This is a genomic window from Lactobacillus melliventris, assembly GCF_042679465.1.
In the GTDB taxonomy this organism is placed as follows: domain Bacteria; phylum Bacillota; class Bacilli; order Lactobacillales; family Lactobacillaceae; genus Lactobacillus; species Lactobacillus melliventris.
In genome coordinates this window covers 201254-249045 of sequence record NZ_JBHTMT010000003.1, presented here as the reverse complement: position 1 = coordinate 249045, position 47792 = coordinate 201254, and the positions used below count along the sequence as shown (strand labels likewise).

Below are 47792 nucleotides of genomic sequence, written 5' to 3'. Positions count from 1 at the left end.
TAACCATGCCGAACACAGTAGTTAAGCTTCTTCACGCCGAGAGTAGTTGGTGGGAGACTGCCTGCGAGGGTAGGACGTTGCCGTGCATATGGAGGATTAGCTCAGCTGGGAGAGCATCTGCCTTACAAGCAGGAGGTCACAGGTTCGAGCCCTGTATCCTCCATTCCGAGTCGTTAGCTCAGTTGGTAGAGCATCTGACTTTTAATCAGAGGGTCGACGGTTCAAGCCCGTCACGACTCATGGCCCCATTTTGCGGGTGTGGCGGAATTGGCAGACGCGCTAGATTTAGGTTCTAGTGTTTTCGGACGTGTGGGTTCAAGTCCCACCACCCGTATTCGCCAATAATATATACCATATTTACATTTTGCCGATTTAGCTCAGTTGGTAGAGCATCTGTCTTGTAAACAGGGGGTCGTACGTTCAAATCGTATAATCGGCATTTCATATTTTGCGGAAGTAGTTCAGTGGTAGAACATCACCTTGCCATGGTGGGGGTCGCGGGTTCGAATCCCGTCTTCCGCTTTCATTACTTGCCGGGGTGGCGGAATTGGCAGACGCACGGGACTTAAAATCCCGCGGTTGGTTTCAACCGTACCGGTTCGACTCCGGTCCTCGGCATTTAGTGATGCGCCCTTAGCGCAACTGGATAGAGTGTCTGACTACGAATCAGAAGGTTGAAGGTTCAAATCCTTCAGGGCGCATAATAACGGGAAGTGGCTCAGTTTGGTAGAGCACCTGGTTTGGGACCAGGGGGTCGCAGGTTCGAATCCTGTCTTCCCGATTGTAATCTAATATATGGTTACATTTGTTGGCGGTGTAGCTCAGCTGGCTAGAGCGTCCGGTTCATACCCGGGAGGTCGAGGGTTCGATCCCCCCCGCCGCTATTTCCCAGAGCTTGGACCTTTAGCTCAGTTGGTTAGAGCAGACGGCTCATAACCGTCCTGTCGTAGGTTCGAGTCCTACAAGGTCCATAAAAGTATGGAGTTTGTTTGTACTTTTAATTTAAAATAATCGCGGGATGGAGCAGTCTGGTAGCTCGTCGGGCTCATAACCCGAAGGCCGGTGGTTCAAATCCACCTCCCGCAATATGGTCCATTGGAGCAGTGGTTTATCTCGTCTCCCTGTCACGGAGAAGATCATCAGTTCAAATCTGATATGGACCGTAGGATGGCTCGGTAGCTCAGTCGGTAGAGCAAAGGATTGAAGCTCCTTGTGTCGGCGGTTCGATTCCGTCCCGCGCCATTTATTATTAGTGCGGGTATGGTTTAGTGGTAAAACGAAAGCCTTCCAAGCTTTAGTCGCGAGTCCGATTCTCGTTACCCGCTTTTAGGGGCCTATAGCTCAGCTGGTTAGAGCGCACGCCTGATAAGCGTGAGGTCGATGGTTCAAGTCCATTTAGGCCCATTGTGGAGACTTACTCAAGTGGCTGAAGAGGCGCCCTTGCTAAGGGTGTAGATCGGGTTATTCTGGTGCGAGAGTTCGAATCTCTCAGTCTCCGCTATATAATAAAAAGGCCGTAGATTTTTCTAGCGGTCTTTTTTATTGGTAAATTTCAATTATTACTAAGGTTTTATTGAGCAACAAGTTTTAATTTTTCTAGGCTTTGCAATAAAAAAGTTTTATGCTAAAATTGTTCAACTTTTTGCACAAAACTCTTGCAAGATGAATCATAATCCTGTATTATTAATAACGTTGTGATTCAAAAACTTAAAGGATTTACAGAAGCAACAAAATAAAAAAATAGTTGACTTTTAGTAATAAGTTCGGTATTATAATTAAGCGTCTTATGACGTAAGAACGATAAATATGACCCGTTGGTCAAGTGGTTAAGACATCGCCCTTTCACGGCGGTAACATGGGTTCAAATCCCGTACGGGTCATTACCATTCTTTGGTATATTTACAATTGGAGGATTACCCAAGTGGCTTAAGGGGACGGTTTTGAAAACCGTTAGACGGTCTTGCCGTGCGTGGGTTCAAATCCCACATCCTCCTTTATTATAATCGCGGGATGGAGCAGTCTGGTAGCTCGTCGGGCTCATAACCCGAAGGCCGGTGGTTCAAATCCACCTCCCGCAATATGGTCCATTGGAGCAGTGGTTTATCTCGTCTCCCTGTCACGGAGAAGATCATCAGTTCAAATCTGATATGGACCGTAGGATGGCTCGGTAGCTCAGTCGGTAGAGCAAAGGATTGAAGCTCCTTGTGTCGGCGGTTCGATTCCGTCCCGCGCCATCAGTCTGGAGGAGTAGCGAAGTGGCTAAACGCGGCGGTCTGTAAAACCGCTCTCTCTGAGTTCGGCGGTTCGAATCCACCCTCCTCCATAATAGGGATATCGTATAAAGGTAGTACATCGGTCTCCAAAACCGCTAGTGTGGGTTCAATTCCTACTATCCCTGTTAACCTTCATGGCGGAATTGGTGAAGGGGTTAACACACCGGTTTGTGGATCCGGCATACATGGGTTCGAATCCCATATTCCGCCCTAGCATTGGGATATAGCCAAGCGGTAAGGCACTAGACTTTGACTCTATTATGCGCTGGTTCGAATCCAGCTATCCCAATCTATTGTTAATAAAATTCGATGGCGGTGTAGCCAAGTGGTAAGGCAGAGGTCTGCAAAACCTTAATCGTCGGTTCAAATCCGATCCCCGCCTTTATCGGTTCGCTCATTGAACTGTTAATTTTAAATTATTGATATGGCGGTGTGGCGGAATTGGCAGACGCGCCAGACTCAAAATCTGGTGTCCGTTTAGGACGTATCGGTTCGACCCCGATCACCGCTATTGTTGGAGCAGCTCTCATAAGAGAGCTGCTTTTATTTTAGTAAATATATATTATATAAAAATTGCACAAGCTTTGTGTAATCTTTATAATACCTTTTATGGAGGTATTTCAGATGAATATAGGTATCTTTACCGATTCATATTTTCCGCAATTAAGTGGTGTAGCCACATCAATCAAAACTTTAAAAGATGCTCTTGAAAAACAAGGTCATAATGTATTTATCTTTACTACTACTGATCCTCATATAAAAAAGGGAACAGTTGAAGCTAATGTCTTTCGCTTTAGTAGTGTTCCCTTTATTTCATTTACTGACCGCCGTGTCGCATTCAGGGGCTTTTTTGAAGCTACAAAGGTCGCACGGGAAGTTAAACTTGATATCGTTCATACTCAAACTGAGTTTGCCTTGGGTATGATAGGCAAATATGTTGCCCATCAATTGAAAATTCCGGCAATTCATACTTATCACACTATGTATGAAGATTACTTACATTATGTTTTAAATGGGCACCTGCTAAGGCCTTATCACGTTAAACAATTTACTAACGTTTACTTAAAAAATATGGATGGCGTTATTGCCCCTAGTAAGCGCGTAGAGGCCCTTTTGAAGCGCTATAAGGTAAACATACCTATGAGAGTAATTCCAACAGGAGTGGACGTAAATAGCCTAAATAAGGCAGCTAATAATGATATGCGCCAAGAATTAGGCATACCTGCTGATGCTCCGGTTTTATTGACCTTAAGTAGAGTTGCTGAGGAAAAAAAGATTGACCGTATTTTGAATGCTATGCCGGAGATTATTGATGAATTTCCTGAAACTCGTTTAGTAATTGCCGGCGACGGCCCTGATATGGAAGTTTTGCAGGAGCAGGTTGAACGATTAACATTAGAAGATAATGTAATATTTACAGGTGATGTACCTCATGATGATGTAGGTTCGTACTATAAAATGGCAGACTTGTTTGTTTCAGCCAGTGATACTGAAACACAGGGTTTAACTTACATTGAAGCTTTAGCTTCCGGCACAAAATGCGTCGTTTATGATACGGATTATACAGAACATGTTTTTGATGATGATGAACTTGGCAAAGTTTTTAATGGTCCTGGTGAAATGCTAAGCGAAATATTGTTTTATTTAAGACAAGGGCGCAAGCCAATTCCGCCTGCAAAATTAGATGCTAAAATGGATCAAATATCGGCTAAAAAATTTGCCAGTGCAGTTTACCAATTCTATCAGGATGTCATTTTAGATTATCAAAAGGATCACAAAGAGGAGTCAAATGATTAGAATTAATATGTTTTCACAGGCTGCATCTGTAAAAGGGCAGGGAGTTGGTTCAGCGTACATAGAATTAATTCACTTACTTAGAACGCACCTAGTCGATAAGTTTTATGTCACAAATAACAAATATGGTGCAAGCGATCTGACTCATTATCATACTGTGAACCCCACTTATTTTGCCAACAGTTTCTCACCGGCTCGCGGACGCAAAATTGGCTATGTGCATTTTTTGCCTGAGACCCTTGAAGGCTCGGTAAAACTGCTACCGTTAGCAAAAAAAGTTTTTTACAAATATGTGATTGATTTTTATAAGCGAATGGATGAAATAGTCGTTGTCAATCCTATTTTTATAGATAAGTTAGTTAAATATGGTATTAAACGCGAAAACGTTAAATATATTCCTAACTTTGTAGCTAAAGACGAATTTTATCCTGAAAGACAAGAAAGAAAGAACGCATTTCGTCATCAACTGGGTATACCCCTTGATAAATTTGTCGTTTTTGGTGATGGCCAAGTACAGGAACGCAAAGGGGTTGATGACTTTGCCAAACTGGCTGTGGCCAACCCAGAGATACAGTTTATATGGGCTGGTGGTTTTTCTTTTGGAAAAATAACAGATGGCTACGACCATTTTAAAAAATTAGTAGATAATCCACCCCAAAATCTCAAATTTACTGGAATAATTGATCGGCAAAAGCTCGTGGATTATCTCAATATAGCGGATTTATTTGTTTTGCCATCTTATGACGAATTGTTTCCTATGTCTGTACTTGAAGCTTTTAGTTGTGGAACGCCAGTCTTGTTACGTGACCTTGACTTATATCAGGCAATAATTAGTGGCTATTACATGAAGGGGCACAATTTTACGGAAATGAATAATCAGTTGCAGGCAGCAGCCCAAGATCCAGCCATTTTAAATCAATATAGCAAGTTATCTGCTGAGGCTAGTGACAAATATTCAGAGGACAATCTGGCACGGATCTGGGATGATTTTTACCACGAGCAATATGAAATCGGCCGGAAATTAGGACAAATTCGCTAATGAATAAAAAGCACTTGTGGGGTGTTGCCGTCGTTCTTTTAATCAGTGGTATTGTTTTATACGTTGATTTAAGATCGACTCCCATTGCCCAGTTAGAACAGGCAACTCGTAATATTAATGTTATTGCTTTAATTTTGGTGTTCGGCTTAATGCTTCTTTCCTATGTCTTTGAGGCCAGTATTTTAGCCGTTTTAAGTGAACGTAAAAATGAACCCCAGCGCTCGAAATGGTCTTTTTTCAGAATCCCTTTAATTCAGGCTCTTTTTAATGCGATTACTCCGATGTCAACCGGAGGCCAACCTTCGCAATTAGCTGCGATGGTGCAAATGGGCATTGAAGGAGGGCGTGCAACTTCTCTGCTGCTTATGAAGTTCATTATCTATCAAATTGTAGTGTTTTTGGCTTATGTCACAACAATTATAACCGGCTTTCACATGGTCGCAACTAAGTTTGCCGGTTTAGCCATTTTCATTGCCATTGGCTTTTTGATTCATGTTGGTTCAATCATCTTTTTGCTTGCAATTTTGTTTGCCTATAACTGGACTAAAAACGCTGCTAACTGGATTATGAACTTGCTGGCTAAATTTATTAAGCAAGATCGAGTCAGTGTTTGGCGCCAAAACACGCTTGAAAAGATTGATACTTTTTATGATGAGAGCCAAAAATTAAAAAAGGAAAAAAAGAAGTTAATTGTATGTGGCATACTGACCGTTTTACAATTATTATGTTTTTATTCCATCCCTTACATGACTTTAGTTACGTTAAACGTACCAGCCGATTGGGCGAGCGTAACGCAAATGAATATTATGATTATTATGTTTATGGCGATAATACCAATTCCGGGAGCATCTGGGGGAGCTGAATACAGTTTTCAAACTTTATTTTCTACCTTTATTTCGGCTAATGGTACCTTAATTGTAGGGATGTTTTTGTGGCGGTTTGTGACCTATTTCTTTGGCATGATCTTGGGAATTTTTGGCTGGATTTTCAAGCCTAAAAAAGTAGTGAGCCCGTCAAATAATTAATTTTTATTAAAATCCCTACTTATAATTGCAGTTAAGGGTAAGATATAAGCTTAGTGAGAGGAGAATAAGATGACACGGATCAAGTCTTTTCTACAATGGCTGACACAAACCAAACTAGGCTTTTTTACTATTGTTTTAGTGACCTTTTGGTTAAAGACTTACGTTATTTATCTGACAAAATTTAATCTCGGTGCTGAAGGAGCAATGCAGAATTTTCTGTTGTTTTTAAATCCTTTACCAGCGGGTTTGCTATTATTAGGCATTAGTCTTTTCTTTAAAGGCAGAAAATCATATTGGATTCTGATTGCAACTGATTTGGTACTCAGTTTATGGTTATTTGCCAACATCCTTTATTATCGTGAATTTTCTAATTTTTTGTCGTTATCAATTATTAAAACTTCCGGTTCAACCGCGGATAATTTAGGTAAAAGTATTGTAGGGATTACCCGAGCAACTGATTTTTTAACTTTTATTGATATTGCTTTTGTCATTATTTTGATGGTTAGCAAGATAGTTAAGTACGATTTACGCCCATTAAAGCTTAAATTTAATCTTTTGCTTGAAGGTATCGCAGTTCTGCTGATAGGGATCAATTTGATGATGGCCCAAAAAGACCGTCCAGGGCTATTGACGAGAACTTTTGACAACAGTTACATTGTTAAATATTTGGGTATGAATGAATATGCCGTTTATGATGCTTTTAAGACTGCACAAACAAGTGAACAGATGGCTAAGGCAAATGTTTCTGATTTGCAAGCAGTCAAAAAGTACTTGAAGCTTAATTATGTCAAACCCAATAGCGCATATACCGGAGTAGCCAAGGGCAAAAACGTGATGGTTATTCACCTTGAGAGCTTCCAGCAATTTTTAATAGGGTACAAATGGAAAGGCAAAGAGGTCACCCCTAATTTAAATAAACTCTATCACGCCAAGAATACGCTTAGCTTCTCCAATTTTTACAATCAAGTTGGACAAGGAAAAACATCGGATGCTGAAATGATGCTGGAAAATTCTCTTTTTGGTTTACAGTCTGGTTCAGCAATGTCCAGTTATGGTACTTCAAATACGTTTGAGAGCGCCCCTGCAATTTTAAGTCAGCAAGGTGGATACACTACGGCGGTTATGCACGGCGGCGCCGGTTCTTTTTGGAATCGTAATAATGCTTATAAACAATTTGGTTATGAGTACTTCATGCCGCTTTCTTATTATCAAAATAAGCCTAAATATTACATCGGCTATGGTTTAAAAGATAAGATTTTCTTCTCCCAGTCTATTAAATATATCGAACGTTTGCCGCAACCCTTTTATCTTAAGCTAATAACCGTCACCAATCATTATCCTTATGATTTAGATAAGAAAAATCAGTCAATTGCTAAAACTGAAACTGGTGATGAAACAGTTGATGGTTACGTTCAAACTGCCCATTATCTCGACCAGGCGATTGGTCAGTTAATGCGGTGGCTGCAAAAAACAGGTTTAGCTAAAAACACTTTGTTAGTCTTTTATGGTGATCACTATGGTATTTCCGGTAATCACCACAAAGCTAGCGCAGAGCTACTTAACCAAGATGAATTTACTAATTTCGATAATCTGAAGTTCCAACGAGTTCCCTTAATGTTTCATATGAAGGGCCTAAAGGGAGGCATCAAAAAAACCTATGGTGGTGAAATTGATGTACTACCTACACTGCTTAATTTGCTTGGAATTAAGAACCAGAAAACGATTCAGTTTGGTCATGATTTGTTAAGTAAAAATGCACCACAGATAGTTGCACAACGTAACGGTGACTTCATCACGCCCTTATATGCTAAAGTTGGTAGTACCTATTATGATACTAAGACAGGTGCAGAAATAATTAAGCCAGATAAAAAATTAAAGACTGAATTGGTAGCAATATCAAACAAAGTAACAACGCAGCTTTCATTATCTGACCGTGTTATCGCCGGCAATCTGTTACGCTTTTACCATCCCAAATGGTTTAAAAAGGTCAAACCGCAAGATTACGACTATAATGAACAAAAGGCTCTAAAAAAACTATATTCAAAAAATAAGACTTCTCTGTGGTATAAAAACCACCAGAAAACAACACAAAATAAATTTAAAACTGATGCTCCAGAGCTTGAAAAATAAAACTCGAAATTAAATCTATTTTGTGCTAAAATTTACCAGTAACGTATCTGTATATTGGAGGCAGCGCATTGTACAATTTATTTATGACGCTACTAATTATTGTTTCAATCTTAATCATTATTGCGACAATGATGCAGCCGCAAAAGCAGCAAGATGCATTGAATGCACTCTCTGGCGGTGCAGTTTTTAGTGGTCAAACGAAGAAACGTGGTTTTGAGGCATTTATGGAAAAAGTAACCTCTGTTTTATTGGTTCTCTTTTTCGCTTTTGCTATTGTATTAGCTTATTTGTCTTCAAAATAACTAATGGTTCCTCCCGATCAAGTGATGGGAGGACTTTTTTTATCTTTTTAATAATGAAATGGAGTTAAAAGTGCATGGCACAAAACGAGAGCATTTTAGCTAATGTTTTAGAGATTTTTCGTCGTAATCCTAAAAAACAGTATCAAGTAGAACAAATTGACCGTATGTTACGCCGAGACAGACTTGGCAGTTTTTCTGATATGGTCAAAGCACTATCTTATTTAGAGCAAAAAAAGAAAATAATTACTGATGGTAAGGGTCACTACCAATTAGCACAGGAAAATACTGAAGTCGAAGGTATTTTTAAAGCAAATAGCAAAGGCTTTGGCTTCGTCAAACTTGATGATGAAGATGCTGATGATATTTTTATTGCCCGCGACTATACTGAATATGCTGTTGACGGAGACAGTGTGAAGGTTAAAATTACTGCAGGTGGCAATCCCTGGAATGGTAAAGGCCCTGAAGGTCAAGTGGAGCAAATTCTTGAGCGGGGGACCAAGACACTTGTGGGTGAATTTTATCCAATGACCGATGCCCAAGTGAAAATTAGTCATTTTATTGGTTATGTTTTAAGTTCAAATAAAAAGCTGGCTAATTATCGGGTTTATATCAGCCAAGACGGTTTACAGCCGCAAAAGCAGGACATTGTTAAAGTAGCTATTGCTAGTTATCCTGACAAGAACAATCCTGATTCAATGACTGGTGTAGTTACCAATGTTATTGGTAACAAAAATTTGCCGGGCGTTGACATTATGGCAATCGTTTCAGAGCATGACGTTAGAACTGAATGGGCCGATGATGCCCTTGCTCAATCTAACGCCATTCCGGATCACGTAACTGAAACTGAAATGGCAAACCGTGAGGATATTAGGGACCAGCCTGCTGTTACAATTGATGGTGATGATTCTAAAGACTTTGATGATGCAGTCGTGTTATGGAAATTGCCTAACGGTAACTATCATTTAGGTGTTCATATCGCTGATGTTGCTCATTATGTGACAGAAAATTCTCCTTTGGATAAGGAAGCTTTTACCAGAGGCAACAGTACTTATTTAGTTGATCGCGTTATTCCAATGTTGCCTTTTAGGCTTTCAAATGGCATATGCTCCCTCAACGAAGGTCAAGATCGTTTAGTATTATCCTGTGAAATGGAAATTTCCCCGGAAGGACAGAGGGTTAATTATCGTATTCATCCTTCGGTAATGAGATCACATGGCCGGATGACATATAACAATGTTAATAAAGTTTTAGATCCTGATAATCATGAAGAGCTTGAAGAAAAATATGTTAAGCTTGCTCCTATGCTGCAGGATATGGCTGAACTGCACAATATTTTATACCAGCAGAGGCATCAACGTGGTGCAATTGACTTTGAAGAACCTGAAGCAAAGATTATTGTGGATGATCAGGGTAAACCAACGGATATTGTGTTACACGATCGCGGAATAGCTGAAAAGATGATTGAATCCTTCATGCTGCTGGCTAATGAAACTGTTGCGGAAGATTTTTATCGTAAGCATGTCCCGTTTTTATACCGCGTGCATGAAACTCCTGATGGTGAGCGGATTAAGAGCTTCTTTGAGTTTTGTAGTGCATTTGGCTTACATATTACAGCTGATCCAAACCATGTTAAACCAATTGATTTACAAAAAGTAGTTGCTAAAACTACTGGTACTCCCGAAGAAGCCGTAGTCCAAATGATGATGCTGCGCAGCTTGAAGCAGGCACATTATTCAGAAGAACCTTTAGGACACTTTGGTTTGGCAGCTAAGTTTTATACCCACTTTACTTCGCCAATCAGAAGGTATTCGGATCTGATGGTTCACAGGATGATTCATGCTTACAGTGAAAAAGGGACTGACAAGAAAACGCAGGATCATTTTGCCAGCTATTTGCCAGATGTAGCTGATCAAACTTCAACTCAGGAACGAGTTTCCGTTGATACTGAAAGAGAAGTTAATGATCTAAAGATGACCGAATTTATGGCTGATAAAGTGGGTGATCACTTTGATGCTGTAGTGTCATCTGTTACCAGTTTTGGTATGTTTATTCAACTTCCAAACACTGTAGAGGGACTTATTCACATTTCCAATTTAACAGATGATTTTTACAATTATAATGAAAAAAGCATGACATTAACTGGTCGTGGGACTCATAAACAGTTCCACGTAGGGATGCCGCTTAAGGTCACTCTGACAAATGCAAATGTTGAACAACATCAACTTGACTTTGAAATTTATGATCCCAATGCCCCTAAAAAGCCTCATAATAATCGCGGCGTTAAAACTGAAAGGCGGGGCAATCGGGGTTTTCGCAATGATCACGCACATAAAGGACATTACCGTAACAATTTTCAAAAAAATGGCAATCATCCACATTTAAGTAGATATAAACATTAGGTTGAAAAATTGAAAAAAGAAAAAAATGAGAATTTAATTGCTCAGAATAAAAAAGCACATCATGACTATTTTATTAAGGACACATATGAAGCCGGTATTGCCTTAACAGGTACAGAAATTAAATCCGTGCGGGCAAGACGTATTAACTTGCGCGATGGTTATGTACAAGTTATAAATGGTTCGGCTTTTCTGGAGAATGTCCACATTAGTGAATATAAACAAGGTAATCGTTATAACCATGAACCTCTTCGTTCAAGAAGATTACTTTTGCATAAAAAGCAGCTTCAACGACTTGCTAAAGACCAATCTACGCGGGGTATTGCAATTATCCCTTTGAAGGTTTATCTTAAACATGGTTTTGCCAAAGTTCTTATTGGTGTTGGCCAAGGAAAGAAAAAATATGATAAGCGCGAGAGCATTAAGAAGCGCGATCAAGAGCGTGAATTACGCAGGCAATATAAAATTTAAGGACGGTTTAATTAGTTTTCTAGTTGAACTGTTTTTTAATTCTGCATTTGTTTTAAAAGCGGCAACTTATCAACACTTTGCTTATTCATTTATATATAATTAAGTAATACTTATATAGTGTAAAAGCAGCACGAAAAATTTTATGTTTTAAACAAAAGTTGTCCTTAGAACAATTTTACTAGAAATATTCTGTTAATCTTACTGAATACCTTTGCAATATTGTGTATAATTTATTAATATAATTAATGTTTATATGACTGAATTTATTAGATAGTAATACTTTAATTTATAGCTTTATATAAAGTGTAAACAAGTGAGTATAGCAAAAAACGAGAGTTTTTGATTAATTCTACCTGTTTTTAAAATTTTAGAGAGATTTTGTTTAATAAGTAGAGTGTTTGATAATGCTATTTGTATGTAAGGATTTGAGTCGTAATGGAATTTGATAAAGTTTATAACCATGAACGAGTTACTCGCAAGTTTACTAATAGAAAAGTTAACGAAAAGTTACTTGCTAATATTATTGAAAGGGCACAATTATCCCCGTCACTGCTTAACTCGCAACCTTGGAAGGTATATATGTTAACTGGTGATGCACTTGCTGGTTTAAAAAAAGAGGTCAAATCTCAAATAAAGAACAATATTGAGCCTCATGAAGATTTTGTCAAAATGCTGTCACTTAATTGGGATTCATATCCCAGTCAAAATATGGCTGCAGTTGGAGCTTCACAACCATATTTTTTCAATAATAAAATGGACTTATTTACAGAATCAAATAACAACATGTTTAATGCTCAAGATGTGGCATTTCTTACGATTCCTAGAAATTCCCCCATTTGGTCAGTTTATGATCTAGGGATTTTTTCTCAAAGTATCATGTTGCTGGCGCTTAATGCCGGATTAGCAATTATGCCGGCGCACTCAATGGTGTCTTATCCCGATTTAGTGCGTAAATATGGCAAAATTCCAGAAGATGAGCTTATTGGTATGGCAATTGGGTTAGGATATCAAGATAATGCAGCTGAGGTTAATGATCCCAAATTTTATCCTGATCGTCTGCCATTCAAAAAAATATATAAATTAGTTAAATAGACAAGTACTTCAATTTAAATAAAGCGCTATTAATGATAGAATGTTTAATAGGAAATTTTCACGGTTATACTGATAAGGATGATATAGATTTTGAGTACAGCCCAAATAGTTACTAATTTAATAGCAACTTTAGTTATTTTTGTTTTTGCATCATTCTTTGTTGCTGCAGAATTTGCTTTGGTTCAAACCAGGCCCAGCCAGCTTGAAGATATGTTGTCTAATAAAATTGGCAACCAGCGCAAAGTAAAGCGCGCTTTGCACATGACTCATAATTTAAATGAATACCTTTCAACGACACAGGTTGGAACTACTTTAGTTGGTGTAGTTTTGGGCTGGTTTTCAGCGGATACTTTGGCTGCAATATTTGAAAGAGCATTTAATTTATTAGAACTTAATCATGCGGTAATTCGTTCACTAAGTGCGATTTTAGGTGTAATTTTGTTAACTTACTTAGAAGTTGTAGTAACAGAAATTGTACCTAAGAATATTGCGATTGACATGCCAGTAAAAATCTTGCTTAAAATTGTGACCCCTTTGCAGCTTTTCCATACCTTGGTTTATCCCTTTGTGTGGCTGCTTAATGCCAGTTCAAATGGGTTACTTAAAATGTTGGGTTTTGAGCCGGCTGATGAAGAAAATCAGGTTTATTCGCAATCAGAAATCATTAAATTATCGCGGAAAGCAGTTCACGGTGGTTCGCTTGATAAAAATGATCTGACATATATGAAACGTGCTTTTGAGCTGAATGATAAAATAGCCAAAGATATTATGACGGATAGAACGCGGTTAGTGGTTATCAATTCGACTGATTCTATCAGGCAAGCTCTTAAGTTGTACTTGGATGAAGGTTCAAGTAGAATTCCGGTTGTTCGGGATAATAACAAAGATGATATTGTTGGTTACATCTATGCCTTTGATGTTATTCAACAGAGCCAGATTGACGACAAGGTGCCAGTTACACGTATTATTAGAACAATGATTACAGTACCTGAATCCATGCCTATCCAAGATATTTTGCAGTTAATGATTAAAAAGCACACGCCAATCGTTTTGGTGGTGGATGAATATGGTGGCACCAGTGGAATAGTTACTGATAAGGATATCTATGAGGAACTATTCGGTACGGTTAAAGATGAAATAGATGACGTTTCTGATGATTATATTATTAGAGACGAGCAAGGTAATATTCATGTATCTGGCAAAACGACCCTATATGATTTTGCCAGATATTTTAAAACTGACTTAAAAAGTTTCCAAGATAGTGATATTATCACCATTGGTGGCTATATGATGGAACACTATCCAGACTTAAAAAAGGGCGAAAAAGTTAAATTAGAGGGCTTTGAATTTAAGCTGGATGATATTGAACAGGGTTTCATGCGCTGGTTTATCGTTAAAAATATTAACGAAAAAGCAAAAGAGTCTCAAGAAGAATAAAGGCATTTAAAAAGAGTTGTCCTTAAGACAACTCTTTTATTTATTATTAACCAGTTTAATAATTTCAGGCTTTAATACACCAATATAACGTAGGTTACGATAATAATTCATGAAATCAAGTCCGTAGCCTACTACAAACTCGTTACCAACCTTTGAACCATAATATTCTACATCAACATCGACGTTACGATTTGCTTCCTTGTTAAGTAAAACGCAACATTTAACGCTTTTTGCTCCCCGTTTTTCAAGCAACTTTTTCATAAAATCTAAAGTCAGACCAGTGTCAACAATATCTTCCACGATTAAAACATCACGATCTTTCACATCAGATGCTAAATCAGAAACTAGCTTAACTTTCCCGGAAGACTCCATTTCATTACCGTAGCTTGAGACATCGAGAAAATCAATTTCAGCTTTGACGTCCATTTCTCTAACCAAATCAGTTAAAAAGAAAACAGCACCCTTAAGAGCACCTACAATTAATGGTTTTTTACCAGCATAATCATTGGTAAGCTGCTTTCCTAACTTAACACACATTTGGTGAATGTCCTCTTCACTAAACAATTTATGATCAATAATACTATTAATATTGTCGTTTTTTGGCATTTATCTACCCTTCATTGTAAAACAATTTAAATTCCTAATATTTCGATTATATCATTTTTTTGCTAAAAAAACAGACCATTTTCAACTATTTTAACTTTTTTAGCAGTCAATTACGTACAAAAAGTAGCTATATTGCTAAAAGCAGTAAGATAATTCTCGATTTGCTTAAATTTTTAACGTGTAACCTCAGTTTTTGGTAAAATTAATGCATAAGTATTTTTAGTGAAAGGTAAAAAAATGCAAAAACAACAAGAAATTAAAATGCTCAAGGCATTTTCTGATGCCAATTCTACTTCCGGCTTTGAAGGAGAATTTGTTAAACTATTTACCGATACTGTTCAAGATTTTGCTGACGTAAAGGTTGACGGTATGCTCAATGTGTATGCCAGCAAAAAAGATAACCAACCAGGTCGGCCAGTGATTCAACTGGATGCACATTCAGATGCTGTTGGCTTTATTACCCAAGCTGTCCGTCCTAATGGCATGATTAAATTCGTGCCTCTTGGCGGGTGGGTTAAATATAATATTCCTGCTCTGCGCGTAAAAATTAAAAATCGTGCAGGTGAATATGTTCCCGGTGTTGTGGCTACTAAACCACCTCATTTTATGACTGCAGCCGAAAAAAATAATGTACCGGACGTAGCCGATATGTCAATTGATGTTGGTTCCAGTTCACGTGCCGAAACAATTAATGATTATCAAATCGATACGGGTTGTCCTATTTTTGTGGATGTTAAATGTGAATACAATGAAAAATCTGGTTTGTTTTTCGGCAAAGATTTTGATGACCGCTTTGGCGCTGCTGCCATGGCTGACGTTTTAGACAATTTAAAAGATGAACAAACTGAGTTTAACGTTGTTGCAGCACTTTCCAGCCAGGAAGAAGTCGGTCTGCGCGGAGCGTATGTTACAGCAAGAGCCGTAAAGCCTGATGTAGCAATCGTGCTTGAGTCTTGTCCAGCAGATGATACTTTTACTCCAGAATGGTTGTCGCAAACCGGACTGAAAAGGGGACCGATGTTGCGTGACATGGATACTTCGTTTTTGCCTAATCCTAAATTTCAACAGTATGCCTGCGATTTAGCTGATAAGAATAACATTCCGTATACTCGTTCTGTTCGCACTGGCGGTGGCCAAGATGGAGCAGCAATTTATTATGAAAATGGCGCACCAACCATTGTGATTGGTATTCCAGTTCGTTATGAACACTCTCCTTATTGTTTTAGTGCTTATTCAGATTTTAAAGCCTCTGTTGCTTTGACGCTTGCTATTATTCGTGATTTAACTAAAGAAAAGTTGGCAAGTTTTAGTCAATTTTAATGGCATTAACTACAGTAATCGTCAAAAATAGGCAACAAATTTAATTAAAGTATGCTATAATAGTAAAAATTGAATAGCAGTCACTAGGGGTGCCAAAAAGCTGAGAAATACCCTCTGAACCTGATCGGGACAATACCTGCGTTAGGGAAGTGTAAAATTAGGTAATAATGATACTCCTACTGACATGTAAAGTTAGGAGTATTTTTTTATGTTTACTAGAACTTCAAAATGGAATGTAAAGTCGATTATTTTAATTGCATTAATTGGAATTATTATGGGAGTCATTTATACGTATGGCTTTAACTGGGCTTTTAATTTAATCAAAATGCTGCTGGTGCCGACAGGTTTTGCACCGGTGACTGATACTGTTTTTACAGGTTTATGGCTTATGGCTGGACCTTTAGCGATGTATTTTGTTCCTACTGCAGGATCCGGTACGATTGGTGAATTATTAGCTTCTGTGGTTGAAATGGCCATAGGTGGTCAGTGGGGTGCTACTACGATTCTTTCCGGAATTATTCAAGGTGCTACTAATGAAATCGGCTTTTTCCCTAAAAAAGAACGTTATCAAAATTTCACTTGGAAAAGCGTCTTAACTGGTGCGTTTTTTGCTTCATTTGGCTGTTTTATTCCTTCATATATTTTATATGGCTGGAGCAAATTCAGTATGCAAGTGCAAATCGTAATGCTTATTACCAATATCATTTCTGCTCTGGTTTTTGATGGCGTTTTAGTTAAGTTGATTACGAATTTATTTGATAAAGCATTAAAGCCAAAAATAGCTTAAATATTTAAAAAGGAGTATTGCTCTTGAAGTAATGATATGACCCCCGAAATTGTCTTAATTCCGGGGGTCATATTTTTTATTTTTCTTTTTTACTTAAAATTGAGTGTACCTTAGTTGTAAGCATATCAATGGCCACATCATTTTTACCGCCTTCTGGAACAATAATATCTGCATAGCGCTTGGTAGGCTCAATAAATTGATGATACATCGGCTTAACTGTGCTTAAATATTGTTCAATTACGGAGTCAATGGACCGGCCTCTCTCATTTAGATCACGTTCTAAACGCCTAATAAAACGAATATCGTCATCTGTGTCAACGTAAACTTTGATATCCATCAAATCACGAATTTTTTGGTTTGCTAAAACTAAAATTCCTTCAAGAATAATGATATCGGCAGGCTCAGTATGAATGGTCTTTTGACTTCGGGTATGTTCTTTAAAATCGTAAACAGGCATCTCGACTGACCGATAATTTAATAAGTCTTGCAACTGCTTTCTAAGCAAAGGAACATCAAAAGCATCTGGGTGATCATAGTTGATGTTCTTTCTTTCACTCATAGGAATCCCGGTATTATCTTTGTAATATGAATCCTGAGTCATAATCAAAACGTGTTCATTCTCTTGCATTTGGGCAACAATTTTTTGCGCAATGGTAGTTTTCCCGCTGCCTGAACCACCGGTAATACCAATCACTACAGGCTTTTCAAGTCTAGACATTATGCCACTCCTTTTTTAATCCTTAAATATTTTACTTTACTTTTGTCATAATTACCAACAGTTAAGGTGTATTTGGTAATTAATGCTTCTTTTCTATAGAATACGGTTTAAAATTGACTTTATTTTTTATATGATAAATGTGAAAAAAGTAATTTGTGTTAAATAACATAGGTGCAAAATGAATTATAACTTAATGCCGGTAAAATATTTCGTTGATGTCGTTCAAACGCATGGCTTTATTTCAGCAGCAAGGAGAAACTATGTTTCAGAAACAGCTGTCAGTTCAGCTATTAAGAAATTAGAAGATGAGCTGGGTCAAAAATTGCTTAACCGTTCTGCTGGTAAATTCTCGTTAACGCCAGTAGGAGAAGTTTTTTATAAACGCAGCGTAGAAATTATTAATTTGTACAGTGAAATTTGGCACCACCCGGATCCTAACCCGGAGAAGCTGTTACGTGTCCATTTTTTGCAAGGCTTTGAAAATGACGCTGCATTATTTGCTTCAAAAATACCAGATATTTGTCAGCCAAATTTTGACGAAGAAAATTTTGATTCTTGCATCAAAAGATTGATTAATGGTAATTATGACATACTGGTTGGCTTTGACTTAGCTTTTGCCGGTAATAATAAAATAGACTGTCTACCTTTTAGAAAAACTAGTTTTGACTTACTGCTAAATAAAGATGACCTAAGACAATATCACGGGGATGAGCAGCAGCTCGCTGAGAACAGTATGCTTTATATGCAAAACTGGAAGTCAACTGGTATTACTGATATTCAGCTTGCTATGCTTAAAATCTATTGTCAAAATGGCTGGAAATATAAAGAAGTGGCAGAGGTAAACAGCTTTGCCGCTGGATGTTTAAATGTAAACTTCAATGGTGGTATCACAATCGTACCGGAATCATTTAATTTACCGCAAAACTGCAATAATATTGAGCGTTTATCGCCAGTTCAATTGCAAAAAACTTTTAATGTGGTAATAGCAATGAATTCAATGGTTTCAACTAAATTCGGTAAAATGCTTAAGCATGTGACAACTTTAACTTATCGCTGATAACTTTTATGTATTAGCGCTTTGATCTAAATTGACATAGAATTCAATTGTAATAAGAATCACAAAATATCAGAAAGGGTGAAGTTACATTGAATTCTTTTTCAACTGATGTCGTAGTTGTTGGCTCAGGATCGGCTGGAATTTCAGCTTGTTTTGAACTTTATCAAAAGCATGTGCCATTTGTACTTTTAGAAAAAGGTAACAAAGTCGGAGGTGCCGGCAAATTTGGTGCTCATGGAGTTTTTGCTATTAATTCCACTGAACAAAAAAAGCGGCACGTAAATTATGGCTATCGTGAAGCTTTTAACGGATTAACAGATTACAACCACTTCTTTGTTAATGGTGAATTATTGGCGCGATTTTTAAAAAAGTCAGGTGCCAATATCGATCGTTTAGCAGAAATGGGTTTACCGGTAACTGTGGAACAAAGCGAACAAAAAGCACACTTAAATGATCCACTGGTCTACCATAAATTTAATAATTTTAAAGAGAAAATGACTAACTGGGATAAATTACCAGATAAATTTACCGCAGCTGGCAATAAGGTAATGTTGGAAACTGCAGCCGTCGATCTGGAATATGATAATGGCTTAAAAGCCGTTATTGCCAAAAATAAAGCTGGTGCAGAGATTAGAATTGCTGCTAAAAAAGTAATATTTGCTGATGGCGGCTATTGCGGCAGTCAGGAAATGATGACAGCCAATTTCTCAGATACTAAAGCACTTTTGAACCTGGGAGAGCGCAAATCTACGGGTACGGGAATTAGATTAACGCATAAATTAGGAGCAGATTGTCGTCACCGTCCAGTTCTTTTTGCCCATGGCGGTGCACCGAGCATGAGTATTAATCCTATGAAAAGAGATAGTGCTGTTGAAACTCTAACCAATTTACCGCTACTGTGGTTGGATCAGACCGCTAATCGTTTTGTAAACGAGGACGTTGTTTATGATTTTGCTATGTGGGGCAATGCTGCCCATAACGTTAATGGTATATATTACGTTTTACTGGACCAAAAGACTTTAGACACTTTTAAGCAAAAAGAGGTTAATCTTGAAGACACTTTTGAAAGACAGTTCTGTGATGTGGGCCAAACGCCTAGAACAACTGTGGGGCCTTTACCTAATATTCAAACAGACTTTGACGAAGCGGTTAAAACGGGTGAAGTAGTAAAAGCAGATACCCTGGAAGAAATAGCCCAAAAGTTACAACTGCCTTATTCTTCACTCACAAGGAGTGTCAATGCCTATAACCAGGCCGTTAAGCAGAAAGAGGACGACACTTTCTTAAAGCCGGCTGCTGAATTATTGTTTGACGTTCAAGAAGGACCGTTTTACGCAATAATTGAACATTGTGCGATTTTAGGAACGTTAGACGGTGTCAATGTTGACCGCAACTGTCAGCCGGTAAAAGAAGATGGCACTCCACTAAAAGATTTATATATTGTTGGTAATAATGTTAACGGTTTATATTCTGATGGCTACCCCAGTTATGAAGGTATTGCTAACGGCTTTGCCTTTGTCTCTGGCTGGATTGCTGCAGAAGAAGCAATTAAGAGTTTAAATCAGGAGGAAAAGTGAATTGTTAGAAGGAAAAGTTGCTGTTGTTACTGGAGCTGCTCAGGGTATTGGCTACGCTATTAGTGAAGAGTTTGCCAAGCAAGGTAGCGATGTCGTTTTAACTGACTATAACAAGAAAGTGCTGGACGTTGCTGCTGAAATGAATGAAAAATATAACGGTAAGATTACCGGCTTGATTTTGAACGTCATGGATAAAAACAGTATCAAGAACGGTTTACAAACTATCGTTTCCGATTACGGTAAGATTGATTACGTGATGAATAATGCCGGCGGTGGTGTTTTGAAGCCATTTGCCGAACTGACTGATGAAGATTTTGACAATACGATCAACTTGGATTTGCGTGGGACCTTCTTATGTATGCGCGAAGAAATCAAACTTTTCTTAAAGCAAGGTTATGGCTCAATCGTTAATACCAGTGCTTTGGGCAGTATTTATAATCCTGGTGGTATGGGCGCTTATAATGCAGCCAAAAATGGCATTATTGGTATGACTCAAGCTGCGGCGATTGATTATGCTGACAAAAATATTCGTGTTAATAGTGTTGCTCCCGGCCTAACTAAAACCCCACTTAACGAAGGCGGCTTTTTGGAGAAAGTTTTACCAACTGTACCAATGAAGAGGGCAGAAACCGCTGCCGAAGTTGCTAAAGTCTTTGTTTTTGTGGCGAGTGAAGCCACATTTATGACCGGTCAGACAATTCTAAGCGATGGCGGTGTTTCAGTCGGCTTGAAGTAGGAGAAAAAATTCATGTTTCCTAAAAATTCCGAATATAACCTAGTAATTGTTGGTGGCGGGCTTAGCGGTTTGGCAGCCGCTGTCAGTGCTGGCGAGCAGGGTATTAAGACCTTGGTAATTGAAAAAGGCAGGACACTTGGCGGTGACGGCAACTATGTTGAAGGCGCAATGGGAGTCGACAGCTTTTTGCAAAAAGAAAAAGGTATTAAGATTGATCCTACCCAATTGCTCCAAGATGAACTGAACTATTCGCACTATGAAGCCAGTGCCCCTCATTTACGAAAATATATTAGTCAAAGTGGTTCAGTAATTGACTGGCTTCATACTCTTGGAGTTGAGTTTAGTAAAGTTGGTCCTCAAGGCAAGAGCTGGCCTACTATTCACACTTTTGCTGGTGGTGGTCATGCTGTGATTGCAAAGTTAATACCTAAAGCTAAAGCTCTTGGCGTGGAAATTGTGACTAGCATTAGTGCGCAAAAAATTTTACAACATAATGGTCATGTCAGTGGTCTAGTTATTAAAAATGAGGCTACAGGACAGTTAAGAGAATTAACTGCAAATAACATAATTTTAGCTACAGGCGGCTATGTGGATAATCCTGATTTAATTAAGAAGCGGGCTCCTGCGACTGAACGCTTGTTATCAGTTAGTGATGGCAAATCTACCGGAGACGGTATGAAACTAGCATGGCAGGCCGGAGCTGAACACTATCAAATGGGTGCTATTCAGTATGGTGGCGGTGCCATTTTGGATAAAACCCGTCCACCTTTTGTTCATATGCCTGAACAATTGGCAGCAGCAGCGACTCAGGAGGCAATTTTATGGGTGAATGAGCAAGGTGAACGCTTTGTTAATGAAGATGTCAATGACAACATGTGTCATGCCGGCAGCGCTCTTTTAACCCAATCAAGAACCTTTTCAATCCTTAATCAAGAAACGGTTGACCATTTAACTAATGTCGGTCTTTACAAGGAAGTTGGCAATTCACCAGTTTCACCTGAAAAATTGGAGCATTTACAAGAAGAAATTACGCGTGACTTACAGAATGGTGATAAGTACTTGACCAAATCCGACACTCTGGCTGAATTAGCAGAGAAATTGAATTTGCCCAATTTGCCGCAAACAATTGGGCGTTATAACGACCTAGTGGCTAAAGGAACCGATACCGACTTTGGTAAAGCTCCCGCATATATGACAGCTTTAAAAGATGGTCCATATTATGCAGTAGAATTGGGTATTGGTATGGCATGCGCAATTGGTGGTATTCGCGTTGATAATAACAATGCTGTTTTAAATTCATACGGTTATCCACTTACCGGAATTTATGCTGTTGGCAATGATGCTGCAGGGATGCTTGTTGGTGATACTTACGCTGTCACTTTACCAGGAAGTACAGCAGGGTATGCCGTATTTTCAGGTAGAAATGCCGTTCAAATTATTACTAAAACCCGGTAAATATCAATGAATAGTGCTAAAAGAGTTTCTGTTTCCAAAACTCGTATAGGTATCTTAGCGGTTAGTATGATTGGCATGGCATCTTTAGCTATTACTCCATCTTACGCTGCCATTGCTAAATTCTTTAACCTTAACAATACTAGTGTACAAATGCTGACATCTTTACCAAATTTATTTATGATGCTTGCGGGAATAATCATTGGTAAATTAACAGCAAATAAAGTTAATTTAAAAGCGTTGACCCTTGTTTCAATTTTTTTGGTCACAATTGGTGGGTTATTGCCACTAATGCTGCACACGAATTTTACGTTTTTACTTTTTTGTTCATGCATAGTGGGCTTAGGTCAAGGAGCCTGCACCAATTTAACTCAAGTTTTAATCGCACAATTGCTGCCTCAAAGTGAACGTGAATCTACTATGGGGTTATCTACAACTTTTATTAATATTGGTGGCATGGTCTTTATCATGGGCGGAGGTCAACTGGCAGCTTCAAGCAGCTGGATTAATAATTACTGGATATACTTGTTTTCACTGCTAATACTGCTAATTGTATTTCTTCTTCTGCCCTTTGAAAACAGAACAGTTTCTCAGAATGACACTAAAGCAGGTAATACTAAAATTCATTTAAACAAATTCGTGTTTTATAGTGCCTTCTGGGCGTTTTTGATAATGTTACTTAATAATGTTTTAAATAATAATATCTCTTTGTTTGTAGTGAGAGAAAATCTTGGTGCCACTGCACAAGCAGCTCTAACATCTACTATTTCTCTTGTTGGTGGGATGATCTGTGGCTTATTTGTGGGTAAAATTGGCAAAAGGCTTCGCTACTCTTCAATTGCTCTTTCATTATGTTTGTATGGCATTGCATACTTATTAATTGGTCTGTTTCATTCTTTGTTAATTGTCTTTATTGGCAGTTTTATAGTAGGAGCAGCGATGAGTATTGCAATGGGACAATTTCCTTATTTGATTTCCTTAATTGTTGATGATAACAGTGTTTCAATGGCTCTAGGAATTTATGTTGCGATTTATTCGGTTGGTGGAGTCGTTAGTCCACTGATAATTAATCCTTTGACTAGTTTAGTCAGTCATTTAGGTTTTAATGCTTTCTCTCTAAGCGGTTTGCTGGCACTAATGCTATCCGTAGTTTGTTTAGTGGTTAAATTTCAAAAGAATTTAGTTTTAGCTGCAAAGAAGTAATAAAAGCAGACAATAGTTTATAGTGATGTGAACCACTAAATTTTTACTAAATTTGGGTAACATATAATTGCTATACTTTTTTTATTAAAGGATTTATAATTAGGCAAAATAAAACTGAAAGGGCTTTAAAATTAAAGAAGGCGATAGTAATGACTAACTTTTTCAACGGCATAATATTCCAGAAAATTATGGGTGTCGTTTTGCTTTTGCTAGCTGGTTTTGAACTAGTATCTAGTTATAAATATACTAGAAGTATTCTCCAAAATGGGACTAGTAATGTCTTTTCAATTTTGGCAATTGCTTTTGCTTTCTTTTTTGGGCTTGTTTTATTTTGTGGTGGAATTATTTGTTTGTTCTATCATTTTTAAATTTTGAATAGAAAAAAATTATAAGTTATTATCCACTTTAATTTAAAAACGTGGTAAAATCATTGTATAGTATAGTTATTAGTTTAAAAGAGGGTGTTAAAATGGCAAGCTTTTTAACGAGTGCAGCATTTTTAATGATTATCGCTGCGATTATGATGGCCTTAGGGTCTTATCAAGTAGTTAATAGTGTCGTTTATATCCACGGAATTTTACATAAGGGTACTAATAATGGCTTTATGCCTCTGGCAATGTGGACTTCTTTAGTTATTGGTTTATCATTGTTAATTGTTGGTATCGCTGCAATTGTTTTAGCTTTTAAAGGTTTTTAAATAAGGCTATAACAGTTATCATTGTGAAATTGAATAGATACAATTGAACTATATTATGTAATATACGTAGTCGGTAAGATATACCGACCACGTATATTTTATTTTCAGACAAAAAGTAAGCCTTCATTAAATTTTCTGAAAATAGTGGAAAAATTAATAGACTTATTAGTAAGCGCTATTTTAAAAGTGCTATAATAGAAGAAATAAATATTAGGATACATTTTAGGAGGAAATTATTATTATGGCAGAACAAACTATCATGCTTAATTGCAGCGCCGGAATGAGTACATCTTTATTGGTTACCAAAATGCAGCAAGCTGCAAAGGACCAAGGTATTGATGCAAATATTTTTGCATGCCCTGCTTCAGAAGCTTCGCAACATATTGAGCAAGATCATCCAGACTGCATTTTACTTGGACCACAAATTCGGTACATGGAAGATGACTTTAAGAATAAAGTAAAAGGTCAAGGAAAAGATGGTAACGATATTCCTCTTGGAGTTATTGATATGCGTTCATACGGCATGATGGACGGTAAAAAAGTATTGCAACAAGCTGAAGACCTGATTAACGGATAAGGGGATAACGATGGCAGAAAAACAAACACCAGAACAGAAAGAGCAAGAAACTTTAGAAGCAGCTATGGGCCTTATTGCCAATGGTGGTAATGCTAAAAGTCTTGCTTTTGAAGCTATCAGACTGGCTAAAAAAGGCGACATTGCAGGTGCTAGAGCTAAGTTAGCAGAATCCGATAAATCTCTTAATGAAGCACATAACTCTCAAACTGGAATGCTGACCAAAGAAGCTCAAGGAGACCATACAAAAGTTACTCTGCTTGTTGTTCATTCACAAGACCATTTGATGAATGCTATTACATTTAGAGATTTAGCTGGAGAAATGGTTGATCTTTATGAAAAGCTCTTTAATGCGAATGTATTAAAGAAAGAAGCAGACGAATAAACTTAATGAACAAAAGCAAATTGATGAATTTGTAAACGATACTGTTTTTGAAAAACAAGGCGCGGTTAATTAATCGTGATCAATTTTTGCATCATTGTCTTTATTAGGTAGGTTTTATAATTGTACTTTTTTACATTGCGCATTTTAGATCTATTATTTGGAGTGAAATATGAAACAAGTAAAAATAGGCAAAAGTGACGTTTATACCAGTAAGTTAGGTTTAGGGACGAATAAGGTCGGAGGACATAATCTGTTTAATAATTTAAACGAAAAAGATGGATATGACCTCCTGCGAGAAGCCTTAAATCTAGGAATTAATTTCTTGGACACAGCCTATGTCTATGGTCTTGGTAGATCAGAAGAAATTATTGGTGATGTTTTGCAAGATTATGATCGTTCGAAAGTTATAATTGCCACTAAAGCTGCCCAAGATAAGTCGCAGGATATGGCCATTAATAATAGTGCCGAGTTTATTAAAAAAGCAGTTGACGAAGCATTATTACGGTTGAAGACCGATTACATTGATATTTTTTATTTGCATTTTCCGGATAAAGAAACGCCCAAAGACGAGGCAGTTGAAACTTTGTCTGATTTAAGAAAAGCTGGAAAAATAAGAGCAATTGGTGTTTCTAATTTTTCATTGGATCAAATTAAAGAAGCTAACAAAAACGGTAAAGTTGATATTGTTGAAGATCAATTCAGTTTGGTTCACCAATCTCCAGTTAAAGAAGAATTAAAGTATTTACAGAAAAATAATATTTCCTTTGTGCCATTTTTCCCACTGGCATCAGGACTGTTAACGGGTAAATATGCTTTAGCAGACTGGGATAAGTTTAAAAATAGTGATGGTGGTAAACTACTAGGTAATTTTGACAAGAAACAATATGATGAAGCAATTACAGGAATTGATGGGATTAGAAAGATCGCTGAAGATCATCAAGCAACTGTTACGCAAATTGTATTGGCTTGGTACATGGCAAATCCTGCAATAAGTGTTGTGATTCCTGGAGCTCGTAATGCTGCTCAAGTTAGAAGTAACGCTGCAGCTCTGAAGGTTGAATTGTCTTCAAGTGAATATCAGCAAATTGATCAATTATTCAGTAGTTTTTGATAAGAATTAAGAATATAGTTTAATTTTTAAATGTTAAAATAAAAAAATACACGATTGCCAACAAATTGGCATCGTGTATTTTATTGTGCTTTACTATGAAATTAATCCAAATCTAGACCGTTTGAATTGATGACTTTTTTATACCAGTCGAATGAATCTTTACGTGAACGTTTCAAAGTACCTTCACCAGCATCATTCTTATCAACATAGATAAAGCCATACCGTTTATCCATTTGACCAGTTCCAGCAGATACAAGATCGATTGGTCCCCATGGCAGATAGCCCATTAAGTCAACACCATCAATTGCAACTGCTTTTTCCATTTCAGAAATGTGCTTTCTTAAATAGTCAACCCTGTAATCATCATGAATGGAGCCATCTGCTTCAACTTTATCATAAGCTCCTAAACCATTTTCAACAATAAACAAAGGTTTGTGATAACGATCAGTTAAGTGATTTAGAGCAATTCTTAATCCAGCGGGATCAATTTCCCAACCCCAATCACTTCTTTCTAAAGTTGGGTTTTGGGTTATTGCCTTAGATAAGTCGTTTAATTCGTCCGGTTTAACGTTTTTAGCTGAAACAGTAGTTGTTTGGTAGTAACTGAAAGCTACATAGTCAACAGTGCCTTCTTGCAAAACAATTCTGTCTTCATCAGTAATGTCAGGACGATAACCATTTCGTTCAATATATGCTTCAACTTCTTTAGGATACTCACCAAAGACATGAACATCAGAGAACCAGTCACGACGCTGTTCAAACTTATCAGCTAACAACACATCGTCTGAAGAAGGAGTCAGTGGTCTAACAGGGGAGTAATTAATCATGCAACCAATTTGAAAATCAGGATTAATTTTATGTCCAACTTTAACAGCTAAAGCGGAAGCTACTAACTCGTAATGGGCTGCTTGATACATAGCGGCTTCTTTTTCTTTATCAGTCATGCCATTAAAAATTATTCCTGAATTTGTTGCCATTAAAAAGTCTTCGTTATAAGCAGACTGATTATCAATTTCATTGAAGGTCATCCAGTACTTTACTTTATTCTTGTAGCGCTTAAAGCAAACTGTTGCAAAGCGGACAAAAAAATCTATTAATTTGCGATTGGTAAAACCATGATATTTTTTCACTAAATTAAAGGGAATTTCAAAGTGAGATAAAGTAATTACCGGTTCAATACCATAGTGGTGGCAGGTATCAAACAAGTCATCATAAAATTTTAAACCTGCTTCGTTAGGCTTTTCATCATCGCCGTTAGGAAAAATTCTGGTCCAGGCAATTGAAGTTCTAAAGGCTTTAAAACCCATTTCGGCCATTAATTTTATATCTTCTTGATAGTGGTGATAAAAATCAATAGCACTGTGGTTAGGATAATTCTTGCCGGGAATGACCCCATCAGTAATTTCGCGTGGTTTAGTGGCAGAGCCAACAGTCATGACATCGGCAACTGACATCCCCTTGCCATCTTCGTTCCAGGCGCCTTCTAATTGATGAGCAGCAACGGCACCGCCCCATAAAAATCCCTCTGGCATTTTTGCTGAATACATTTTTATCTCCTTTTTAATATTTTTGTGATAGCGTTAACAGTTATATTTTATACAATTGCTACTTAATCTTCAAGTAACATTAACACTAGCTTTATTGCAAAAAATAAGGCTATAATTGTTAATATAATATCGTAAAGGACTGAAACATATGACAAGCAAATCTTCTAATCAAAGTGATGTGGAACGTAAAAAACATGAAGATAGTATCAAATATCTTTATTTTAGCCGCTATTTAATGGTTCGTTATAGCGTAGTCATCTTTCTTTTTGCTAATTTGTTTTGGTTGTTAATTTTAGTTGAATACCAGAAATTACCAGGAATAATTTTAGCCGGTCTAATGACTATTTTGTCTGGGATTGCTGCCATCGAACAGCTGACTAAAATGCATAACCGCAAGAGCGATGTACCGATTACCAGGATTTATTTATGGCTTCAAATTATCGGTAATATTTTGCTGGCTTGCAGCCTATTTATACCTTTTAAAAAACAAATTCTGCCCTTTATCACTGATCAGAATTCAGTCTATTTTATGGTTGCGTTTCTGTTAGCGGGTATTTTGCTGGCTTATTTTTGTGAGCGCAGAATACATAATATTAATATTGGAAAAGATAAATATTTAAAGGCAATTAAAGCATTTAAAAATGATTAATGTTTACATTTTTATTGAATACGCTTACAATAACTATTATAGTCAATTAAATATAGTTGACTAATAATTATATAGAGGGAGTAGTTTTTATGGCTGAATCAAATAAAAAACCAATAAAAGATCGAATTGCTGAAGTGGCGGGTAAGTTTGCTGCCACGCGGTTCGTCAGGGCTATTATGGACGCTGGTTATAGTGTGATTTCATTCTCCATTATTGGGTCCATTTTCTTAATTTTGACAGTGTTGCCACAAGCTATACCTGTTCCCGGATTTGCTGCTTGGTATGCGGGGACAATAGGACGTTTTACCAACCTGTTTCAGTCCGTTTACAACGCCACGATGGGTATTATTGCGCTGGTTTTCTCTGGTACTTTTGCTTATTCTTATACCAAAATTTATCGTGATGAAGAGCACTTAAATTTAATTCCTATTGATGGGTTAATGATGTTTTTAATGGGTTTCTTCATTACTGTAGCTGAATTAGTATGGAAAAACGGTAGAGTTGAATTTTTACAAGTTTTTACAAAAAATAAAATGGTAGCTGGTGGTTATCAAGCATCAACTGCTGGTATCTATAGAATAGGTGCGGTCGGAATCTTTATCGGTCTGGTTGTAGCTTGGATAACGGTACAAATTTACCGCTTTACTATCAAGCATAACTGGCAAATAAAAATGCCGGATTCAGTACCATCAGGCGTTGCCAACTCATTTAGTGCGATGATTCCAGGCTTCTGTATTGCAGTTGTAATGTCTACAATTAATATTGCGTTAGTTATGGCTGGGACCGATTTATTCAATGTACTGTTTATTCCATTCTCATTTATTAGCGATATTGCTGATACTTGGTGGGGCTTTTTAATCATTCTGTTCCTTATTCACTTCTTATGGTGGTTTGGAATTCATGGCGCAACGATTATCAGCTCCTTCTATTCCCCAATTGTCTTAGCTAATATGCAAGCCAATGTTAATCAAGGTGCTCACCACGTTTTTGCTGGTGAAATCTTAAATGCCTTTGTTACAATTGGCGGTTCTGGTGCTACCTTAGGTTTGGCTATCTGGCTGGTACTACGGGCACGTTCAACACAATTAAAAGAACTGGGTAAAGTAGAAATTGTGCCAGCTATTTTCAATATCAACGAACCAATTCTTTTTGGTTTGCCAATTGTGTATAATATTGATTTGTTTATCCCATTTATTTGTGCCCCGATGGCTTCAGGGCTCATAGGTTATTTAGCAATCGCTCTAAGAATTGTTCCAGTTATTAGAGTACAACAGCCTTGGCCAACACCTGTTGGTTTAGGTGGTTATCTTGCCACTACCAGCTGGCAAGGTGGCTTAGTTTCAATTATTTGTGCAATAGTAGCCTTTTTAATTTGGTATCCATTCATTAAGCATTTCGATAACGTCACTCTCAAGAATGAAAAGAGTAACGCCACTCCGGATGCCGCATAAATATTAGTTAGTCTTTAAAAATCTGTCTTGCAAGAGGCAGATTTTTTGTTAATTGTTCATGTATGATTAACAAAATACTAAACAATATTTTAGTATTAAGAGCGCTTACTCGTTATAATAAAAGTGTAGTCGTATTATCTGATTGTGGAGGAATTTTTTATGAAATATCCAAAAACCAAAGAAGTTTTAAACCAATTGGTCGCTGATTTGACCCAATTACATATGGTTGTTCACCAACATCATTGGTATATGCGTGGTAACCGCTTTTTGAAATTACACCCATACTTAGACAAGGTAATGGATGAACTAGCTGACCAACTGGATGAAGTGTCTGAACGTTTAATTACCCTTGATGGTTCTCCAGTTTCTACACTAAGCGAAATAGCAGCTAAAACAAAAATTCCTGATGAAAAGGGTAATTGGGATGAAACTATTGATGAGCGCTATGCAAAAATTATTGCTGATTACCATTATCTTGATCAACTATATGAGGAAGGAATCAAGGTTAGTGATGAAGAGGGAGACTACTCAACTAATGATATGCTGACTGGCTTCCACTCAGATGTTGAAAAACGTATTTGGATGATGTCAGGCGAAATTAACAAAGCTCCTGAAATTGATCCTGAATAATTAAGTCAATTGCAAAAAGCAGTCTAGGACTGCTTTTTTTATATCTTCTTTTTCTGCTATAATGAAACTGAGTTACTGGTTAATAATTTAATTTTAGAAAGCACGGATCATGGATAAAGAAGAACAGGATAGGTTGAAAAAATTGGCTGCCGTGAAGGCTGCTGCATTAGTTAAGCCGAAAATGAAATTGGGAGTCGGAACCGGCTCTACAGTCGCTTTTTTAATTGCTGAATTAGGCAGAAGAAAAAAAGAAGAAGGACTTGATCTAGCAGCAGTGGTTACAACTTCAAGTAGAAGTAAAAAGCAGCTGGAAAGCTATGGCTTCCAGGTTACTGAATTGGCAACTGTGGACCAACTTGACGTAACTATTGATGGGGCAGACAGAATAGCCGCTAATTTTGATGGCATCAAAGGTGGTGGCGGTGCCTTAACAATGGAAAAAAATGTTGCGATTAATTCACGCCAAGTAGTTTGGATTGTGGATGAATCTAAAATGGTTGACCACCTTAGTGGTTTTCCATTACCAGTTGAAGTTTTGCCAATATCGTGTGAGCAAAATTTCAAACTTTTTCAGGCTGAAGGACTAAATCCCAAGTGGCGGATGAGTGGAAATAATCGTTTTGTCACTCATTATGGCAATTATATTATTGATTTAAACATTGATCCTATTCCAGTTCCCAGCGGCCTAGCTGATTACCTGGATCATACCGTTGGTGTGGTCGAGCATGGTCTTTTTTTAGGGATGTGCGATGAAGTTATTATTGCTCATGCTAATGGCAATATTGAAGACCGCAAAAAATAACTTTCCGAGTTAGCCTAAGATTTTGTTTTTGGCTAACTTTTTTTAAAGAGCAACTGGAAGCTAAATTTGGTATCATATTGCTATAACCATTTTAAAAGAGGATTCTTATGTTAAAAAAACCTTTGATAATTAGTACCGATCCCGGAATTGATGATGTAGTAGCATTAACAACAGCCTTGTTTGCTCCTGAACTTGATGTAAAGCTGATTGCTGCAACATGGGGCAATGTTCCGCTTAAAAACACTTTGACCAATACTTTGAAACTGGAAACTTTTTTGCAAACTAAAGTGCCAGTCGTAAGTGGAGCACAAAGACCGTTGTTACGAGACCAAATTGATGCTTCTGACGTTCACGGCCAAAGTGGCCTAGCCGGTTTTGATTTTCCTGAACCTGATTACAGCTTATTAAAACCAGGTTTAGCTGCTCAAGCAATTCACGAGGTGGTTGCTAATAGCAGCGAGAAGGTAACTTTAATGCAAATCGGTCCAGCGACTGATTTTGCGCTTTATTTTAGGCAGTTTCCGGAAGATTTACCTAAAATTGAGCAACTAGTAATTATGGGTGGTGCAATTGGTCGTGGCAATTGGGGGCCATATGCGGAATATAATGTTGCGGGTGACCCTGAAGCAGCACAAATTGTTTTTGCAAGTGGCATAAAAATTTTATTGGCGCCACTGGAATTAGGTCATCAAGCTTATATTACTCCGGCAGTCTTAATGCAAATTAAGAAAATAGGCAGAACTGGTAATATGCTTTACCATATTATGGACAAATTGCAAGATCACACTAGAACTAATGGCCGAGAAGTGTACGATGCGTTGGCATCTGGAATGTTGGTAAAACCGGAAATGTACACTTTTAAACCGGCTTATGTTGTGGTCGATACTAAAAGCCCTAGTGCTTATGGCGCATCAATGATTGATTTTGACAACTTTTTTGGTCAACCAGCAAATGTTCAAGTTGGTGTAGAAATTGACCGTAGACAATTTTCTGAGTGGTTAATTTCCGCTATCAAGGAAATAAATAATTGAGGTAGATAATGGCAGATTTCGTTTATCGTACTGTGATGCGCGATATCAAACAAAATATTTTGGATAACAAATATGAAGGAATGCGTCTTCCAGACGAGCGTAGTCTAGCTGAACACTATCAAGTAAGTCGCTCATCAATGAAAAGGGCAATGGAGCTGCTTTCTCAACAAGGGATTGTTTTTAAAAAAAGAGGTAGTGGTACTTTCATCAATCCCCTATATTTAAAGAACCAATCATTGTTTCGTTATGAAGGATCAAATTTAGGGTTGACCGATAGCCTTAAAGTCCCGGGAAAAAAGCAGGGTATTAAGCTGCTTTCTTTTAATGTGATTAAAACACCCGCTGGAATAGCTCAAGACTTGTTTCTTAAAGAAAATGACTTTGTTTACCAATTTAAAAGACTTCGTTTTTTGGATGAACAGCCCTTTTTGATAGAAACTGGCTATGTACCTATTAAAATAGTTCCTGAGCTTAAACCTGAGCACTTAAAAAAGTCCCTTTTTAATTACTTAGAGGATTCACAAAATAAGGTGGTCACTAAAGCCTTTCTTAACATCACCGTTGATCCATCTGATAGGGATGATCAAGCAAGGCTTAATTTGAAGTCTACTGAACCAGTTGGAGTAATGGAAGGTATTTTCTTTTTAGATGATGGTACTCCATTTGAAGTGTCAACTATGCGTATTCATTATCAATACATGCGCTTTAATACTTTTGTTAATTTGAATAAATAAAAAACAGGCGAAAGCCTGCTTTTTTTGGATACATTCTATATAAAAAAGGAAATCAAACATTGCTAAATTGTTGCATATCCGTGAGCCGTCCAGTATAAACAAAATTTAAGTTAATCTTTTTGGTTTTGTCACTTAAATCCTGTAAAAGCTTTTGCTGCATAGTTGTTAGATGCAAATGCTGCAGCACAACAGAAGCTTGAATGTACAATACTAATTTACCAGCATAATCTAATGGATGGTCTTGATTGTCAAATTTGCGCATGACCATACCAATGGCGTCACGAATTTGCTTATATTTATTAATATTCAATTCATTATATATATTAGAGTAAAAACTCTGATAAAACTGATCTAAATCCTGATAAACTTCTTCGATTAGTTGTTGCTGCTTTTTTGAAAACAAACTACCAAAAAAGTTACGCATAACCTCACTTCCTTAAAACCGAAATGATTTGGGTCTTCGGCGAAAAATTTTTCTGAAATTTTTCGGACAAAGGCAAATCTGTGATCAAAACGTCAATTTCATTAAGTGGAATTGACATGTAAGGAGAAGAATTTTCACTATCAAACTTATATTTTTCTGCAACAACAATAACTTGCTTTGCTCTGGAACATGCGGTTTTAATTAATTCCGAATCGCTCATTTTTGCTGAATAAATACCGTCATCTTTGACGTTGGAAGTGCCAATGAAAGCAGTGTTAAAACTTATCCTGTGTAAAAGATCAAGTGAAGTTACAGAATAATTAAACCTATGCTCTTTATCAATTTTCCCGCCCAGCAGTCTTACACTTGGTAATTTTTTTTGCATCAATGCTAATGAGTTGTCAATTGAATTAGTGACTATTTGCAAATCTGTACCACAAATTAATTCACACAATTTTTTAAGAGTAGTTGAGGGACCAATAAAATCGCACTGGTTAGGATGTACAAAACGTCTAGCCATCTGGGCCATTTTAATTTTAATAGGTGAATCGATTTGGTTTCTGGTAAGAAAATTAGGCACCTCATTTTCATCAATAGCAATTAATCCGCCATGAACTCTGATTGCTTGCCCAGTTGTGGTTAGTCGAACCACGTCTCGACGAGCAGTGTCAAAAGAAATATTGAAATAACGTGCTAAGCTGCGAGTTCGTAAATGTTTTTCATTTTTAAGCATTTGCTTGATTTTTAACAGACGGTCTTCCTGTGACATCATACTTCTCCTCTACATAAATTAACACTACAGCGAATAATGTTTAACTACTTTTTCAGCGTTTAGCTATAAAAATAAGCACTTATCAGTATTTGAGCATAAATATGCTGATCTGTAAATAAAAAGTAGAGGAATAATAGTGTTTTTTATGTACTGACTTTAAACAAACACGTTTTTATAAAATTGGGACGAACCAATTTTTAAAATGGTTGAACTTTCTTCAGAAATTGCTATAATATGTTTATAAAATAAAATTAAGCTAAACAACTAAGGGAGAATTAAAATGGCAGTTGATTATGATTCAAAAGAATTCCTTAAAAGCGTTGACGCTCATTGGCGGGCTGCAAATTATTTATCAGTCGGTCAGCTTTTCTTAATGAGCAATCCATTATTAAAGCATGATTTAAAAGCAAGTGAGGTAAAACCTAAGCCAATTGGTCACTGGGGTACTATTTCACCGCAAAACTTTATTTATGCTCATTTAAACAGAGTTATTAAAAAATATGGTTTAAATATGTTCTATATTGAAGGCTCAGGCCATGGTGGTCAGGTTATGGTTTCAAACTCATATCTTGACGGTTCGTATAGTGAACTTTATCCTGAAATTCAACAAGACGAAAAGGGTATGGCTAAGCTCTTTAAACGCTTCAGTTTTCCGGGTGGCTCCGCTTCGCACGCTGCACCTGAAACTCCAGGATCAATGCATGAAGGTGGAGAATTAGGCTATTCGCTTTCTCATGGTACTGGTGCAATATTAGATAATCCTGATGTGATTGCCGCTGTAGAAATCGGTGATGGTGAAGCTGAAACTGGTCCGCTCGCAGCAAGCTGGTTCAGTGATAAATTTATTAACCCTATTAAAGATGGCGCTGTGCTGCCGATCTTGCAAATTAATGGTTTTAAGATTTCCAATCCAACGATCGTTTCCAGAATGTCAGACGAAGAACTGACTAAATACTTTGAAGGTATGGGCTGGCATCCTTATATTATTTCTGCATATAATGGCGGTGAATTTGACGGTTATAAAGACCATATGCAAATTCACGCAGAAATGGCTAAATTAATGGATACCGTAATTGAAGAGATTAAAGCCATTCAAAAGAATGCTCGTGAAAACAATGATGAAACTTTACCTCATTGGCCAATGATTATTTTCCGCGTGCCTAAGGGATGGACCGGTCCAAAGAAGGATCTTGATGGTAATCCAATTGAAAACTCATTTAGAGCACACCAAATTCCAATTCCAGTTGCTCAAGATGATATGGAACACAAAGATATGCTCGTTGACTGGCTTAAGAGCTATAAACCGGAAGAACTATTTGATGAAAATGGTGCGCCAACTGCTTTGGTCACAGCTGATAATGTTGCCGGTGATAGTCGAATGGCCATGAACCCAATCACTAATGCAGGTGGAGAAAAAGCTAAACGCCTTAGTTTGCCAGATTATCGTAAGTATGCCTTGAAATTTGATCAACCGGGTTCTATTGAAGCTGAGGACATGACCGAATGGGCTAAGTATTTAAACGAAATCGCTGAACTTAATCCAAATACTTTCCGTGGCTTTGGTCCAGATGAAACTAAATCTAACCGCTTGTTTAAGTTCATTGATGAACAAAAGCGGCAATGGGAAAGTTCCGTTCATACTCCTAATGATGAAAACTTGGCACCAAGTGGTCGTTTAATCGATTCTCAATTATCAGAACACCAGGATGAGGGCTGGCTTGAAGGTTATGTGTTATCAGGTCGTCATGGCTTCTTTGCTACCTATGAGGCTTTTGGTCGTGTTGTAGATTCAATGCTGACCCAGCATATGAAGTGGTTAAGAAAAGCTAAGGAACAGTATTGGCGTAAGGACTACCCATCACTTAACTTTATTGCAACTTCAACTGTATTCCAGCAAGACCATAACGGTTATACCCACCAAGACCCAGGGGTATTGACTCACATGTATGAAAAGAACCGTCCTGATTTGGTTCATGAGTATCTGCCTGCCGATACTAACTCATTGCTGGCAATTTCCCAAAAAGCTTTCACAGATCGTGAGTGTATCAATATTCTGGTTACTTCTAAGCAGGAAAGACCACAATGGTTCTCAATTGATGAAGCAACTCGTATTGCAAATCATGGTTTATCTTACATTGATTGGGCTTCAACTGATCATAATGCTAAACCTGATGTTGTGTTTGCTTCAACTGAAACTGAACCAACAATGGAATCTCTTGCTGCAATCGATATTTTGCATAAGAATTTCCCTGACCTGAAAATTCGTTACATCAATGTCATTGATGTTATGAAGTTGATGAATACCAAGGATAATCCAGAAGCAATATCAGATGAAGAATTTGAACAATTGTTCCCAAGCGATGTGCCAGTGATTTTTGCATGGCACGGTTACAAAGCTATGATGCAGTCTATCTGGTTCGGCCGCAAACGCAGTAACGTTCATATTCACTGCTATGAAGAAGAAGGCGACATTACCACACCGTTTGATATGCGGGTAGTTAATGAACTTGATCGCTTCCATTTGGCTAAAGATGCCATTTTAAGTGTTCCTCGTTACGCTGAAAAGAGTGCCGGTTTTGTAGCAGAAATGGACAGATTACTTGCTAAGCATCACCAATACATTCGTGATAATGGTAAAGATATGCCTGAAGTTACAGAATGGCAATGGACTGGTCTTAATTAACAAAAATATTGAGCGAAGGCAGTTTCTAAGTGACAGAAACTGTATTTTGCTTTAGCTAATTTTAATAGTCTTATTCTTGTTAAAAATAAAAAATTTATTTATAATAAATATCATCATGAGGGAGTAACAGCAATTACTTGCGATAAGCCCAACACCCGAAGGAATACTTCTGGACTTATCTTAAATAGTGAGACTTGTGTGTGTTAAACATATGGGTCTCTTTTTTGTTAGTAGGAGGTAACAATGCCCCAGAAATTTTATAACCAAAAGATTGAAAATGTAGCTCAGGAGTTGTCAACATCAACTAGTCAAGGTTTGCAGACCAGTCAGATTAGTGCCTTGCGTGCAAAATACGGCACTAATAGTTTGGCCAGTAAAAAGAAAACCAGTATTTGGCAACGTTTTTTAGCGCAATTCAAAGACTTCATGATCATCGTTTTGATAGTTGCAGCGCTACTTTCAGGTTTTGTCGCACAAGAATGGACAGATGCTGCAATAATTATGATTGTGGTTATTTTGAACGCGGTTCTAGGTGTCTTCCAAGAAACACGCTCAGAAGAAGCAATTAACGCATTAAAGAAAATGGCTACTCCCAATGCTCATGTTCGGCGAGATGGTCAGATTGTTGAAATTCCTAGTCCAGAATTACTGCCAGGTGATGTTGTTTTACTTGAGGCAGGCGATGTGGTTCCCGCGGATTTGCGTTTAACTGTTACTAAAAGCCTTAAAATTGAAGAATCTGCTTTAACAGGTGAATCAGTTCCAGTTGACAAAAATGTCGAGCCTATTAATGACGAAAAAGTGGCACTGGCAGACCAAGATAATATGGCTTTTGCCAATACCAATGTGACTTATGGTCGCGGCGAGGGGATTGTTACCGAAACGGGAATGAACACTGAGGTCGGTAAAATCGCCACGATGCTTAACAACACTGATGAAACGGATACACCATTAAAGCGCAACCTTAACCAGTTGGGTAAGACACTGACGATCATGATTCTGCTAATTTGTGCTGTGGTATTCGTTGTAGGCTTTTTTACCAAAAAGGGAACAGAACCAACAGATAAATTAGCAATTGATATGTTCTTAGTTGCCGTGTCACTTGCAGTTGCAGCTATTCCAGAAGGACTGCCGGCTATTGTTACTATTATTTTGGCATTAGGCACGCAGGTAATGGCGAAACATAATTCTATTGTGCGCAAGTTACCTGCAGTTGAAACCTTAGGCGCAACAGACATCATTTGTTCCGACAAAACTGGTACCTTAACCCAAAATAAAATGACAGTTGAGCAGATTTATTATGATAATCAAGCACATAAATCTTCCAGCAGTATTAGTCATGATAATCATGCTTTAATGGCGATGGTTTTAGCTAATGATTCTAAACTTGATGAAAGTAATCAATTGCTGGGTGATCCTACCGAAACTGCCCTAATTCAATACGCTCTTGATCAAAAGATAGATGTGCATAACTTACTTGCAAGTCATAAAAGACTGCAGGAAGTACCGTTTGATTCTGGCCGTAAACTGATGAGCACCGTCAATGAAGACAATGGAAATTACTTTGTAGCAGTTAAAGGAGCACCGGATCAGCTGCTGAAACGAGTAACGCAGATTGAACTAGATGGCAAAGTTAGTGCAATTAGTGAAAAGCAAAAAGACGAAATTATGCTTGCTAATCAAAATATGGCTAAAAATGCGCTGCGAGTTCTGGGGCTAGCCTATAAACCTATTGCAAAGCTATACGATGATCCTTCAACTGACAATGTTGAACAAGATTTAATTTTTGCAGGTTTAGTGGGGATGATCGATCCGGAACGGCCAGAAGCCAAAAAGGCCATTGTTGAAGCCCATAATGCTGGAATTAGGACCGTTATGATTACAGGTGACTTTCAGGTAACTGCACAGGCGATTGCGGAAAGATTAGGGATTTTAAAACCGGGCGAAGATGAACGAGTTGTTACCGGTGCACAACTGGATGAATTCAGTGATGAATATCTAGAAAAGCACGTAGCAGATTTTAACGTTTATGCCAGAGTTTCACCCGAACATAAAGTCCGCATTGTCAAGGCTTGGCAGGCACAAGGCAAAATTGTGGCTATGACAGGCGATGGCGTTAATGACGCTCCTAGTTTGAAGCAGGCTGATATTGGGATAGGTATGGGGATTACCGGTACCGAAGTTTCAAAAGGGGCCAGTGATATGGTTTTGGCAGATGATAACTTTGCTACGATCGTTGAAGCCGTTAAACAAGGACGTAAAGTCTTTAGTAATATCCAAAAGGCCATCCTTTACCTGATGAGTTGTAACGTTGGTGAAGTTCTAACTGTGTTCATGATGACCATGCTGGGCTGGGATATCTTAGCTCCTGTTCAGTTATTGTGGATTAACTTAGTTACGGACACGCTGCCAGCTATTGCTCTAGGTCTTGAACCAGTTGAAAAAGGTATCATGAAGCGGACACCACGGGGTAAAAAATCAAACTTCTTCAGTGGTGGAGTCGCAAGCTCGATTGTTTACCAGGGAATTTTAGAAGGTGCTATTGTTTTAACTACTTATCAGTTAGGATTAAATTTTGGCCCTCATATGAATGAAGCTAACTTACAACATGGTGATGCATTAACTATGGCCTTTCTTACGCTAGGCTTAATTCAACTGTTTCATGCTTTCAATTCTAAGTATATTCACCAGTCTATCTTTTCAAGAAGAACATTTGCTAATAAATGGTTTAACTGGGCAATATTAATTTCTGCCGTGGTAATGGCGGCAGTAGAGTTGCCATTTATGACAAAATTCTTTGATGTCACGGAATTAAATTCCACACAATGGTTGATAGTTTTAGGTGCCGGAATCTGTATGATCGTGATAGTTGAAATTGTCAAAGCATTTCAACGTTTAGCAGGCAAAAAGTAAAAAGCTAACTATAATAAAAAAGCTCCGTAATCTTAATTTAGATTGCGGAACTTTTTTAGTTTATTTTGAAACAAGATCAGCTATTTTTGGTAAATATTCAGCATCAATTTGATCAAATCTGTTGAAACTATTGCTATCAAGGTCAAGAACTGCAAGTAAGCTATTATTTTTGATAAGCGGAACGACAATTTCAGAATTTGTAGTCGCATCACACGCAATATGACCGGAAAATTCGTGGACATTGGGCACAATTTGAATTTGCTGAGTTTTGGCAGCTACACCGCAAACTCCCTTTCCGATTGGAATATGCATGCAAGCAATAGGTCCCTGAAATGGTCCTAAAATTAATTCTTTATCTTTAAAACGATAGAAACCTGCATAACTAACATTAGGTAAGCTATTGTAAAGCAGCGAACTGATGTTACTCATATTGGCAATTAAATCATGCTCATTTTGGAGCAAATTATCAGCCTGTTTCAAAATTAACTTGTAATCTTTTATTTTATCCATAAGTATTCTCCTAATGAAAGTGTAAGCTAGTTTAGCTCTTTTTAAAAGTGCCAATCTGTAATTCGAAATAAATTTCTCACAGATATTTTTAATGATAATTGCTTTATTTGACAAAAAAATATTAGTATTGAACATACAATATAACCATCATTATTTATTGTTTGCTTATATGGCAGGCACTAACAGACTTTTAGTTTAACGTGAATCAAACAGAGCTTTGTCTAAATTTTTATTAAAAAAACTGTATCACTTTTAAAATTCTTAACCGTTATAGTAAAATAGAAACTACAACTTATTATTTCATGCATTGACTATGAAAGGGGCGATGACAATGTCGATGATAGAGTTCCATAACGTGCAAAAATTTTATGGCCATTTTCATGCACTGCACGACATTAATTTAGAGATTGATCAAGGTGAAACGGTGGTTCTGATCGGGCCATCCGGTTCTGGTAAAAGTACACTTGTACGGACCGTTAACGGTCTTGAATCAATCCAGAAGGGTAAGTTGATAGTTAACGGTCACGATCTCTCTGATCCAAAGACTAATCTCAATATCTTACGTAGTGATGTGGGGATGGTTTTCCAACACTTTAATTTGTACAAGAATAAAGACGTATTGGAAAATATTATGCTGGCACCTAGAATAGTAAGTCATATTCCTGAAGAGGAAAATAAAAAACAGGCGTTAGACTTGCTCGATATGGTTGGGTTACGCAAATGGGCACATAATATGCCTTCACAGATTTCTGGTGGTCAAAAGCAGCGTGTTGCAATAGCACGAACTCTGGCAATGAAGCCAAAGCTTATCTTATATGATGAACCAACTTCTGCTCTTGATCCGGAAATGATTGATGATGTTTTACAAGTTATGAAGAAAGTTACCAACGAAAGTGGTATGACTTCATTAATTGTTACTCACGAAATGGGCTTTGCCAAAGAGGTTGCCAATAGGGTTATCTTTATGGACCAAGGTCGGATTGTTGAGGATGATGATAGCGAGAGCTTCTTTAAACAGCCAAAGACGGAGCGGGCACAACAATTTTTGAGTAAAATTATTTCTCACTAAGGAGGCCAATCATGAAAAAGAAATTTTGGCTATTTCCTTTATTGGCATGTATTTTAATGTTAACCGGCTGTGGTAAAAGTCTCAGTGATCAATCCGTTTTAAATAATGTTAAAGAGTCTAATACGATTGTTTGGGGCGTTAAAGGTGATGTCAGACTTTTCGGCTTAATCGATGTCCGTGATGGTCAACAAAAAGGTTTCGACGTTGATATGGCTAAACATCTTACGAAGCATATTTTAGGACCTAAGGGTAAAGCAGAATTTGTCACCACAACCTCTCAATCCAGAATTCCACTTTTGAAGAATGGTAACGTGGATGCGGTAATTGCTACTATGTCGATTACGCCAGAGCGTAAAAAGATTATTTCTTTTTCAAAGTCATACTTTGATGCTGGTCAATCGCTTTTAGTTCCTAAGGATTCTTCAATTAAAAGTACAAAAGATCTAAATGGTAAGACGGTTATTGGTGTTGTAGGTGCCAACTCGGTTGCAAACATAAAAAAGGTAGCTCCCAAAGCTAAAGTGATCGAATTGCAGGATTATGCTCAGGCAATGAATGCATTGAAGTCACATCAAGGAGATGCTCTTACTACTGATAACGGAATTTTATTTGGTTTGGCAGTGCAGAACCCGGGCTACGAAGTTCGTGGTGGCACTTTTACTGTTGAACCTTACGGTGTTGCGGTTAATAAGGGACAAACCTCATTTACTGAAGCTGTAGACAAGGCAGTACTTGAAATGCAGCGTAACGGTGAATATAATCGCTTAATTAAAAAGTGGTTTGGCGACGTTCCAGGATTTAAGTATAAGGAGCTGTATCGCCGATGATTAATATTTTTTCAAAATTCAGCAGCCAGCTATTTGTAGGCTTAGGCTGGACAGTATTATCTAGTGTAATTGCTCTATTTTTCAGTTTAATAATTGGAACAATTTTTGCAATTATGGAAGTTCTTCCAAGTAAAGTAATGCGTGTAATTGGCCATGCATATGTAGAAATTATGCGTAACATTCCTTTGCTTGTAATCACTATGTTTTTCTATCTAGTAATTCCGATGTATGTTGTCAAAATCAATGGCTTTACTGCAGGAACTATTGGCTTAACACTCTATACTTCTGCCTTTATTGCGGAGACTATTCGTTCAGGTATTCAATCGGTCTCTAACGGGCAAATGGAGGGAGCCAGATCAACCGGTATGACCTATTGGCAGGCAATGCGTTACATTATTTTGCCTCAGGCATTTAAAATAGTAATTCCGCCTTTAGGTAATCAATTCGTTAACTTAGTTAAAAACTCTTCAGTTTTAGCCTTTGTTGCAGGGTTTGATTTGATGTACCAGGCAAATTCAATTGCGTCTACTACTTTTGACACCATTAACAGTTATTTAGTTGTAGGTGTTTTATACCTGATCGTTACTTTGCCAATTAGCTATTACATGCGACACTTAGAAAAGAAATTAGGTTAGAAGGAGGTATTAGAAAATGCAAAATTGGATTAATGCCTTTTCATGGCTTAATGTGCGCTTTTTGTTAATGGGCCTCTGGGTAACTATTTATATTTCAGTAATTTCAGTTATCTTAAGTTTCATTTTTGGTTCAATTTTAGGCATAATCAGGTATTCTAAAATAAAGTATGTTTCACAGATTGTTGGCTTTGTAATTGATATTATTCGTAATATTCCGTTACTTCTAATTATCTTCTTTACTTACTTTGGACTACCTAACTTTGGCTTAAGACCAGAAACAATTCCAGCAGCGATAATCGCCATGACTGTTTTCGAATCGAGTATGATTGCTGAAATTGTACGTTCGGGTATTCAGTCTGTTTCTGTTGGTCAAATGGAAGGGGCTCGGTCTACAGGAATGTCATTTGTACAAGCACTATGGCATGTTGTTTTGCCACAAGCTTACAAGAATATGGTTCCTGCAATTATTAGTCAGTTTGTTTCCCTCATTAAGGATACATCTCTAGCAACGATTATTGTTGTTCCTGAAATGATGCAACATGCACAAGTTATTTACGGACAAAATGCAAACTATATCTTACCAATGTTTGCTGCACTTGCGGTTTTATATTTTGCTGTTTGTTTTACATTATCAATTATTGGTAATGTGATTGGTAAACACTTGTCTTAAAGGAAGATCGTTTTATTATTTAAAGCATTTCACTAATTGTGAGGTGCTTTTTTAATATTTAAGAAGATGCTAGAAATATTTATTATTAGATAATCATATATGTTAAAATACTATAAAGATAAAAACTAAATTTAAAAGGGAGAACTTATGCCTCGTCCTAAAACCAAACAAGAATTAATAGATGCAAGTAATGCATCTTACCAAAAGATTGTTGCTTTGATTTCTAAGTTGCCGGAAGATGCTCGCACAGGTAGCTTCAACTTTGATACTAGTAAATTAAAAGAAGCCCATTGGAAAAGAGATCGCAATGTTCGTGACGTGTTGATTCATTTATATGAATGGCAGAGATTATTACTGGAATGGGTTAAAAACAATCAGGCCGGTCATGCACAAGAATTTTTACCAGAAGGGTACAATTGGCGCAATTATGGTGAAATGAATCAGCAATTTTGGGAAAAGCACCAATCTACTCCGCTAGATGAAGCTGAAAAATTATTGGCAGAAAGTCATAAGCAAACAATGGCATTGCTTGATACTTTTACTGACGATCAACTTTTTCAAAAGAATGTATTTCCCTGGACCGGAACAAACGCTTTAGGTACGTACTTTATTGCAAATACTTCCAGTCATTATGAGTGGGCGCTGAAAAAATTGCGTAAATATCAAAGATCATTGAAATAAATGTAACTAAAAGCATAAAGATTAGCATTGCTCTGAAAGTACTGACCATTTTTTTAATGTTCATTGTTTTACCCTTACTTTTATTATTTGCAGCAGTAGAAATTAATTTTTGCTTTAATGTTTTACAAAATAAAAAATGATAGCTGGAACTATGTTCAACGGCTATCATTTTTTTGTTAGTCAATAATTATTGTTACTTTGTTACTAATAATAAAACTAGGAAAGCTAATGTATCGAACAAGAAATGGACTAAGAAGCTTACCCAGATATTGTGGGTTTTGATAAAAGCCCAGTTTAAAACCAGACGTGTAAATGCTAATCCTAAAATAACATAGCCCAAGTTGTAATCATAAGTTGACAAATGAAGTAAAGCAAATATTAAAGCTGAAGCAATATTGCCCCAAAAAAGCGGGAGTGGCATGTGCATAGAATCAGCTAATTGGGTCACAGCTAACAGTGGCATAATTGCTAAAAACTCTTCACCTAATATTTGAATCGCACTGCTGAAGCGCTGATAAATGAAAATGAGCCAAACGTGGGGTGTACTCATAGTTAATCCTGCGGCTGCATTTCCGGAAACAGCACCAAACAACTTCTGAGAAATCGCTCCTGAAACAACGGATACGAAATAAGCTAAAATGAAAAAGACTAGAACCCACAGCCATTCTTTGGCACGAGGAGTAAGAAATAATTGCTGCCATTTACTCCCAGTAGCAATTTGCACTCCGATTATTTGAATCATCAGAAAGACAGTTACTACTAAGATTTGAAAGCCTGCTGCTATTAAAGTGGGATGATTTTCGTCAAAAATTAGAGAATCCGGGATTTGCACACCTGGCATAATCAAACAGCAGTATGCTATTAAATTTGAGAGCAATATTATCAGCCATTTTTTACCAGATAATTTATATGAACTATTTGAATTGTTAACCATGTTTATTCTTCCTTTTGTTTTTGATTTTATATTGTTATTTTGCAAAAGACAATTTGCTGGCTTGTGAAAGCATCACAAAGTAAATTTAATTTTTAGCTAAATTGCCTTGCGCTAAAATTCAAAAATAACCTATAAATTAATAAACTTTCTGGCTAAGTGCTACAATTATCTTGGAAGCTAACAGTATTTTAATTTGTTTTATATTAAATTTAAAACCAGCAGTCATCAACTTTATATCTCAAAATATATTTATTTAACTAATTAAGAAGGTTCATTATATGAAAAAAGTCACAATTAATAATCAAGTATTACCAGCGCTGGGAATAGGTACTTGGGAAATAGGAGATGATCCTAAACTTCGAGATGAAGAAATAGCAGCAATTAGAGCCGGTCTTGATGCAGGCTTAAGTGTCATTGACACCGCTGAAATGTACGGAAATGGTCGCTCTGAAGAGTTGGTGGGGGAAGCCATTAAACCATATCAACGCGCAAAAATCTTCTTGATTTCTAAAGTTTTACCGCAAAATGCGTCTAGATCAAAAATGCGGCAAAGTTTGCAAAACAGTTTGCAAAGGCTCCAAACTGATTATCTGGATTTATATCTATATCATTGGCGGGGAATGGTACCTTTATCTGAGACCGTTTCTGAATTGCAAGCTTTACAAAATGAGGGACTAATTCGCTCTTGGGGCGTATCGAACTTTGATATAGACGATATGCAGGAATTATGGCAACTGCCGGAAGGCCAAAATTGTGTAGTTAATGAGGACTTATATAATTTAGAAACCAGGGGAATTGAATATAGTCTTTTACCTTGGCAAAGAGAGCATCACGTTCCACTAATTGCTTATAGTCCTTTAGGACGTGGACCAAAAATGGGCAGCACAATGATGAAAAACGAGGCTGTTTTACAAGTTGCTGAGGAACACAAGGCAAGTACTTATCAAATTTTACTTGCCTGGGTCATGCAACAGCCCGATGTTTTGGCAATACCAAAGAGCAGTAGTTCAAAGCATTTATTATCTAATCTGAAAGCGTTAGATGTTGAGTTAACTCCGGAAGACCTGCAAATTTTAGAAAAGGCATATCCTAAGCCTGAACACAAAGAGCCCCTGGCAATTTATTAAAACGAGTTTTAATTGTCCTTATAAGCAATAATCATTAAAAAACTAAAAAATAAAGTAAAAAAGCTTGAGTTATCTCAGGCTTTTTCTGTACCCTTATACTAGGTAATAAATTGGGAAGTTAAATAATGAAAAATTTTTTGTTTCGTTTATATTTGTTGGCAATGAAAATAATTGCTCGTTTTACACCAATACAAAACAATAAAGTGGTTGTTCTTAATGGTGCAGGTCGTTCTGGCTCCAATGGCTATCTGTTTGGTAAATATTTACAAAAAAACCATCCCGAATATGAGGTTACTATTGTAGAACCTTGGCCATCGTCACATTTGCCACTTAAAACTTGGCGTGACATTGGTGCAGCAAAATTTGTGTTCACCACACATCAGCCGTTCAAAGTTCATGCCAGGCAGGTTAATATCCAATTTTGGCATGGTATACCACTTAAACGCATGGGCTTCATGGCTAATAATACTAGTTCCAAAGTTGACCTGCGCAATGCTAAGTTGTGGCAAAAGAATGCTGATATAGTTTGTTCAAGCAGCGATTTGTATGAAAGCTTGATGAGTGCCTGCTGCGGAATTGAATCTAATAAGTACCATAAAACTGGTTTTCCTCGTATTGATGCTTTGAAAAACTCAGTTATTAGTAAAAAACAGCTACTTGGTGATTTATTTAAAACCGAGGATGATGAGGCGCAAATTGGTATTTATATGCCAACATTTCGTTATGAAATGGAAGATAGTCAAATTATGAAGCAAGTTCAGCAGGGTAATTTTTTAACGCTGTTTGATTTTAACATTGAGCAGTTAAATAATTCATTAAAAAAGAATCACCAATATTTAGTAGTGAAGCTTCACCCTTATGAAATGAAACTTTTTAAGCATTTGCAGAGTGATTACTCTAATATTGCCTTTCTTAATAATGATTATTTATATCGGCAAGATATTGACCTTTACCAGCTTTTGGGCAATACTGCTTTTTTGATTACAGATTTTTCCTCAATTTATTTTGATTATTTAAATATTGATAAGCCGATAATATTTATAACCAATTATTTACGGCAATACGAAGAAAAGCGTGGTCTTTTAATGGGACCTTATGAAGAAATTGTACCTGGAATATGTGTAAAGACACAGCATGAGCTTATGCAAGCACTGGCAATGCCAGATCAATACAGTGCGAAACGGCGTTACTGGTTAGAATTAACAAATCAGGTTCAGGACCAATCAAGTTGCGCAAATGTAGTTCAGTTGTTAAAGAGTATTTAGAGGGTAAGTTGTGAAAAGAACTTTTTTAAACATTCTGTATAATGCGGTTTACCAAATTTTTCTGGTATTAGTACCGTTAATAACAGTTCCCTATCTTTCAAGAATTTTAGGTCCCAAAACATATGGGATATACAGCAACGTCAATAATATTGTTCAGTTTTTAATGATTTTCTGTACTCTTTCAGTGTCCTATATTGGGATGAGGACAATTTCTCAGATTAGAGCCTTTGGCAGCGAGCAGGATTTAACCAAGGCC

Annotated in this window: 44 protein-coding genes, 27 tRNA genes, 1 rRNA gene and 1 riboswitch (1 of these 73 cut by a window edge); of the genes, 65 read left to right on the top strand and 7 right to left on the bottom strand. The window is 37.2% G+C overall.

What is annotated here, in order from left to right:
• The 37 genes from rrf to ACFQ32_RS05090 form a co-directional block, all read left to right on the top strand.
• A 5S ribosomal RNA gene (gene rrf / locus ACFQ32_RS10285) occupies positions 1 to 86 on the top strand; the annotation flags it as partial.
• Between the two features lie 4 nt (positions 87 to 90).
• Positions 91 to 163 (top strand) — tRNA-Val (locus ACFQ32_RS05265).
• A 4-nt stretch (positions 164 to 167) separates the two neighbouring features.
• Positions 168 to 240: transfer RNA gene (locus tag ACFQ32_RS05260), tRNA-Lys, on the top strand.
• A 12-nt stretch (positions 241 to 252) separates the two neighbouring features.
• Positions 253 to 334: transfer RNA gene (locus ACFQ32_RS05255), tRNA-Leu, on the top strand.
• A gap of 32 nt (positions 335 to 366) precedes the next feature.
• Positions 367 to 439, top strand: a tRNA-Thr gene (locus ACFQ32_RS05250).
• Positions 440 to 450: 11 nt separating this feature from the next.
• Positions 451 to 522: transfer RNA gene (locus ACFQ32_RS05245), tRNA-Gly, on the top strand.
• Between the two features lie 10 nt (positions 523 to 532).
• Positions 533 to 618, top strand: a tRNA-Leu gene (locus ACFQ32_RS05240).
• Between the two features lie 9 nt (positions 619 to 627).
• Positions 628 to 701, top strand: a tRNA-Arg gene (locus ACFQ32_RS05235).
• A gap of 6 nt (positions 702 to 707) precedes the next feature.
• Positions 708 to 781: transfer RNA gene (locus ACFQ32_RS05230), tRNA-Pro, on the top strand.
• A 29-nt stretch (positions 782 to 810) separates the two neighbouring features.
• A tRNA-Met gene (locus tag ACFQ32_RS05225) sits at positions 811 to 884 on the top strand.
• A gap of 13 nt (positions 885 to 897) precedes the next feature.
• Positions 898 to 971, top strand: a tRNA-Ile gene (locus tag ACFQ32_RS05220).
• A 41-nt stretch (positions 972 to 1012) separates the two neighbouring features.
• Positions 1013 to 1086, top strand: a tRNA-Met gene (locus tag ACFQ32_RS05215).
• Between the two features lie 3 nt (positions 1087 to 1089).
• Positions 1090 to 1163 (top strand) — tRNA-Asp (locus ACFQ32_RS05210).
• A 6-nt stretch (positions 1164 to 1169) separates the two neighbouring features.
• Positions 1170 to 1242: transfer RNA gene (locus tag ACFQ32_RS05205), tRNA-Phe, on the top strand.
• A 12-nt stretch (positions 1243 to 1254) separates the two neighbouring features.
• Positions 1255 to 1325, top strand: a tRNA-Gly gene (locus tag ACFQ32_RS05200).
• A gap of 5 nt (positions 1326 to 1330) precedes the next feature.
• A tRNA-Ile gene (locus tag ACFQ32_RS05195) sits at positions 1331 to 1404 on the top strand.
• Between the two features lie 4 nt (positions 1405 to 1408).
• Positions 1409 to 1498 (top strand) — tRNA-Ser (locus ACFQ32_RS05190).
• A 310-nt stretch (positions 1499 to 1808) separates the two neighbouring features.
• Positions 1809 to 1880 (top strand) — tRNA-Glu (locus ACFQ32_RS05185).
• 27 nt (positions 1881 to 1907) lie between these two features.
• Positions 1908 to 1994, top strand: a tRNA-Ser gene (locus tag ACFQ32_RS05180).
• Positions 1995 to 2004: 10 nt separating this feature from the next.
• A tRNA-Met gene (locus tag ACFQ32_RS05175) sits at positions 2005 to 2078 on the top strand.
• A gap of 3 nt (positions 2079 to 2081) precedes the next feature.
• A tRNA-Asp gene (locus ACFQ32_RS05170) sits at positions 2082 to 2155 on the top strand.
• A gap of 6 nt (positions 2156 to 2161) precedes the next feature.
• Positions 2162 to 2234 (top strand) — tRNA-Phe (locus tag ACFQ32_RS05165).
• A 7-nt stretch (positions 2235 to 2241) separates the two neighbouring features.
• Positions 2242 to 2323, top strand: a tRNA-Tyr gene (locus tag ACFQ32_RS05160).
• 4 nt (positions 2324 to 2327) lie between these two features.
• Positions 2328 to 2398, top strand: a tRNA-Trp gene (locus tag ACFQ32_RS05155).
• 12 nt (positions 2399 to 2410) lie between these two features.
• A tRNA-His gene (locus ACFQ32_RS05150) sits at positions 2411 to 2483 on the top strand.
• A gap of 7 nt (positions 2484 to 2490) precedes the next feature.
• A tRNA-Gln gene (locus tag ACFQ32_RS05145) sits at positions 2491 to 2562 on the top strand.
• A gap of 22 nt (positions 2563 to 2584) precedes the next feature.
• Positions 2585 to 2655 (top strand) — tRNA-Cys (locus ACFQ32_RS05140).
• Between the two features lie 44 nt (positions 2656 to 2699).
• A tRNA-Leu gene (locus tag ACFQ32_RS05135) sits at positions 2700 to 2784 on the top strand.
• Positions 2785 to 2897: 113 nt separating this feature from the next.
• A complete protein-coding gene (locus ACFQ32_RS05130) occupies positions 2898 to 4070 on the top strand; it encodes a glycosyltransferase family 4 protein (RefSeq protein ID WP_046324475.1) in 1173 nt (390 codons plus the stop codon).
• Positions 4063 to 5106: a glycosyltransferase family 4 protein gene (locus ACFQ32_RS05125; RefSeq protein WP_046324476.1), complete on the top strand. Its 1044-nt coding sequence runs from the start codon at positions 4063 to 4065 to the stop codon at positions 5104 to 5106. The genes ACFQ32_RS05130 and ACFQ32_RS05125 overlap by 8 nt, the downstream gene beginning before the upstream one ends.
• Positions 5106 to 6131, top strand: coding sequence for a lysylphosphatidylglycerol synthase transmembrane domain-containing protein (locus tag ACFQ32_RS05120; RefSeq protein WP_046324477.1), 1026 nt, complete (start codon positions 5106 to 5108; stop codon positions 6129 to 6131). Before ACFQ32_RS05125 ends, ACFQ32_RS05120 begins: the two co-directional genes overlap by 1 nt.
• A gap of 69 nt (positions 6132 to 6200) precedes the next feature.
• The gene (locus ACFQ32_RS05115) at positions 6201 to 8261 is read left to right on the top strand and encodes an LTA synthase family protein (protein WP_046324478.1); all 2061 of its coding nucleotides are present in this window, start codon (positions 6201 to 6203) and stop codon (positions 8259 to 8261) included.
• Between the two features lie 68 nt (positions 8262 to 8329).
• On the top strand, positions 8330 to 8563 hold the full coding sequence (gene secG, locus ACFQ32_RS05110; RefSeq protein WP_046324479.1) for a preprotein translocase subunit SecG: 234 nt from the start codon (positions 8330 to 8332) through the stop codon (positions 8561 to 8563).
• 74 nt (positions 8564 to 8637) lie between these two features.
• On the top strand, positions 8638 to 10962 hold the full coding sequence (gene rnr, locus ACFQ32_RS05105; protein ID WP_046324480.1) for a ribonuclease R: 2325 nt from the start codon (positions 8638 to 8640) through the stop codon (positions 10960 to 10962).
• 9 nt (positions 10963 to 10971) lie between these two features.
• Positions 10972 to 11430 carry an SsrA-binding protein SmpB gene (gene smpB, locus ACFQ32_RS05100; protein ID WP_046324481.1) on the top strand — a complete coding sequence of 153 codons (459 nt, stop codon included), beginning with the start codon at positions 10972 to 10974 and terminating at the stop codon, positions 11428 to 11430.
• Between the two features lie 435 nt (positions 11431 to 11865).
• Positions 11866 to 12522 (top strand): nitroreductase, encoded by a 657-nt coding sequence (locus tag ACFQ32_RS05095; protein ID WP_046324482.1) that lies wholly within the window; start codon positions 11866 to 11868, stop codon positions 12520 to 12522.
• Positions 12523 to 12612: 90 nt separating this feature from the next.
• Positions 12613 to 13959 carry a hemolysin family protein gene (locus tag ACFQ32_RS05090; RefSeq protein WP_046324483.1) on the top strand — a complete coding sequence of 449 codons (1347 nt, stop codon included), beginning with the start codon at positions 12613 to 12615 and terminating at the stop codon, positions 13957 to 13959.
• A 36-nt stretch (positions 13960 to 13995) separates the two neighbouring features.
• Here ACFQ32_RS05090 and hpt read toward each other — a convergent pair whose 3' ends face one another.
• Entirely contained in the window at positions 13996 to 14565 is a 570-nt protein-coding gene (hpt, locus tag ACFQ32_RS05085; RefSeq protein ID WP_046324484.1) for a hypoxanthine phosphoribosyltransferase, read from the bottom strand.
• 237 nt (positions 14566 to 14802) lie between these two features.
• Here hpt and ACFQ32_RS05080 point away from each other — a divergent pair, with 237 nt between their 5' ends.
• Both ACFQ32_RS05080 and ACFQ32_RS05075 read left to right on the top strand, forming a co-directional pair.
• Positions 14803 to 15885 carry a M42 family metallopeptidase gene (locus tag ACFQ32_RS05080; RefSeq protein WP_046324485.1) on the top strand — a complete coding sequence of 361 codons (1083 nt, stop codon included), beginning with the start codon at positions 14803 to 14805 and terminating at the stop codon, positions 15883 to 15885.
• A gap of 75 nt (positions 15886 to 15960) precedes the next feature.
• Positions 15961 to 16050: riboswitch (TPP riboswitch) on the top strand.
• A 43-nt stretch (positions 16051 to 16093) separates the two neighbouring features.
• A complete protein-coding gene (locus ACFQ32_RS05075; protein ID WP_046324486.1) occupies positions 16094 to 16672 on the top strand; it encodes an ECF transporter S component in 579 nt (192 codons plus the stop codon).
• 76 nt (positions 16673 to 16748) lie between these two features.
• On the opposite strand, the gene udk is transcribed toward ACFQ32_RS05075, so the two are convergent.
• A complete protein-coding gene (udk, locus tag ACFQ32_RS05070) occupies positions 16749 to 17390 on the bottom strand; it encodes a uridine kinase (RefSeq protein WP_046324487.1) in 642 nt (213 codons plus the stop codon).
• Between the two features lie 178 nt (positions 17391 to 17568).
• On the opposite strand from udk, the gene ACFQ32_RS05065 reads away from it, so the two are divergent.
• The 10 genes from ACFQ32_RS05065 to ACFQ32_RS05020 all read left to right on the top strand — a co-directional run bounded on the left by ACFQ32_RS05065 (position 17569) and on the right by ACFQ32_RS05020 (position 26182).
• Positions 17569 to 18447, top strand: coding sequence for a LysR family transcriptional regulator (locus tag ACFQ32_RS05065; protein ID WP_046324488.1), 879 nt, complete (start codon positions 17569 to 17571; stop codon positions 18445 to 18447).
• Between the two features lie 89 nt (positions 18448 to 18536).
• A complete protein-coding gene (locus ACFQ32_RS05060) occupies positions 18537 to 20024 on the top strand; it encodes an FAD-dependent oxidoreductase (protein ID WP_046324489.1) in 1488 nt (495 codons plus the stop codon).
• 1 nt (position 20025) lies between these two features.
• The gene (locus ACFQ32_RS05055) at positions 20026 to 20760 is read left to right on the top strand and encodes an SDR family NAD(P)-dependent oxidoreductase (protein ID WP_052724629.1); all 735 of its coding nucleotides are present in this window, start codon (positions 20026 to 20028) and stop codon (positions 20758 to 20760) included.
• Positions 20761 to 20772: 12 nt separating this feature from the next.
• Complete coding sequence (locus tag ACFQ32_RS05050) at positions 20773 to 22215, top strand: FAD-dependent oxidoreductase (protein ID WP_046324491.1); 1443 nt, start codon at positions 20773 to 20775, stop codon at positions 22213 to 22215.
• 6 nt (positions 22216 to 22221) lie between these two features.
• Positions 22222 to 23415: an MFS transporter gene (locus ACFQ32_RS05045; RefSeq protein ID WP_046324492.1), complete on the top strand. Its 1194-nt coding sequence runs from the start codon at positions 22222 to 22224 to the stop codon at positions 23413 to 23415.
• A gap of 149 nt (positions 23416 to 23564) precedes the next feature.
• Complete coding sequence (locus ACFQ32_RS05040; RefSeq protein WP_046324493.1) at positions 23565 to 23783, top strand: hypothetical protein; 219 nt, start codon at positions 23565 to 23567, stop codon at positions 23781 to 23783.
• A gap of 101 nt (positions 23784 to 23884) precedes the next feature.
• Positions 23885 to 24112, top strand: a complete 228-nt coding sequence (locus ACFQ32_RS05035) for a hypothetical protein (protein WP_046324494.1) — start codon at positions 23885 to 23887, stop codon at positions 24110 to 24112.
• 241 nt (positions 24113 to 24353) lie between these two features.
• Positions 24354 to 24689 carry a PTS sugar transporter subunit IIB gene (locus ACFQ32_RS05030; protein WP_046324495.1) on the top strand — a complete coding sequence of 112 codons (336 nt, stop codon included), beginning with the start codon at positions 24354 to 24356 and terminating at the stop codon, positions 24687 to 24689.
• A 10-nt stretch (positions 24690 to 24699) separates the two neighbouring features.
• Entirely contained in the window at positions 24700 to 25071 is a 372-nt protein-coding gene (locus ACFQ32_RS05025; protein ID WP_046324496.1) for a PTS lactose/cellobiose transporter subunit IIA, read from the top strand.
• A 169-nt stretch (positions 25072 to 25240) separates the two neighbouring features.
• A complete protein-coding gene (locus tag ACFQ32_RS05020; RefSeq protein WP_046324497.1) occupies positions 25241 to 26182 on the top strand; it encodes an aldo/keto reductase in 942 nt (313 codons plus the stop codon).
• 101 nt (positions 26183 to 26283) lie between these two features.
• Here the strand turns inward: ACFQ32_RS05020 and ACFQ32_RS05015 are convergent, their stop codons facing one another.
• Complete coding sequence (locus ACFQ32_RS05015) at positions 26284 to 27729, bottom strand: 6-phospho-beta-glucosidase (protein ID WP_046324498.1); 1446 nt, start codon at positions 27727 to 27729, stop codon at positions 26284 to 26286.
• Between the two features lie 148 nt (positions 27730 to 27877).
• Between ACFQ32_RS05015 and ACFQ32_RS05010 the strand changes: the two genes are divergently transcribed.
• The 6 genes from ACFQ32_RS05010 to ACFQ32_RS04985 all read left to right on the top strand — a co-directional run bounded on the left by ACFQ32_RS05010 (position 27878) and on the right by ACFQ32_RS04985 (position 33026).
• The gene (locus ACFQ32_RS05010) at positions 27878 to 28378 is read left to right on the top strand and encodes a hypothetical protein (protein WP_046324499.1); all 501 of its coding nucleotides are present in this window, start codon (positions 27878 to 27880) and stop codon (positions 28376 to 28378) included.
• Between the two features lie 89 nt (positions 28379 to 28467).
• Complete coding sequence (gene celB / locus ACFQ32_RS05005) at positions 28468 to 29829, top strand: PTS cellobiose transporter subunit IIC (protein ID WP_046324500.1); 1362 nt, start codon at positions 28468 to 28470, stop codon at positions 29827 to 29829.
• Between the two features lie 159 nt (positions 29830 to 29988).
• Positions 29989 to 30459 carry a Dps family protein gene (locus tag ACFQ32_RS05000; RefSeq protein ID WP_046324501.1) on the top strand — a complete coding sequence of 157 codons (471 nt, stop codon included), beginning with the start codon at positions 29989 to 29991 and terminating at the stop codon, positions 30457 to 30459.
• Between the two features lie 109 nt (positions 30460 to 30568).
• A complete protein-coding gene (rpiA, locus tag ACFQ32_RS04995) occupies positions 30569 to 31261 on the top strand; it encodes a ribose-5-phosphate isomerase RpiA (protein WP_046324502.1) in 693 nt (230 codons plus the stop codon).
• A 107-nt stretch (positions 31262 to 31368) separates the two neighbouring features.
• On the top strand, positions 31369 to 32292 hold the full coding sequence (locus ACFQ32_RS04990) for a nucleoside hydrolase (protein ID WP_046324503.1): 924 nt from the start codon (positions 31369 to 31371) through the stop codon (positions 32290 to 32292).
• An 8-nt stretch (positions 32293 to 32300) separates the two neighbouring features.
• Positions 32301 to 33026 (top strand): GntR family transcriptional regulator, encoded by a 726-nt coding sequence (locus ACFQ32_RS04985; RefSeq protein ID WP_046324505.1) that lies wholly within the window; start codon positions 32301 to 32303, stop codon positions 33024 to 33026.
• A 52-nt stretch (positions 33027 to 33078) separates the two neighbouring features.
• Here ACFQ32_RS04985 and ACFQ32_RS04980 read toward each other — a convergent pair whose 3' ends face one another.
• Both ACFQ32_RS04980 and ACFQ32_RS04975 read right to left on the bottom strand, forming a co-directional pair.
• Positions 33079 to 33450, bottom strand: coding sequence for a bacteriocin immunity protein (locus ACFQ32_RS04980; protein ID WP_046324506.1), 372 nt, complete (start codon positions 33448 to 33450; stop codon positions 33079 to 33081).
• A gap of 4 nt (positions 33451 to 33454) precedes the next feature.
• Positions 33455 to 34219 carry a DeoR/GlpR family DNA-binding transcription regulator gene (locus ACFQ32_RS04975; protein WP_046324507.1) on the bottom strand — a complete coding sequence of 255 codons (765 nt, stop codon included), beginning with the start codon at positions 34217 to 34219 and terminating at the stop codon, positions 33455 to 33457.
• A 283-nt stretch (positions 34220 to 34502) separates the two neighbouring features.
• Between ACFQ32_RS04975 and ACFQ32_RS04970 the strand changes: the two genes are divergently transcribed.
• Entirely contained in the window at positions 34503 to 36905 is a 2403-nt protein-coding gene (locus ACFQ32_RS04970) for a phosphoketolase family protein (protein WP_046324509.1), read from the top strand.
• Positions 36906 to 37148: 243 nt separating this feature from the next.
• Positions 37149 to 39818: a calcium-translocating P-type ATPase, PMCA-type gene (locus ACFQ32_RS04965; protein ID WP_046324510.1), complete on the top strand. Its 2670-nt coding sequence runs from the start codon at positions 37149 to 37151 to the stop codon at positions 39816 to 39818.
• Between the two features lie 60 nt (positions 39819 to 39878).
• On the opposite strand, the gene ACFQ32_RS04960 is transcribed toward ACFQ32_RS04965, so the two are convergent.
• Positions 39879 to 40328: a GAF domain-containing protein gene (locus ACFQ32_RS04960; RefSeq protein WP_046324511.1), complete on the bottom strand. Its 450-nt coding sequence runs from the start codon at positions 40326 to 40328 to the stop codon at positions 39879 to 39881.
• Positions 40329 to 40659: 331 nt separating this feature from the next.
• Between ACFQ32_RS04960 and ACFQ32_RS04955 the strand changes: the two genes are divergently transcribed.
• The 5 genes from ACFQ32_RS04955 (at position 40660) to ACFQ32_RS04935 (ending at position 44210) form a co-directional block, all read left to right on the top strand.
• The gene (locus tag ACFQ32_RS04955) at positions 40660 to 41397 is read left to right on the top strand and encodes an amino acid ABC transporter ATP-binding protein (RefSeq protein ID WP_046324512.1); all 738 of its coding nucleotides are present in this window, start codon (positions 40660 to 40662) and stop codon (positions 41395 to 41397) included.
• Positions 41398 to 41408: 11 nt separating this feature from the next.
• Positions 41409 to 42224 (top strand): glutamate ABC transporter substrate-binding protein, encoded by an 816-nt coding sequence (locus ACFQ32_RS04950; protein ID WP_046324513.1) that lies wholly within the window; start codon positions 41409 to 41411, stop codon positions 42222 to 42224.
• Entirely contained in the window at positions 42221 to 42859 is a 639-nt protein-coding gene (locus tag ACFQ32_RS04945; protein ID WP_046324514.1) for an amino acid ABC transporter permease, read from the top strand. Before ACFQ32_RS04950 ends, ACFQ32_RS04945 begins: the two co-directional genes overlap by 4 nt.
• A gap of 16 nt (positions 42860 to 42875) precedes the next feature.
• Positions 42876 to 43529 carry an amino acid ABC transporter permease gene (locus ACFQ32_RS04940; RefSeq protein ID WP_046324515.1) on the top strand — a complete coding sequence of 218 codons (654 nt, stop codon included), beginning with the start codon at positions 42876 to 42878 and terminating at the stop codon, positions 43527 to 43529.
• 147 nt (positions 43530 to 43676) lie between these two features.
• Positions 43677 to 44210 (top strand): ClbS/DfsB family four-helix bundle protein, encoded by a 534-nt coding sequence (locus ACFQ32_RS04935; protein WP_046324516.1) that lies wholly within the window; start codon positions 43677 to 43679, stop codon positions 44208 to 44210.
• Between the two features lie 193 nt (positions 44211 to 44403).
• Here the strand turns inward: ACFQ32_RS04935 and ACFQ32_RS04930 are convergent, their stop codons facing one another.
• The gene (locus ACFQ32_RS04930) at positions 44404 to 45144 is read right to left on the bottom strand and encodes a CPBP family intramembrane glutamic endopeptidase (RefSeq protein WP_052724630.1); all 741 of its coding nucleotides are present in this window, start codon (positions 45142 to 45144) and stop codon (positions 44404 to 44406) included.
• Positions 45145 to 45422: 278 nt separating this feature from the next.
• Here ACFQ32_RS04930 and ACFQ32_RS04925 point away from each other — a divergent pair, with 278 nt between their 5' ends.
• The 3 genes from ACFQ32_RS04925 to ACFQ32_RS04915 form a co-directional block, all read left to right on the top strand.
• On the top strand, positions 45423 to 46271 hold the full coding sequence (locus tag ACFQ32_RS04925) for an aldo/keto reductase (protein WP_046324517.1): 849 nt from the start codon (positions 45423 to 45425) through the stop codon (positions 46269 to 46271).
• 125 nt (positions 46272 to 46396) lie between these two features.
• Positions 46397 to 47536 (top strand): CDP-glycerol--glycerophosphate glycerophosphotransferase, encoded by a 1140-nt coding sequence (locus ACFQ32_RS04920; protein WP_046324518.1) that lies wholly within the window; start codon positions 46397 to 46399, stop codon positions 47534 to 47536.
• A 10-nt stretch (positions 47537 to 47546) separates the two neighbouring features.
• Positions 47547 to 47792: the 5' end (the start) of an oligosaccharide flippase family protein gene (locus tag ACFQ32_RS04915; RefSeq protein WP_046324519.1), read on the top strand. Its footprint extends 1185 nt past the window's final position; 246 of the gene's 1431 nt are visible here — the first part of the coding sequence; its start codon is at positions 47547 to 47549; its stop codon lies off the right edge, out of view.

Excerpts from the sequence above, each read along its gene's own strand:
- ACFQ32_RS04955 (WP_046324512.1), top strand. The coding sequence starts at position 40,660 with ATGTCGATGATAGAGTTCCATAACGTGCAAAAATTTTATGGCCATTTT.
- ACFQ32_RS05010 (WP_046324499.1), top strand. The coding sequence starts at position 27,878 with ATGACAAGCAAATCTTCTAATCAAAGTGATGTGGAACGTAAAAAACAT.
- ACFQ32_RS05000 (WP_046324501.1), top strand. The coding sequence starts at position 29,989 with ATGAAATATCCAAAAACCAAAGAAGTTTTAAACCAATTGGTCGCTGAT.
- rpiA (WP_046324502.1), top strand. The coding sequence starts at position 30,569 with ATGGATAAAGAAGAACAGGATAGGTTGAAAAAATTGGCTGCCGTGAAG.
- ACFQ32_RS05035 (WP_046324494.1), top strand. The coding sequence starts at position 23,885 with ATGGCAAGCTTTTTAACGAGTGCAGCATTTTTAATGATTATCGCTGCG.
- celB (WP_046324500.1), top strand. The coding sequence starts at position 28,468 with ATGGCTGAATCAAATAAAAAACCAATAAAAGATCGAATTGCTGAAGTG.
- ACFQ32_RS05045 (WP_046324492.1), top strand. The coding sequence starts at position 22,222 with ATGAATAGTGCTAAAAGAGTTTCTGTTTCCAAAACTCGTATAGGTATC.
- rnr (WP_046324480.1), top strand. The coding sequence starts at position 8,638 with ATGGCACAAAACGAGAGCATTTTAGCTAATGTTTTAGAGATTTTTCGT.
- ACFQ32_RS04990 (WP_046324503.1), top strand. The coding sequence starts at position 31,369 with ATGTTAAAAAAACCTTTGATAATTAGTACCGATCCCGGAATTGATGAT.
- ACFQ32_RS04980 (WP_046324506.1), bottom strand. The coding sequence starts at position 33,450 with ATGCGTAACTTTTTTGGTAGTTTGTTTTCAAAAAAGCAGCAACAACTA.
- ACFQ32_RS05025 (WP_046324496.1), top strand. The coding sequence starts at position 24,700 with ATGGCAGAAAAACAAACACCAGAACAGAAAGAGCAAGAAACTTTAGAA.
- ACFQ32_RS04960 (WP_046324511.1), bottom strand. The coding sequence starts at position 40,328 with ATGGATAAAATAAAAGATTACAAGTTAATTTTGAAACAGGCTGATAAT.
- ACFQ32_RS05040 (WP_046324493.1), top strand. The coding sequence starts at position 23,565 with ATGACTAACTTTTTCAACGGCATAATATTCCAGAAAATTATGGGTGTC.
- ACFQ32_RS04965 (WP_046324510.1), top strand. The coding sequence starts at position 37,149 with ATGCCCCAGAAATTTTATAACCAAAAGATTGAAAATGTAGCTCAGGAG.
- ACFQ32_RS04920 (WP_046324518.1), top strand. The coding sequence starts at position 46,397 with ATGAAAAATTTTTTGTTTCGTTTATATTTGTTGGCAATGAAAATAATT.
- ACFQ32_RS04945 (WP_046324514.1), top strand. The coding sequence starts at position 42,221 with ATGATTAATATTTTTTCAAAATTCAGCAGCCAGCTATTTGTAGGCTTA.
- ACFQ32_RS05130 (WP_046324475.1), top strand. The coding sequence starts at position 2,898 with ATGAATATAGGTATCTTTACCGATTCATATTTTCCGCAATTAAGTGGT.
- ACFQ32_RS04935 (WP_046324516.1), top strand. The coding sequence starts at position 43,677 with ATGCCTCGTCCTAAAACCAAACAAGAATTAATAGATGCAAGTAATGCA.
- ACFQ32_RS05095 (WP_046324482.1), top strand. The coding sequence starts at position 11,866 with ATGGAATTTGATAAAGTTTATAACCATGAACGAGTTACTCGCAAGTTT.
- ACFQ32_RS05115 (WP_046324478.1), top strand. The coding sequence starts at position 6,201 with ATGACACGGATCAAGTCTTTTCTACAATGGCTGACACAAACCAAACTA.
- ACFQ32_RS04930 (WP_052724630.1), bottom strand. The coding sequence starts at position 45,144 with ATGGTTAACAATTCAAATAGTTCATATAAATTATCTGGTAAAAAATGG.
- ACFQ32_RS05075 (WP_046324486.1), top strand. The coding sequence starts at position 16,094 with ATGTTTACTAGAACTTCAAAATGGAATGTAAAGTCGATTATTTTAATT.
- udk (WP_046324487.1), bottom strand. The coding sequence starts at position 17,390 with ATGTCTAGACTTGAAAAGCCTGTAGTGATTGGTATTACCGGTGGTTCA.
- ACFQ32_RS05020 (WP_046324497.1), top strand. The coding sequence starts at position 25,241 with ATGAAACAAGTAAAAATAGGCAAAAGTGACGTTTATACCAGTAAGTTA.
- ACFQ32_RS04940 (WP_046324515.1), top strand. The coding sequence starts at position 42,876 with ATGCAAAATTGGATTAATGCCTTTTCATGGCTTAATGTGCGCTTTTTG.
- ACFQ32_RS04970 (WP_046324509.1), top strand. The coding sequence starts at position 34,503 with ATGGCAGTTGATTATGATTCAAAAGAATTCCTTAAAAGCGTTGACGCT.
- ACFQ32_RS05030 (WP_046324495.1), top strand. The coding sequence starts at position 24,354 with ATGGCAGAACAAACTATCATGCTTAATTGCAGCGCCGGAATGAGTACA.
- ACFQ32_RS05015 (WP_046324498.1), bottom strand. The coding sequence starts at position 27,729 with ATGTATTCAGCAAAAATGCCAGAGGGATTTTTATGGGGCGGTGCCGTT.
- ACFQ32_RS05065 (WP_046324488.1), top strand. The coding sequence starts at position 17,569 with ATGAATTATAACTTAATGCCGGTAAAATATTTCGTTGATGTCGTTCAA.
- ACFQ32_RS05120 (WP_046324477.1), top strand. The coding sequence starts at position 5,106 with ATGAATAAAAAGCACTTGTGGGGTGTTGCCGTCGTTCTTTTAATCAGT.
- ACFQ32_RS04975 (WP_046324507.1), bottom strand. The coding sequence starts at position 34,219 with ATGTCACAGGAAGACCGTCTGTTAAAAATCAAGCAAATGCTTAAAAAT.
- ACFQ32_RS04950 (WP_046324513.1), top strand. The coding sequence starts at position 41,409 with ATGAAAAAGAAATTTTGGCTATTTCCTTTATTGGCATGTATTTTAATG.
- ACFQ32_RS05125 (WP_046324476.1), top strand. The coding sequence starts at position 4,063 with ATGATTAGAATTAATATGTTTTCACAGGCTGCATCTGTAAAAGGGCAG.
- ACFQ32_RS05080 (WP_046324485.1), top strand. The coding sequence starts at position 14,803 with ATGCAAAAACAACAAGAAATTAAAATGCTCAAGGCATTTTCTGATGCC.
- ACFQ32_RS04985 (WP_046324505.1), top strand. The coding sequence starts at position 32,301 with ATGGCAGATTTCGTTTATCGTACTGTGATGCGCGATATCAAACAAAAT.
- ACFQ32_RS05050 (WP_046324491.1), top strand. The coding sequence starts at position 20,773 with ATGTTTCCTAAAAATTCCGAATATAACCTAGTAATTGTTGGTGGCGGG.
- ACFQ32_RS04925 (WP_046324517.1), top strand. The coding sequence starts at position 45,423 with ATGAAAAAAGTCACAATTAATAATCAAGTATTACCAGCGCTGGGAATA.
- hpt (WP_046324484.1), bottom strand. The coding sequence starts at position 14,565 with ATGCCAAAAAACGACAATATTAATAGTATTATTGATCATAAATTGTTT.